At 58.1% G+C, this 57671-nt stretch carries 49 protein-coding genes (2 of these 49 running past the window's edge); 15 read left to right on the top strand and 34 right to left on the bottom strand.

Translation table 11 applies throughout. The features are described from left to right. Together rcsD and rcsB are read left to right on the top strand one after the other, a co-directional pair. Window positions 1-574, top strand: partial view of a phosphotransferase RcsD gene (gene rcsD / locus AFK63_RS04795; protein ID WP_038861708.1) — the end only. 2081 nt of this gene lie to the left of the window's left edge; the window shows 574 of its 2655 coding nt (coding positions 2082-2655); its start codon lies off the left edge, out of view; the stop codon is at window positions 572-574. Between the two features lie 16 nt (window positions 575-590). Continuing rightward, entirely contained in the window at window positions 591-1241 is a 651-nt protein-coding gene (gene rcsB / locus AFK63_RS04790) for a response regulator transcription factor RcsB (RefSeq protein WP_007676706.1), read from the top strand. Between the two features lie 163 nt (window positions 1242-1404). Here rcsB and rcsC read toward each other — a convergent pair whose 3' ends face one another. Then, window positions 1405-4254 carry a two-component system sensor histidine kinase RcsC gene (gene rcsC / locus AFK63_RS04785; RefSeq protein ID WP_038861706.1) on the bottom strand — a complete coding sequence of 950 codons (2850 nt, stop codon included), beginning with the start codon at window positions 4252-4254 and terminating at the stop codon, window positions 1405-1407. A gap of 195 nt (window positions 4255-4449) precedes the next feature. After that, entirely contained in the window at window positions 4450-7086 is a 2637-nt protein-coding gene (gene gyrA / locus AFK63_RS04780) for a DNA topoisomerase (ATP-hydrolyzing) subunit A (protein ID WP_038861698.1), read from the bottom strand. A 159-nt stretch (window positions 7087-7245) separates the two neighbouring features. On the opposite strand from gyrA, the gene ubiG reads away from it, so the two are divergent. The 4 genes from ubiG (at window position 7246) to yfaE (ending at window position 12148) form a co-directional block, all read left to right on the top strand. Then, the gene (ubiG, locus tag AFK63_RS04775) at window positions 7246-7977 is read left to right on the top strand and encodes a bifunctional 2-polyprenyl-6-hydroxyphenol methylase/3-demethylubiquinol 3-O-methyltransferase UbiG (protein ID WP_038861692.1); all 732 of its coding nucleotides are present in this window, start codon (window positions 7246-7248) and stop codon (window positions 7975-7977) included. Window positions 7978-8317: 340 nt separating this feature from the next. Further along, window positions 8318-10603: a class 1a ribonucleoside-diphosphate reductase subunit alpha gene (gene nrdA, locus AFK63_RS04770; RefSeq protein ID WP_038861690.1), complete on the top strand. Its 2286-nt coding sequence runs from the start codon at window positions 8318-8320 to the stop codon at window positions 10601-10603. Between the two features lie 158 nt (window positions 10604-10761). Then, window positions 10762-11892, top strand: coding sequence for a class Ia ribonucleoside-diphosphate reductase subunit beta (gene nrdB, locus AFK63_RS04765; RefSeq protein ID WP_038861682.1), 1131 nt, complete (start codon window positions 10762-10764; stop codon window positions 11890-11892). 1 nt (window position 11893) lies between these two features. Beyond that, window positions 11894-12148, top strand: coding sequence for a class I ribonucleotide reductase maintenance protein YfaE (gene yfaE / locus AFK63_RS04760; RefSeq protein ID WP_007716129.1), 255 nt, complete (start codon window positions 11894-11896; stop codon window positions 12146-12148). A gap of 137 nt (window positions 12149-12285) precedes the next feature. On the opposite strand, the gene glpQ is transcribed toward yfaE, so the two are convergent. From glpQ to tctD, 6 genes are all read right to left on the bottom strand, one after another. Continuing rightward, window positions 12286-13341 carry a glycerophosphodiester phosphodiesterase gene (gene glpQ / locus AFK63_RS04755; RefSeq protein WP_038861678.1) on the bottom strand — a complete coding sequence of 352 codons (1056 nt, stop codon included), beginning with the start codon at window positions 13339-13341 and terminating at the stop codon, window positions 12286-12288. A gap of 9 nt (window positions 13342-13350) precedes the next feature. Beyond that, window positions 13351-14703, bottom strand: a complete 1353-nt coding sequence (glpT, locus tag AFK63_RS04750; protein ID WP_038861675.1) for a glycerol-3-phosphate transporter — start codon at window positions 14701-14703, stop codon at window positions 13351-13353. A gap of 331 nt (window positions 14704-15034) precedes the next feature. Then, window positions 15035-16231, bottom strand: coding sequence for a nicotinamide mononucleotide deamidase-related protein YfaY (locus AFK63_RS04745; protein WP_038861673.1), 1197 nt, complete (start codon window positions 16229-16231; stop codon window positions 15035-15037). Window positions 16232-16323: 92 nt separating this feature from the next. Then, window positions 16324-16866, bottom strand: a complete 543-nt coding sequence (locus AFK63_RS04740) for a YfaZ family outer membrane protein (protein WP_038861671.1) — start codon at window positions 16864-16866, stop codon at window positions 16324-16326. A 142-nt stretch (window positions 16867-17008) separates the two neighbouring features. Further along, window positions 17009-18445, bottom strand: a complete 1437-nt coding sequence (locus AFK63_RS04735) for a sensor histidine kinase (protein WP_038861668.1) — start codon at window positions 18443-18445, stop codon at window positions 17009-17011. Beyond that, window positions 18426-19106 (bottom strand): transcriptional regulator TctD, encoded by a 681-nt coding sequence (gene tctD / locus AFK63_RS04730; protein ID WP_038861662.1) that lies wholly within the window; start codon window positions 19104-19106, stop codon window positions 18426-18428. Before tctD ends, AFK63_RS04735 begins: the two co-directional genes overlap by 20 nt. Window positions 19107-19239: 133 nt before the next feature. Here tctD and AFK63_RS04725 point away from each other — a divergent pair, with 133 nt between their 5' ends. From AFK63_RS04725 to AFK63_RS04710, 4 genes are all read left to right on the top strand, one after another. After that, a complete protein-coding gene (locus AFK63_RS04725; protein ID WP_038861656.1) occupies window positions 19240-20220 on the top strand; it encodes a Bug family tripartite tricarboxylate transporter substrate binding protein in 981 nt (326 codons plus the stop codon). A 14-nt stretch (window positions 20221-20234) separates the two neighbouring features. Then, window positions 20235-20666: a tripartite tricarboxylate transporter TctB family protein gene (locus AFK63_RS04720; protein ID WP_038861654.1), complete on the top strand. Its 432-nt coding sequence runs from the start codon at window positions 20235-20237 to the stop codon at window positions 20664-20666. Between the two features lie 11 nt (window positions 20667-20677). Beyond that, on the top strand, window positions 20678-22195 hold the full coding sequence (locus AFK63_RS04715) for a tripartite tricarboxylate transporter permease (protein WP_038861651.1): 1518 nt from the start codon (window positions 20678-20680) through the stop codon (window positions 22193-22195). Between the two features lie 104 nt (window positions 22196-22299). Then, the gene (locus tag AFK63_RS04710) at window positions 22300-22923 is read left to right on the top strand and encodes a DUF2238 domain-containing protein (RefSeq protein ID WP_038862329.1); all 624 of its coding nucleotides are present in this window, start codon (window positions 22300-22302) and stop codon (window positions 22921-22923) included. Here AFK63_RS04710 and menE read toward each other — a convergent pair. The 8 genes from menE to AFK63_RS04670 form a co-directional block, all read right to left on the bottom strand. After that, window positions 22900-24291 carry an o-succinylbenzoate--CoA ligase gene (gene menE / locus AFK63_RS04705; RefSeq protein ID WP_053531556.1) on the bottom strand — a complete coding sequence of 464 codons (1392 nt, stop codon included), beginning with the start codon at window positions 24289-24291 and terminating at the stop codon, window positions 22900-22902. The genes AFK63_RS04710 and menE overlap by 24 nt on opposite strands. Continuing rightward, complete coding sequence (gene menC, locus AFK63_RS04700) at window positions 24288-25253, bottom strand: o-succinylbenzoate synthase (protein ID WP_038861620.1); 966 nt, start codon at window positions 25251-25253, stop codon at window positions 24288-24290. The genes menE and menC overlap by 4 nt, the downstream gene beginning before the upstream one ends. Then, entirely contained in the window at window positions 25253-26110 is an 858-nt protein-coding gene (gene menB, locus AFK63_RS04695) for a 1,4-dihydroxy-2-naphthoyl-CoA synthase (RefSeq protein WP_038861618.1), read from the bottom strand. The genes menC and menB overlap by 1 nt, the downstream gene beginning before the upstream one ends. Further along, on the bottom strand, window positions 26097-26888 hold the full coding sequence (menH, locus tag AFK63_RS04690; protein ID WP_038861616.1) for a 2-succinyl-6-hydroxy-2,4-cyclohexadiene-1-carboxylate synthase: 792 nt from the start codon (window positions 26886-26888) through the stop codon (window positions 26097-26099). Before menH ends, menB begins: the two co-directional genes overlap by 14 nt. Continuing rightward, window positions 26888-28555, bottom strand: coding sequence for a 2-succinyl-5-enolpyruvyl-6-hydroxy-3-cyclohexene-1-carboxylic-acid synthase (gene menD / locus AFK63_RS04685; protein ID WP_038861614.1), 1668 nt, complete (start codon window positions 28553-28555; stop codon window positions 26888-26890). The genes menH and menD overlap by 1 nt, the downstream gene beginning before the upstream one ends. 85 nt (window positions 28556-28640) lie before the next feature. After that, entirely contained in the window at window positions 28641-29915 is a 1275-nt protein-coding gene (gene menF, locus AFK63_RS04680) for an isochorismate synthase MenF (protein ID WP_038861612.1), read from the bottom strand. Window positions 29916-30015: 100 nt separating this feature from the next. Further along, window positions 30016-30327 (bottom strand): stress response protein ElaB, encoded by a 312-nt coding sequence (gene elaB, locus AFK63_RS04675; protein WP_038861609.1) that lies wholly within the window; start codon window positions 30325-30327, stop codon window positions 30016-30018. Window positions 30328-30376: 49 nt separating this feature from the next. Continuing rightward, complete coding sequence (locus AFK63_RS04670) at window positions 30377-30847, bottom strand: GNAT family N-acetyltransferase (RefSeq protein ID WP_038861607.1); 471 nt, start codon at window positions 30845-30847, stop codon at window positions 30377-30379. 73 nt (window positions 30848-30920) lie between these two features. Here AFK63_RS04670 and rnz point away from each other — a divergent pair, with 73 nt between their 5' ends. After that, window positions 30921-31835 carry a ribonuclease Z gene (rnz, locus tag AFK63_RS04665; RefSeq protein WP_038861600.1) on the top strand — a complete coding sequence of 305 codons (915 nt, stop codon included), beginning with the start codon at window positions 30921-30923 and terminating at the stop codon, window positions 31833-31835. Window positions 31836-31890: 55 nt separating this feature from the next. Here rnz and nuoN read toward each other — a convergent pair whose 3' ends face one another. The 14 genes from nuoN to lrhA all read right to left on the bottom strand — a co-directional run bounded on the left by nuoN (window position 31891) and on the right by lrhA (window position 48528). Then, window positions 31891-33366, bottom strand: a complete 1476-nt coding sequence (nuoN, locus tag AFK63_RS04660; protein ID WP_038861597.1) for an NADH-quinone oxidoreductase subunit NuoN — start codon at window positions 33364-33366, stop codon at window positions 31891-31893. Between the two features lie 6 nt (window positions 33367-33372). Further along, the gene (gene nuoM, locus AFK63_RS04655) at window positions 33373-34902 is read right to left on the bottom strand and encodes an NADH-quinone oxidoreductase subunit M (protein ID WP_038861595.1); all 1530 of its coding nucleotides are present in this window, start codon (window positions 34900-34902) and stop codon (window positions 33373-33375) included. A 169-nt stretch (window positions 34903-35071) separates the two neighbouring features. Beyond that, window positions 35072-36913 (bottom strand): NADH-quinone oxidoreductase subunit L, encoded by a 1842-nt coding sequence (gene nuoL, locus AFK63_RS04650; RefSeq protein ID WP_038861592.1) that lies wholly within the window; start codon window positions 36911-36913, stop codon window positions 35072-35074. Continuing rightward, window positions 36910-37212, bottom strand: a complete 303-nt coding sequence (gene nuoK / locus AFK63_RS04645) for an NADH-quinone oxidoreductase subunit NuoK (protein WP_004388260.1) — start codon at window positions 37210-37212, stop codon at window positions 36910-36912. Before nuoK ends, nuoL begins: the two co-directional genes overlap by 4 nt. Beyond that, window positions 37209-37772: an NADH-quinone oxidoreductase subunit J gene (gene nuoJ / locus AFK63_RS04640; RefSeq protein WP_038861590.1), complete on the bottom strand. Its 564-nt coding sequence runs from the start codon at window positions 37770-37772 to the stop codon at window positions 37209-37211. The genes nuoK and nuoJ overlap by 4 nt, the downstream gene beginning before the upstream one ends. A 10-nt stretch (window positions 37773-37782) precedes the next feature. Beyond that, window positions 37783-38325 carry an NADH-quinone oxidoreductase subunit NuoI gene (gene nuoI, locus AFK63_RS04635; protein WP_007665668.1) on the bottom strand — a complete coding sequence of 181 codons (543 nt, stop codon included), beginning with the start codon at window positions 38323-38325 and terminating at the stop codon, window positions 37783-37785. 14 nt (window positions 38326-38339) lie between these two features. Further along, on the bottom strand, window positions 38340-39320 hold the full coding sequence (gene nuoH, locus AFK63_RS04630) for an NADH-quinone oxidoreductase subunit NuoH (protein ID WP_038861583.1): 981 nt from the start codon (window positions 39318-39320) through the stop codon (window positions 38340-38342). Next, window positions 39317-42043, bottom strand: a complete 2727-nt coding sequence (gene nuoG / locus AFK63_RS04625; RefSeq protein ID WP_038861639.1) for an NADH-quinone oxidoreductase subunit NuoG — start codon at window positions 42041-42043, stop codon at window positions 39317-39319. The genes nuoH and nuoG overlap by 4 nt, the downstream gene beginning before the upstream one ends. A 54-nt stretch (window positions 42044-42097) precedes the next feature. Further along, window positions 42098-43435, bottom strand: a complete 1338-nt coding sequence (nuoF, locus tag AFK63_RS04620; protein ID WP_038861582.1) for an NADH-quinone oxidoreductase subunit NuoF — start codon at window positions 43433-43435, stop codon at window positions 42098-42100. Next, complete coding sequence (nuoE, locus tag AFK63_RS04615) at window positions 43432-43932, bottom strand: NADH-quinone oxidoreductase subunit NuoE (RefSeq protein ID WP_004388650.1); 501 nt, start codon at window positions 43930-43932, stop codon at window positions 43432-43434. The genes nuoF and nuoE overlap by 4 nt, the downstream gene beginning before the upstream one ends. A gap of 2 nt (window positions 43933-43934) precedes the next feature. Further along, window positions 43935-45746 carry an NADH-quinone oxidoreductase subunit C/D gene (nuoC, locus tag AFK63_RS04610; protein ID WP_108695686.1) on the bottom strand — a complete coding sequence of 604 codons (1812 nt, stop codon included), beginning with the start codon at window positions 45744-45746 and terminating at the stop codon, window positions 43935-43937. Window positions 45747-45833: 87 nt separating this feature from the next. Then, window positions 45834-46508 (bottom strand): NuoB/complex I 20 kDa subunit family protein, encoded by a 675-nt coding sequence (locus AFK63_RS04605; protein WP_004388648.1) that lies wholly within the window; start codon window positions 46506-46508, stop codon window positions 45834-45836. Window positions 46509-46523: 15 nt separating this feature from the next. Beyond that, window positions 46524-46973, bottom strand: coding sequence for an NADH-quinone oxidoreductase subunit NuoA (gene nuoA / locus AFK63_RS04600; RefSeq protein ID WP_007716026.1), 450 nt, complete (start codon window positions 46971-46973; stop codon window positions 46524-46526). 619 nt (window positions 46974-47592) lie between these two features. Beyond that, window positions 47593-48528 (bottom strand): transcriptional regulator LrhA, encoded by a 936-nt coding sequence (gene lrhA, locus AFK63_RS04595; protein WP_038861581.1) that lies wholly within the window; start codon window positions 48526-48528, stop codon window positions 47593-47595. A 950-nt stretch (window positions 48529-49478) separates the two neighbouring features. Between lrhA and alaA the strand changes: the two genes are divergently transcribed. Further along, window positions 49479-50693 (top strand): alanine transaminase AlaA, encoded by a 1215-nt coding sequence (gene alaA, locus AFK63_RS04590; protein WP_038861580.1) that lies wholly within the window; start codon window positions 49479-49481, stop codon window positions 50691-50693. Between the two features lie 80 nt (window positions 50694-50773). Next, window positions 50774-51373: a 5'-deoxynucleotidase gene (gene yfbR, locus AFK63_RS04585; RefSeq protein ID WP_038861578.1), complete on the top strand. Its 600-nt coding sequence runs from the start codon at window positions 50774-50776 to the stop codon at window positions 51371-51373. A gap of 4 nt (window positions 51374-51377) precedes the next feature. Here the strand turns inward: yfbR and AFK63_RS04580 are convergent, their stop codons facing one another. The 4 genes from AFK63_RS04580 to yfbV form a co-directional block, all read right to left on the bottom strand. Further along, window positions 51378-53210 carry an SLC13 family permease gene (locus tag AFK63_RS04580; protein ID WP_038861576.1) on the bottom strand — a complete coding sequence of 611 codons (1833 nt, stop codon included), beginning with the start codon at window positions 53208-53210 and terminating at the stop codon, window positions 51378-51380. Window positions 53211-53310: 100 nt separating this feature from the next. Continuing rightward, window positions 53311-53970, bottom strand: coding sequence for a sugar phosphatase (locus AFK63_RS04575; RefSeq protein ID WP_038861575.1), 660 nt, complete (start codon window positions 53968-53970; stop codon window positions 53311-53313). A 12-nt stretch (window positions 53971-53982) separates the two neighbouring features. Further along, a complete protein-coding gene (locus AFK63_RS04570) occupies window positions 53983-54477 on the bottom strand; it encodes a YfbU family protein (protein WP_038861573.1) in 495 nt (164 codons plus the stop codon). A gap of 87 nt (window positions 54478-54564) precedes the next feature. After that, window positions 54565-55020: a terminus macrodomain insulation protein YfbV gene (yfbV, locus tag AFK63_RS04565; RefSeq protein WP_038861571.1), complete on the bottom strand. Its 456-nt coding sequence runs from the start codon at window positions 55018-55020 to the stop codon at window positions 54565-54567. 334 nt (window positions 55021-55354) lie between these two features. Between yfbV and ackA the strand changes: the two genes are divergently transcribed. Both ackA and pta read left to right on the top strand, forming a co-directional pair. Further along, window positions 55355-56557: an acetate kinase gene (gene ackA, locus AFK63_RS04560; protein ID WP_038861566.1), complete on the top strand. Its 1203-nt coding sequence runs from the start codon at window positions 55355-55357 to the stop codon at window positions 56555-56557. An 83-nt stretch (window positions 56558-56640) separates the two neighbouring features. Then, window positions 56641-57671: the beginning of a phosphate acetyltransferase gene (pta, locus tag AFK63_RS04555; RefSeq protein WP_038861563.1), read on the top strand. Its footprint extends 1108 nt past the window's final position; 1031 of the gene's 2139 nt are visible here — the first part of the coding sequence; its start codon is at window positions 56641-56643; its stop codon lies beyond the right edge, outside the window.

The raw sequence follows: 57671 nt of genomic DNA, 5'->3' as shown, positions 1-57671 counted from the left end.
TACGTCGAACGAAGTACGTAATGTGGTGGTGCGTCAGCTCGAACAGTGGGGCGCATCCTGTATCACGCAGGACGAAAGATTATCGAGTCAAGAGTTTGATATATTTTTAACGGATAATCCGTCTAATCTTACTGCCAACGGCCTGCTTTTAAGCGATGATGAGGCCGGCGTACGACGCATCGGACCGGGACAGCTGCGCGTCAACTTTAATATTAGTCACGCCATGCAGGAAGCAGTGCTACAACTAATTGAAGAGCAACTGGCTCAGGAAGATATTCCTGAATCCCCAATGGGCGGCGATGAAAATGCGCAGCTTCATGCCAGCGGCTATTATGCGCTGTTCGTCGATACGGTACCGGATGATGTTCAGAGATTGTATACTGAATCGTCCGCCGGCGATTTTGCTGCGCTGGCGCAGACCGCGCACCGCCTGAAGGGCGTGTTCGCGATGCTGAATCTGGTTCCCGGCAAACAGTTATGTGAAACACTGGAGCATCTTATTCGCGAGAAGGATGCCACAGCCATAGAAAAATATATCAGCGACATTGACGTTTACGTCAAGAGCCTGCTGTAGCAAGGTAGCCTAATACATGAACAATATGAACGTAATTATTGCCGATGACCATCCGATTGTTCTGTTCGGCATTCGCAAATCTCTTGAACAAATCGAGTGGGTGAATGTTGTCGGTGAGTTCGAAGATTCCACAGCATTAATTAACAATTTGCCGAAGTTAGACGCGCACGTCCTTATCACCGACCTTTCCATGCCGGGCGATAAATACGGCGACGGCATTACGCTTATTAAATACATTAAGCGTCATTTCCCGACTTTATCTATTATCGTGCTGACCATGAACAACAACCCGGCTATTCTGAGCGCCGTGTTGGATCTCGATATCGAAGGGATTGTTCTCAAGCAAGGCGCGCCGACCGATCTGCCGAAAGCGCTGGCCGCACTGCAAAAAGGCAAGAAGTTTACCCCGGAAAGCGTCTCCCGCCTGCTGGAGAAAATCAGCGCTGGCGGCTATGGCGATAAACGCCTGTCGCCGAAAGAGAGTGAAGTGCTGCGCCTGTTCGCAGAAGGTTTCCTGGTTACCGAAATCGCCAAGAAACTGAACCGCAGCATCAAGACCATCAGTAGCCAGAAGAAATCGGCGATGATGAAGCTCGGCGTGGATAACGATATCGCGCTGCTGAACTACCTCTCCTCTGTCAGCCTGACGCCTGCGGATAAAGAGTAATGCCTCCCGTCCCTGCCCGCGCGGGCAGGGACATCCGCTGTTCCCCGCCCTGCTTTTCACACCGAAAGATGAATGCCGCTTACGGGTCATTGATGCGTTTTGCTTATCGGTTTTGTCACGCCGCGTGCAGGCGCACCGCCGCCAGTGACGAGGCGCCCTGCGATCATACGCGCGCCTTGCGCACCCGGTCAGCATAGACCGCCAGCGTCTGTTTCAGCACGTCCAGCGTTACCGGTTTGGAGAGACAGCTGTCCATTCCCGATTCAATACAGCGCTGTTTCTCTTCCGCCAGCGCATTCGCGGTCACGCCCACAACCGGCAGCGTCAGGCCCAGCTGGCGAATACGCTGCGTCAGGCGATAGCCATCCATGTTCGGCATGTTGACGTCGCTTAAAACGATATCGATATGGTTTTTGCTGAGCACGTTGAGCGCGTCCACACCGTCATTGGCGGTGCGGCACTGGTAGCCCAGCGTACCAAGCTGATCGGCGAGCAGACGGCGGTTAATCGGATGGTCATCCACCACCAGAATCATCATATCTTCGTTCTGCTCGGCGCTCGCGGCGGCGGCCGGCAGCGTCGGTTCGCTGCCCGGCACTTCAACATTGATGCTGTAGATACGGCCCAGCAGGGTCAACAGCTCATGCGGCGCGGCCACGCTATGCATCCAGACGCCAGGGCTGCGCTCTACCGGCATGCCGATGTGGCGGCGGCAGAAGAGGATCGCCGCCCTGCCCTGCCACGCGACGCAATTCTCGTCGTCGGTGATCAGAATGTCGTCTTTGTCCGGTGTTTCACCGTGATGGTTCTGAACGCGCAGATTGTTGCGCGTCAGCATCCCTTGCAGATATTCGCAGAGCGACGCGTTACGCACCGCCAGCCAGAAGCGTTTATTAGAAAGCCCGTCGACGTTCGGTTTCGGCGGCAGCTGCGCCTGCCACTGCGGAATGCGGATAGTAAACTGACTGCCCATGCCCGGTTCGGTGTCGACTGAGATATCGCCATCCATCATGTTGATCAGTTTTTCGCAGATAGCGAGCCCCAGCCCGGTGCCCTGGAAATTGCGCTGCACGCCAGTGCCGACCTGGAAGAATGGATCGAACAGACGCACCACTTCTTTCGCCGGAATACCGACGCCGGTATCGCGCACGCGGAAGCAGAGGTAATCGCCCTGGGTGCCGACATGCAAAATAATGCAGCCGATATCGGTAAATTTAATGGCGTTGCTGAGCAGGTTGGAAATCACCTGCTGCAGGCGCATTGGGTCGCCAAGCAGCGTCATGGGCACGTCCGGCTCGATAAAACAGTACAGCCCGAGCTGTTTGCGCACCACCAGCGGCTGATAGTTGGCGGTGATGTGGCTCATCACTTCGCGCGGGGAAAACTCCCGAGGTTCGATTTTCAACTGCTCCGACTCGATTTTTGAGAAATCGAGAATATCGCTGATTATCTTCAGCAGCAGGCTGGAGGAGTTGTGCATTGCAGTCACGAGCCTGTCGACGCCTTTCGGCAGCTCCTGAGTCTGCAACAGATCGAGGTTGCCGATAATGCCGTACAGCGGCGTGCGCAGCTCGTGGCTGACGGTCGCGAGGAACATCGATTTCGACTGGCTCGCCTGCTCCGCCGCCTGGGCCATCTCCTGCAGCGACTCTTCCATTTTGACGCGCGCCGAGACATCCACCAGCACGCAGATCGCTACGTTTTCATTGCGATAGCGCGAATGGACGAAGCTGATTTGCAGGTTGGTATTGTTGCTGGTGAGCACGTCGACGAAGTTCACCTGCTGCCCGCAGATAATCTGCGTCAGCCGCTGGCGGTCCTCGTGCGTCAGCATATTCAAATAGTTATGCGCAAGCTCGTTGGAAATAATATTGGTGCCGTCCTGGGTGCGCAGAATACAGATCCCGACCGGCGCCGACGCGACGATTTTACGGTTGAACTGCTCATGCTCTTCGAGACGCTGAGCGTCGTTTTCCGCCGGGATGAAAATGCGCCGCTCATACATGCGCGCCAGCGTAAACAGGACAATCCCCACCAGCACGTTCAGCAGCACGGCGTTAAGGATAAGCATCCGGATGCGCTCCAGCACTACATCAACCGGTACGGAATAGACGATGCTTAATGACGACGGCGGCAGGCTCTTTTTCAGGATCAGCTGCTTAAAGCCCGACGTATAGCCAAACCACGCGCGCTCCTGCTCCCATTCGCCGTCGCGCTCAAGACGCGTCTCCGGGCCAGTCAGCGCAAACAGCGGACGGTCATTTTCATCAAGGATTGTCACGCCCATCGGCATGCTGCCGGGCGTAAAGAAGTTTTCCATGCGGATGGTCTGTTCGATACCCAGCAGACCCTGCAGGCGGTTCGCCAGATATACCGGCGTCAGGGAATAGAAATAGCCGACGCCCGGGCGCGGCCCCTGCGACACCCAGAACAGGCTGTTGCCGCGCTCATCCTGCGGCGCGTTGCGGTATTTCACGATACGCTCATGCAGCGCCTGTAGCGTTTTGTCGCGCTCAAGGGGGATTTCACGCAGGCCAAAATCCGCCATGCACAGATTATCGGAGCCAATCAGAAACACGCGGTTTAAATCGTAGGCGGCCGAGAAGTTGTCGTGCCAGTAGCGTAAAAACCAGGAGAGCGACTGCAGAGAACCGCGCCAGCTGGTGCCGAGCGTATTACAGTCGGAATCGGAAAACAGCGGCACAAACGTCGGCGCGGTGAGAGGATCGTTCTGCCCGCGTCCGTTTTTCAACAGCGCGTCGATATTATCCAGCCGGTTTTCGGCAACATACTTCAGCTCTTTCATGACGTCAGAGGTGCGCTGAATGTAGCGCTGCGCCTGATCGTAGCTCAGGTTAAATTCCTGACGAATTTCCGACTCTTTTACGTGCAGCGCGTTTACGATGTAAAACACCGAAAACAGGGCGATAAGCAGCCAGAGCAGCAGCGCCAGCGCCCGGAAAAGATAACGCGACACCTTAAGCGTCGAGCGGAAAGAGACGAAGTATTTCAAAGGGGCACCAGCTAGCCGTGAGGTCACAAAAAGGAATGCCGTTAAGGTAGCCGCAAAACCCTTGTGCCGCAACGGCAACGACATTATCCGGAGATATTCAGAGCAGCCTGGCGCCTTGCGCGCCGAAAAAAAGAAAGGGCCGGTAAAACCGGCCCTTTCGTGTGGCAACGCGTTGTCTGCGACAGCGCGTGACGATTACTCGTCAGCGTCATCCGCCGCATCGTCATCAGCGTCGGTTTCCGGCGCGATTTCATCGTCGCCTTCCGCCACGCTGCCGTCGATGGAGTCGAGCTCTTCGTCATCCACCGGCTCGGCGACACGTTGCAGCCCTACCACGTTTTCATCTTCCGCCGTGCGGATGAGGATAACGCCCTGGGTGTTACGGCCCACCACGCTGATTTCCGATACGCGCGTACGCACAAGCGTACCGGCATCGGTGATCATCATTATCTGATCCGCGTCGTCTACCTGCACCGCGCCAACCACCGGGCCGTTGCGATCGGTGACTTTGATGGAGATAACCCCTTTGGTCGCGCGCGATTTGGTGGGGTACTCTTCCACTGCGGTACGTTTGCCGTAACCGTTCTGGGTGGCGGTCAGGATAGCGCCTTCGCCGCGCGGCACGATAAGCGACACGACGCTGTCGCCTTCGCCGAGGCGAATACCGCGTACGCCGGTGGCGGTACGCCCCATCGGACGCACAGCGTCTTCTTTAAAGCGCACCACTTTGCCCTGCGCGGAGAACAGCATCACTTCGTCCTTACCGGCGGTCAGGTCGACGCCAATCAGCTCATCGCCTTCGTTCAGGTTCACCGCGATGATCCCGGCGGTACGCGGACGGCTGAACTCGGTCAGCGCCGTTTTCTTCACGGTACCGCTGGCGGTCGCCATAAAGACGTTGACGCCCTCTTCGTACTCGCGTACCGGCAGAATCGCGGTGATACGCTCATTCGCTTCCAGCGGCAGCAGGTTAACGATAGGACGCCCACGGGCGCCGCGGCTCGCTTCCGGGAGCTGATAGACTTTCATCCAGTAGAGACGACCGCGGCTCGAGAAGCAGAGGATCGTGTCGTGGGTGTTGGCCACCAGCAGGCGGTCGATAAAGTCTTCTTCTTTAATACGCGCGGCGGATTTGCCTTTACCGCCGCGGCGCTGCGCTTCGTAATCCGTCAGCGGCTGATACTTCACATAGCCCTGATGAGACAGGGTGACCACCACATCTTCCTGGTTGATCAGGTCTTCAATGTTGATATCGGCGCTGTTCGCGGTGATTTCGGTGCGGCGCTCATCGCCGAACTGATCGCGGATCAGCTCCAGCTCTTCGCGGATCACTTCCATCAGGCGATCGGCGCTGCCGAGAATATGCAGCAGCTCGGCAATCTGGGTCAGCAGCTCTTTATACTCGTCGAGCAGTTTTTCATGCTCAAGGCCGGTGAGCTTTTGCAGACGCAGGTCGAGGATCGCCTGAGCCTGTTGCTCGGTCAGCCAGTATTTACCGTCGCGAATACCAAATTCCGGCTCCAGCCACTCCGGACGCGCGGCGTCATCGCCCGCGCCCTCCAGCATCGCTTTCACGTTGCCGAGATCCCACGCCTGCGCGATCAGGCCCGCTTTCGCTTCCGCCGGCGTTGGCGCGCGGCGAATCAGCTCAATGATTGGGTCGATGTTAGCAAGCGCAATCGCCAGCGCTTCTAAGATATGCGCGCGATCGCGGGCTTTGCGCAGTTCAAAAATGGTACGACGGGTCACCACTTCACGGCGGTGGCGAACAAACGCCGCCAGGATATCTTTCAGCGGCATGATCTTCGGCTGACCGTGGTGCAACGCCACCATGTTGATGCCGAAAGAGACCTGAAGCTGCGTCTGGGAATAGAGGTTATTGAGCACCACTTCGCCGACGGCGTCGCGTTTAATTTCAATAACGATACGCATGCCGTCTTTGTCAGACTCATCGCGCAGCGCGCTAATGCCTTCAACGCGTTTTTCTTTCACCAGCTCGGCGATTTTCTCGATCAGGCGCGCTTTGTTCACCTGATACGGAATTTCGTGCACGATGATGGTTTCACGGCCGTTCTTCGGATCGACTTCGACTTCCGCGCGCGCGCGAATATAGATTTTGCCGCGACCGGTGCGATACGCCTCTTCAATGCCGCGACGGCCATTGATGATGGCGGCGGTCGGGAAATCCGGGCCAGGGATGTGTTCCATCAGCCCTTCAATGCTGATGTCTTCATCATCGATATAGGCGAGGCAGCCGTTAATCACTTCCGTCAGGTTATGCGGCGGAATGTTCGTCGCCATCCCGACCGCGATACCGGAAGCACCGTTTACCAGCAGGTTCGGGATTTTGGTCGGCATGACGTCAGGGATTTTTTCCGTGCCGTCATAGTTATCAACAAAATCAACGGTTTCTTTATCGAGGTCGGCCATCAGTTCATGGGCGATCTTCGCCAGACGGATTTCCGTATAACGCATCGCTGCGGCGGAGTCGCCGTCGATAGAACCGAAGTTGCCCTGACCATCCACCAGCGTGTAGCGCAGCGAGAACGGCTGAGCCATACGCACAATGGTATCGTAGACGGCGGAATCACCGTGGGGATGGTATTTACCGATTACGTCACCAACGACACGGGCGGATTTTTTGTAGGCTTTATTCCAGTCATTGCCCAACACGTTCATGGCGTAAAGTACGCGACGGTGTACCGGTTTGAGGCCATCTCGGACATCCGGAAGCGCGCGGCCGACAATAACCGACATCGCGTAATCCAGATAGGAGTTCTTTAACTCTTCCTCAATGTTGACCGGTGTAATTTCTCTGGCAAGGTCGCTCATCTGACCGTTATCCCTCTACTGTGTCCCGGATTCAAAGGTCGCAAATTATAACACAGCCGCGCCCTATTCGGTAAACCGAATAGCCCCGTCAGGCCGCTTTATTCCCCACTGACGCCTGTTATACTCGACGCTCTTGCGAAGAAAGGAGTAGAGGCGTCCATGAATGCTGAAAAACCGCCCGTTGCGCACAACGTAGACTTAGAAGAAATCGCCAAATTTGAAGCTGTCGCTTCGCGCTGGTGGGACACTGAAGGGGAGTTTAAACCGCTGCATCGCATTAACCCGCTGCGTCTTGGCTATATCGCCGAACGCGCCGGCGGGCTGTTTGGGAAAAAGGTGCTGGATGTCGGTTGCGGTGGCGGCATTCTTTCTGAAAGCATGGCCCGCGAAGGAGCGAACGTTACGGGGCTCGATATGGGCGCCGAGCCGCTCGCGGTCGCGCGCCTGCACGCGCTGGAAAGCGGCGTGGAGCTGGAGTATGTCCAGCGCACGGTAGAAGAGCACGCGGCGCAGCATCCTGGCGCTTATGACGTGGTGACCTGCATGGAGATGCTGGAGCACGTGCCGGACCCGCGCTCGGTGGTGCAGGCCTGCGCAAAACTTGTGAAGCCCGGCGGCCACGTCTTTTTCTCCACGCTCAACCGCAACGCCAAATCCTGGCTGATGGCGGTGGTCGGCGCGGAATATGTGCTGCGCATGGTGCCCAAAGGCACGCACGACGCTAAAAAGTTTATCCGCCCTTCCGAACTGCTGGGATGGGTCGACGAAACCCCGCTTGAAGAGCGTCATATTATCGGCCTGCATTACAACCCGCTGACCAACCGCTTCAAGCTCGCGCCTGGTGTTGATGTTAACTACATGTTGCATACACAGGCTAAAAACCCTGCCTGATAGAAGCTTTTGGTATTAAAAATTGCGCAACGTTCTGTTGCGCAATTTCTTTCCTGACCAGGAAATCAGCGTTCGATCAAATTTTCATTTTTTTTCCTGCCGCCTTGACAAGCCCTCAAGCCCTTATGCAATGAGGACTTACTTAATTTCCGGATTTTGCAAACGCAAATTAATACCGAAATCAAGCCTTGTTCTCAAAAGAATCCGAACTAGAATACTCACCATATAGCGTTTCACTTATCTCAAACCCCCTATATATAGTATTTATCCACAAGTTAGTCACTTGTGGATAAGCGGGGGATATTTCTATTTTCACGGATTTCACGGACAGGTATTACCCATGAATCAGAGTCTGCTGGTAACAAAACGAGATGGCAGCCAGGAACGCATTAACCTGGATAAAATTCATCGTGTTCTGGACTGGGCTGCGGAAGGTCTGCATAACGTCTCCATCTCCCAGGTAGAGCTGCGTTCTCACATTCAGTTCTACGACGGCATCAAAACCTCCGATATTCATGAGACCATCATCAAGGCGGCGGCGGACTTAATCTCCCGCGACGCGCCGGATTACCAGTACCTGGCCGCGCGCCTGGCGATTTTCCACCTGCGTAAAAAAGCCTACGGCCAGTTCGAGCCGCCGAAGCTTTACGATCACGTGGTGAAGATGGTTGAGCTGGGCAAATATGACCATCACCTGCTGCAGGATTACAGCGAAGAAGAGTTTGCGCAGATGGACGGCTTTATCGACCACTGGCGTGACATGAACTTCTCCTACGCCGCCGTGAAGCAGCTCGAAGGTAAATACCTGGTGCAGAACCGCGTGACCGGCGAGATCTACGAAAGCGCGCAGTTCCTCTACATCCTGGTGGCGGCGTGCCTGTTCTCCAACTATCCGCGCGAAACCCGCCTGGATTATGTGAAGCGCTTCTACGACGCGGTCTCCACCTTTAAAATTTCACTGCCGACGCCGATCATGTCTGGCGTGCGTACCCCGACCCGTCAGTTCAGCTCCTGCGTGCTGATCGAGTGCGGCGATAGCCTGGATTCCATCAACGCGACCTCCAGCGCCATCGTGAAATACGTTTCCCAGCGCGCCGGTATCGGCATCAACGCGGGCCGCATCCGTGCGCTCGGAAGCCCCATTCGCGGCGGCGAAGCGTTTCACACCGGCTGCATCCCGTTCTATAAGCATTTCCAGACCGCGGTGAAATCCTGCTCCCAGGGCGGCGTTCGCGGCGGCGCGGCGACCCTCTTCTACCCGATGTGGCATCTGGAAGTGGAAAGCCTGCTGGTGCTGAAAAACAACCGCGGCACCGAAGCGAACCGCGTGCGCCACATGGACTACGGCGTGCAGATCAACAAGCTGATGTACCAGCGTCTGCTGAAAGGCGAAGATATCACCCTCTTCAGCCCGTCTGACGTGCCCGGCCTGTACGATGCGTTCTTCGCCGATCAGGACGAATTCGAGCGTCTGTACACCAAATATGAGCAGGACGAGAGCATCCGCAAACAGCGCATTAAAGCGTCTGAGCTGTTCTCCCTGATGATGCAGGAGCGCGCTTCCACTGGCCGTATCTACATCCAGAACGTGGATCACTGTAACACCCACAGCCCGTTCGACCCGGTCGTCGCGCCGGTGCGCCAGTCCAACCTGTGCCTGGAGATAGCCCTGCCGACCAAACCGCTGGAAGACGTTAACGACGAAAACGGCGAAATCGCGCTCTGCACCCTCTCCGCCTTCAACCTGGGCGCTATCGAGAACCTGGACGAGCTGGAAGAGCTGGCTATCCTCGCGGTGCGTGCGCTTGACGCTCTGCTGGATTATCAGGATTACCCGATCCCGGCGGCGAAGCGCGGCGCAATGGGCCGTCGTACCCTCGGCATCGGCGTGATTAACTTCGCGTACTACCTGGCGAAGCACGGCGTACGTTACTCCGACGGCAGCGCCAACAACCTGACGCACAAAACGTTTGAAGCCATTCAGTACTACCTGCTGAAAGCCTCCAACGAGCTGGCGAAAGAGCAAGGCGCGTGCCCGTGGTTCAATGAAACCACCTACAGCAAAGGCATCCTGCCTGTCGACACCTACAAGAAAGACCTGGATGCGATTGCAAACGAGCCGCTGCACTACGACTGGGAAAGCCTGCGCGAATCCATTAAAACGCACGGTCTGCGTAACTCCACGCTGTCCGCGCTGATGCCGTCCGAGACCTCGTCGCAGATCTCCAACGCCACCAACGGCATTGAGCCGCCGCGCGGCCACATCAGCATTAAAGCGTCGAAAGACGGCATTCTGCGTCAGGTTGTGCCGGACTACGAACAGCTGAAAGATCAGTATGAGCTGCTGTGGGAAATGCCGGGTAACGACGGTTATCTGCAACTGGTGGGCATCATGCAGAAATTTATCGACCAGTCGATTTCTGCGAACACCAACTACGATCCGACGCGCTTCCCGTCAGGCAAAGTGCCGATGCAGCAGTTGCTCAAAGACCTGCTGACCGCGTATAAGCTCGGCGTGAAGACGCTGTACTATCAGAACACTCGCGACGGCGCGGAAGACGCCCAGGATGACCTGGCGCCATCCATTCAGGATGACGGCTGCGAAAGCGGCGCATGTAAGATTTAAACGCAGGGCGGGGAAACCCGCCCTCTTGTTGTTAAGGCGGCAGGAGGCGCATTGCCTGCCTGCCCTGGGAAATAATCGCAACAGTCATCTGTAAGGCGGGGAAGCGAAGCGCCACCCGCCGTTAACAACCGATATTGTTTGCAGACAGGATTTACGTCATGGCCTACACCACATTTTCACAGACGAAAAACGACCAGCTTCTTGAACCCATGTTCTTTGGCCAACCGGTCAACGTGGCGCGTTACGATCAGCAAAAATATGAAATTTTCGAAAAGCTTATCGAAAAACAGCTGTCGTTTTTCTGGCGCCCTGAAGAAGTGGACGTTTCCCGCGACCGCATCGATTTCCAGGCGCTGCCAGAGCATGAAAAACACATTTTCATCAGCAACCTGAAATACCAGACGCTGCTCGACTCCATCCAGGGCCGTAGCCCGAACGTGGCGCTGCTGCCGCTGATCTCCATCCCGGAGCTGGAAACCTGGGTGGAAACCTGGGCGTTTTCCGAGACCATCCACTCGCGCTCTTACACCCATATCATCCGCAATATCGTCAACGATCCGGCGGTGGTGTTTGACGACATTGTTACTAACGAGCAGATCTTAAAGCGCGCCGAAGGCATCTCGCACTACTACGACGACCTGATCGAGATGACCAGCTACTGGCATCTGCTGGGCGAAGGAACCCACAGCGTCAACGGCAAAACCGTGACCGTGAATCTGCATGAGCTTAAGAAAAAGCTCTACCTGTGCCTGATGAGCGTCAATGCGCTGGAAGCGATCCGCTTCTACGTCAGCTTCGCCTGCTCCTTCGCCTTCGCCGAGCGCGAGCTGATGGAAGGCAATGCCAAAATTATCCGTCTTATCGCCCGTGACGAAGCGCTGCACCTTACCGGCACTCAGCATATGCTGAACCTGATGCGCAGCGGCGAGGACGATCCGGAAATGGCTGTGATCGCCGAAGAGTGCAAACAGGAGTGCTATGACCTGTTCGTGCTGGCCGCGCAGCAGGAGAAAGAGTGGGCGGAATACCTGTTCCAGGGCGGTTCGATGATCGGTCTGAACAAAGACATTCTGTGCCAGTACGTCGAGTACATCACCAACATCCGTATGCAGGCGGTGGGCCTGGATCTGCCGTTCAAGACCCGCTCCAACCCAATCCCGTGGATCAACACCTGGCTTGTGTCTGATAACGTGCAGGTGGCGCCGCAGGAAGTGGAAGTGAGCTCTTATCTGGTCGGCCAGATCGATTCAGAAATCGACCACGACGATCTGAGCAGCTTCCAGCTCTGATATGGGTCGTATTACGCTTCGCGTGACGGGCACCGAGCTGTTGTGCCCGGACGAACATCCTTCTCTGCTGGTGGCGCTGGAGTCACACGCGGTGACGGTAGAATACCAGTGCCGCGAGGGCTATTGCGGTTCCTGTCGGTGCAAGCTGGTCGCAGGCCAGGTGCAGTGGCTGACCAAACCGCTGGCGTTTATTCAGGAAGGCGAGATATTACCCTGCTGCTGTAAACCGCAGGGCGATATCGAGATTGAAATGTAGTGGCATCAGGTGGCGCAGCGCCTGGCCGGCCTGGATTACCGGGTGTTTTCAATAATGCAGGCCGGGTAAGGCGCAAGCCGCCTCCATCGTGATGGACGGGCCTGTGACGCATCGCCCGCCCCTTACCCGTTCTGACCTCACCTCGCTTTTAAAAATTGCACCGCTTTATCCGGGAAATCGGTAAACAGCCCGTCCACCTCCGCCTTGTGATACAACACGTCATAAAGCTGATTGACGTCCGTGGCGTAATCCGGTAACTGGTCGGCGCGCACCGTATACGGGTGCACCTGCAAATGGCTGTCGTGCGCCTCTTTTGCCATCGCGGTCAGCGTCACCTTCTCTTTCGTCGAGCCTTCCGCCACCAGCATATGGTAATCCGGCCCGATACCGTCGGCGTACTGGGCTATCTGCTTCATCGCGCCCGGCTTAAACATCCAGTCGTAGCTGTAGTTTACCCATTTGCCGTCCGGCTGCTTCTGCTGGGTTTCGTTCCAGTCGCTGTAGGCGATAAGCTGCACCAGCTTCAGATCCATCTTAAGCTTCGGCTCCAGCTCGTTCTTAATACGCTTAAGCTCAATGGCGTCAAAACATTGCAAGTAAACCTTATCCTGCTTCGTGGTGTAGCCATATTTTTTCAGAGTATCGAGGGTCTTCGCAGCGATGTCTTTCCCTTCCTGATGATGGAACCACGGCGCTTTGATCTCCGGGTAGATGCCGATGTTTTTGCCGGTAGCGTGGTTCAGCCCCTGCACAAACTCGATCTCTTCTTCAAAAGTATGCACCCGGAAATCCGATTTACCCATCGGGAAACGGCCCGGGAACGTCTGTACTTTTTTGCCGTTGTCCAGCTCAAAGCCTTCGGTAAACCGGAGCGATTTAATCTCCGCAAGCGTAAAGTCGATGGCGTAGTAACGGCCATCTTTGCGCGCGCGATCGGGGAACCGCTCGGCGACATCGGTCACGCGATCCAGATAGTGATCGTGAAGCACCACCAGCTGGTCGTCTTTGGTCATCACCAAATCCTGTTCCAGATAATCGGCGCCCTGCGCGTAGGCCATCGCTTTAGCGGGCAGCGTATGCTCAGGCAGATACCCGCTGGCGCCGCGATGGGCGATAACCAGCTTATCCGCCGCCAGCGCGCCTGCCGACATCACGCCTATCGCCAGCGCCGCCAGCGTCATTTTCAGTGTCATCGGTGCTCCTTATCCGCGTTTCGCCTGCATGTCGTGGTGATGCTTATGCTCACCCACCATCACGATAATCAACAGCAAGACCGCCAGAATGCTGCCGCCGATCATCACCATAAAGCCGCCGTCCCAGCCGAAGAAATCGACGGTGTAACCAACGATGGCGCTCGCCGCGACGGAACCGCCAAGATAGCCGAACAACCCGGTAAAGCCCGCCGCGGTGCCCGCCGCCTTTTTCGGCGCCAGCTCCAGCGCATGCAGGCCAATCAGCATCACCGGGCCGTAAATCAGAAAGCCGATAATAATCATGCACGCCATGTCGACATGCGGGTTGCCCGGCGGGTTGAGCCAGTAAACGATCGTGGCGATGGTCACCAGGGTCATAAAGAACACGCCGGTCGCGCCGCGGTTGCCGCGGAACACTTTGTCCGACATCCAGCCGCAAATCAGCGTGCCGGGGATGCCCGCGTATTCATAGAAGAAATAGGCCCAGGAGGATTTATCCAGCGCGAAATGCTTTACCTCTTTTAAATAGGTCGGCGACCAGTCGAGAATGCCGTAGCGCAGCAGGTACACAAACACGTTGGCGATGGCGATGTACCACAGCAGCTTATTGGGCAGCACATACTGCATGAAAATCTGCTTCGCGGTCAGCTCTTCTTCGTGCTTCTCGTTATAGTCATCCGGATAGTCATTTTTATACGCTTCGATCGGCGGCAGGCCGCAGGATTGCGGCGTATCGCGCATCAGGGCAAAGGCGATAACCGCCACAAGAATTGCGCCGAAGGCGGGCATATACAGCGCGGCGTGCCAGTCGTTAAACCACGCCATGCCGAGCAGAAACAGCAGCGGCGGAATGCCGCCGCCCACGTTATGGGCGCAGTTCCACACCGAAACAATACCGCCGCGCTCTTTCTGCGACCACCAGTGCACCATGGTGCGCCCGCAAGGGGGCCATCCCATGCCCTGGAACCAGCCGCACAGGAACAGCAGTACAAACATCACCATGATGCTGGAGGTCGCCCACGGCACGAAGCCCATAAACAGCATCACCGATGCCGCAAGGATCAGCCCTGCCGGCAGAAAGACGCGCGGATTCGAGCGGTCGGAGACCGAACCCATAATGAATTTCGAGAATCCGTAAGCGATGGAAATGCCAGACAGCGCAAATCCCAGATCGCCGCGCGAAAAGCCCTGCTCCACCAGATACGGCATCGCCAGCGCAAAGTTTTTACGCACCAGATAGTAAGCGGCATAGCCGAAGAAAATTCCCATAAAAATCTGCCAGCGCAGGCGACGATAGTGCGGATCTATCTCGCCCTCAGGCAGCCTTGCGCGATGCGGGGCGGGTTTAAAAATACTTAACATCACTGTCTCCTGCTTATTAGGTATCAAACTATTCGTTTTGTTTATGTTTCCTTAGCGAGCGTGATAGTAGGTAAAAAGGATTATTTATGCTGTGAAACATCGCACAAATTGTTACAGATTTATGACAATCGAACACAAAGGCGCATTTTTACACGCTGTCTTTTTCGGTTTATGCGCGTTTTCTTTCGTTTAGGGTCAAAATAGCAGAAATATGCACCAGGCAGGTGCAGAAGCGTTAATCAGACAGGGGCCGTCAGGCAGCGGAAACCAGAGGCAGAGAAGACAAAAAGTACGCGGGCGCGCGGCGCTGTCGCCCGCGCCCGCCGTAGGGTCAGACGTTTAGCGTTTCGACCACCTGCACCCAGCCCTGGCTTGCAGTCACGTCTTTGCCGTTCAACCAGCGGCGCACCAGCGTCAGCGCCATCATCGCGCAAATCTCCTGGCGGATACGCCGCGCATAGCGACTGGCGTTAAAGCGCAGGCGCACGGCCTGTGTGCCCTGCGGCGTGGTCAGGGCAATATTGAGCTCATCGTCTTCAAAGCTTGCGATACTCAGCGCTAAATCCGCGAGATGGCGGCGGCGGCGATCTCCATTCCAGTGCGCGGTCTGCGCCAGCGTCTCGACCTGCGCGGGCAGCACTTCGCTCGCCAGCAGCGGCGCGTCGGCCTCACTGAGTTGCAGCGCCAGCAGGCCCGCGGTGAACTGCTCGCTCAGGGTAATGCTGAGCTGCTGTTCACGCAGGCAGCGGGCAATCTGCATCGGCAGCGTTTCTGTCCCTTCAAAAATCAGGCTGTCGCCCGCCACTTCACGCACGGTCGGCCAGATAGCCTCCATCTCAGCACGGCGAGAAGCCGGCCCGGTGAGCTTAAGCTCGATAATCGGCGTTGAGGAGCGATAGCCCATCACCACCTCCGGCGGCAGCGTCAGGGTATCGAGCTGTGCGGCGAGATCGCTTTCGGAGCGCCCGAACGTGGTCAGACGCAGACAGAGCGGCGGCTCGGGGAAGGTAAAGCGCGCACGCAGGCGTGGCAGGATCTCATGCTCCACCATCCGTTTAAATTCTGATGGTACGCCGGGGGTGAAGAAAATCAGACAGCGGTTGAGTTTAATGGCGAACCCGCAGGCGGTGCCGACCGGGTTGTCTATCATTTCGCTGCCCGCCGGCAGCAGCGCCTGTTTGCGGTTGCTCGGCGCCATCGCCCGACCGCGCTCCGTGAAAAACCGCTCCATTGTCGCCAGCCAGCCTTCGTGCAGTTCAAGCTCCACGCCCAACGCACGCGCCGCCGCTTCGGCGCTCAGATCGTCGCTGGTCGGCCCCAGGCCACCGTTAACAATGAGGATATCGGCGTGTTGGCTGCGCTCGGTCAGCGCCGCCACCAGCGATTCCAGGCTGTCGCCCACGGTATTGCGCCGGGTTAACGGCAATCCCTGATCAAAAAACAGCGAGGCCAGCCAGGCGGCGTTCGTATCGACAATCTGACCATGCAGCACTTCGTCGCCGGTCGAGAGCATTTCTGTCTGTAGCATTATTTTCTCCGCATGAAGGGAAGGCTTTACTATAGCGCGCAGAGAAAGGAAGGAGGAAAAAAACAGGCGCAGCGGTGGCCGCGCCCGGAAAATCAGAAGCCTGCGCTCACGCCGAGGTACGGGCCGTCAGCCACTTTGCTGTCGCGATCGCCATCTTTACCGGTCATGTTGATATAGCGGTAACCGGCTTCAATGCTGAGAGGACGGAACAGAGAGAAACGCGCGCCCGCGCTCGCTTCCTGGTAATCATTCACGCCGCTGGAGAGCGAATCCGGCGAGTAGTAGTAGTCGCCAAACAGGGAGAAACGCTGCCCGATATCCCAGCGCACGCCGCCGCCGACAGCCGCCGCGTAGCCTTCATCCCCTTCGTTCGGGTTCAGGTAAATCGCCTTGACGCCCGGCGTGACCATAAACGGCCCCAGCGGCATGTTGAAGCCCAGGCCGACGCCGACGATATCGCCGTGATCGTCGTTATGCGCCCAGTTGCCGGTCAGTTGCAGGCCGCTGCTTTCGGTGCCGAAACCTGCGCCCATGTTGGTGTAATGCTCGCCCACCGAGCCGTTAACGCTAATAGCGCTGGCCTGCGTGGCGGCCAGCAGCAGGCTGGCCATCGCTAAACGAAATATGTTTTTCATTCCATGTATCTCAAAAAAAAGAAAAAAGGACCCTGTAAACGCAACGCGGCATTGTACCTGTATCCGGTCTGCAATCAACGTGGCGCGGCCCGCGCGCCGCAATGAGAGGGTAAAAAAGAGAAAACATCTATGCCGAAAAGCATTAAACGCCGCTTTGGCCGGGCGGCGCGCGATGAAGCGGCAACCGCACGCGGACCAGCAATCCGCCGAGCCTGTCGCCGTTGAGCAGTTCCGCGCGGGTACGGTGCCAGCGAGCGATATCATTCACCAGCGCCAGCCCAAGCCCGGCGCCGGGATGCATGCCAGCGTTATCGAGACGGCGAAACGGCGTCAACGCCTGATCGCGCTGGGTCGCGTCGATACCGGGCCCGCTGTCTTCCACTTCAAGCATCGCCTCACCTGCCGCGACGCGCACGCGTACCGTCACCACGCCGTCCGCTGGCGTATATTTCAGCGCGTTATCGAGCAGATTGGCGCACAGCTCCGCCAGCAACAGCGGCTCCGCCAGCACATATACCGGCCCCTCTTCGCCTTCGTACCCCAGATCTACCGGTTTGCTGCGCGCCTGCGGCAGACGCGAGAAGCAGCTTTCACGCGCGGTCGCCACCAGATCGACTTCACAGTGCGCGCGCGTCTCGCCGGGCTCTGGGCGGCGCAGCGTCGCCAGTTGCAACAGGCGTTCGGTCAGGTCAACGGTCTGATCGAGCGTCGCGCTCATGGCCTGTAAGCTCTCCCGCCACTGGGCCGGATCGTCGCTTGCCAGCGCTACCGCGGCCTGGGTTTTCAGCACGGCAAGCGGCGTTTTTAACTGATGAGAGGCATCAGCGCTGAAGCGCTCCTGACGCGCAATCAGCGCGCGCAGGCGGCTGATATAACGGTTAAAGGCGATAATCAGCAGCCGCGTTTCCGACCACGGCAGCAGATCCGGCAGTGGGGTCAGTTCGCCGGGCGAGCGTCTGACCATCAGGCGCGACAGCTTGCGCATCGGCTTTAATACCCGGCGCAGCAGCAGGCCAGCAAGCAACAGCGTCAACAGCACCAGCCCGCCCTGAGAGAGCGCGGATGAGATAAGCAACTGGCGCGCCAGCAGGTGACGCGACTGCAACGTCTCGGCGACGTAAATCTCCGCCATGCCGTTGATGCCGCCCTCGTTAACCGGCTGTAACAGCCGCGCCACGCGAAGTCGCTGACCCTGATAGGTGGCGTGATAAAACCACGCCAGCGCCGGGTAGAGATCGGTGCGCGCCACGCCGCGCGGCATCGCCGGGAGATCGTCATAGCCGGAGATAACCCGCCCGTGGGTGTCCTGCACTTTGTAATAGAGGCGGTCGTTCATGTTGCGCTCGACGCTGTCGAGCACCACCCAGGGCACATCCGCCTGCAGTTCGCCGTGATGCACATTCAGCCGCTCGGCCACGATACGCGCCGAGGCTAACAGCGTGCGATCATACGCCTGGGTCGCGGCGTTCAGCGCGCTGACATAACTGTTTAACGCGGAAAACGCCCACAGCAACAGAAGCGGCAGGCCGAGAAACAGCAGCAGCTTGCCGAGCAGCGATTCAGGGCGCAACCAGCTCATCGCTGCACTCCAGCACATAGCCCAGCCCGCGCAGCGTGGTGATTTGTACGTTGCTCGCCAGCAGCTTTTTGCGCAGCCGGTGAATATAAATCTCAATACTCTCAGGGCTGACGTCGTCGCTCAGGCTGAACACCTGTTCGAAGAGTTGCTGGCGCGACACCGGACGACGGCGACGGAACATCAGCACGGTGAGCAGCGCATGCTCGCGCGGCGTCAGCGCCAGCGGCTTGCCCTGTAACTCAAAATAGCCCGCGTCGTGGAATATCAGCTCGCCTAAGCGCTGCGCCTCCTGCACCTGTCCTTCGCTGCGTCGCACCAGCGCGCGCAACCGCGCCTCCAGTTCGCTCAGATCAAAGGGCTTCGGCAAATAGTCGTCCGCGCCTTCGTTAAGCCCTTTTACCCGGTCGGCCACGCTTGCGTGGGCGGTGAGCAGCAGCACCGGCACCGCCTGGCCGCGGCGGCGCAGGCGGGCCAGCACCTCCAGCCCGCTCAGACGCGGCATTTCGATATCCAGCACCGCCACGGCGTAATTTTCATTTTGCAGCAGATGGTCCGCCGCCAGCCCGTCGCCAACGCAATCCACGGCAAAGCCGGTATTCGTCAGCGCTTTCTCCAGCCAGTGAGCCAGCTCACGGTTATCTTCGGCAAGTAAGAGACGCATGTCACATCCAGTAAAGTTTCTGTCGCGATGAAAGGAAACTGAAAGGCTTTAGTTTTAACAATCATGCAACCGACACGCTACAAAGCAGTTCACATAATCAGAAACATCACGGCAGTCATGCATGAGGATGAAAATGAAAACATCGCTTCTCTCTACCCTGTTAGCAACGTCTCTGGCTTTCACCTTTGCCCCTGCGCACGCCGCAGAAGCCCCGTCGCGCCCGGAATGTATCGCGCCCGCGAAGCCCGGCGGCGGGTTTGATTTAACCTGCAAACTCATTCAGGTGAGCCTGCAGGAGACCGGCGCGCTGGAAAAACCGATGCGCGTCACTTACATGCCCGGCGGCGTCGGTGCGGTAGCTTATAACGCTATCGTCGCCCAGCGCCCCGGTGAGCCGGGCACGGTGGTGGCCTTCTCCGGCGGCTCGCTGCTGAACCTTTCGCAGGGCAAATTTGGCCGTTACAACGTTGACGACGTACGCTGGCTCGCAAGCGTCGGCACCGACTACGGGATGATTGCGGTGCGCGCCGACTCGCCCTGGAAAACGCTCGGCGACCTGATGAAAGCGCTGGAGAAAGATCCCAACAGCGTCGTGTTTGGCGCGGGCGCGTCCATCGGCAGCCAGGACTGGATGAAAACCGCGCTGCTGGCCCAGAAGGCAGGCGTGGATCCGCACAAAATGCGCTACGTGGCGTTTGAAGGCGGCGGCGAGCCGGTGACCGCGCTGATGGGGCACCACGTACAGGCGGTGTCGGGCGATCTGAGCGAAATGGTGCCCTACCTTACCGGCAATAAACTGCGCGTGCTGGCAGTCTTCGCCAATGAACGTCTGCCGGGCCAGCTCGCCCAGGTGCCGACGGCCAAAGAGCAAGGCTACGACCTGGTGTGGCCCATTATTCGCGGTTTCTACGTCGGCCCGAAAGTCAGCGACGCTGATTATCAGTGGTGGGTGCAGGCCTTCGAAAAACTCCAGCAAACTGAAGAATTCAAAAAGCAGCGCGACCTGCGCGGCCTGTTTGAGTTCAACATGACGGGCAAAGCGCTGGATGAATATGTGAAAAACCAGGTCAACGACTATCGCGAAAAAGCCAAAGCCTTTGGCCTTGCGAAATAGCGAAGGAGGCTGTGATGAGCGATCGTATTTTTGCCGGGATCTGGCTGCTGCTTTGCGTAGGTGGGCTGTTTGTCGCCTGGCAGATCCACAGCGAGTACGCCTATGAACCGGTCGGGCCGCGCCCGTTTCCGGTGGGCATTATCGCCCTGATGCTGCTCTGTTCGGCGCTGCTGCTGTTGCGCCGCCCCGATGTGGTGGAGTGGCCGCATAACGCCGTGCTGCAACGACTGGTGGCGATGGTCATTATCCTGCTGCTGTATGCCTGGGGCTTTGAGTGGCTGGGTTTTCCGCTCGCAACCGCGCTGCTGACGGCGGTGATAGGCATGCTGTTCGGCGCGCGGCTTCCGGCGGCACTGGCCTCCGGCGTGGTGATGGGCGGCGCGCTCTGGTTCGCTTTTGACAGGCTGCTTGACGTGACGCTGCCTCTCGGGGCCTGGCTTAATTAACGGGGGCTTTTATGGATACCTGGCTTTATCTTTCACAGGGCTTCGCCGTCGCGCTGACGCCCACCAATCTGCTGATCGCGCTTATCGGCTGCTTTGTCGGTACCATTGTCGGGCTGCTGCCGGGCCTCGGGCCGATTAACGGCGTCGCTATTTTGCTGCCGCTGGCTTTCGCCATTCATCTGCCGGCGGAGTCGGCGCTGATCCTGCTCGCGACCGTTTACATCGGCTGTGAATATGGCGGGCGTATCTCGTCGATTCTGCTCAACGTGCCAGGGGACGCCGCCGCGATCATGACCGCGCTGGATGGTTATCCGATGGCGCAGCAGGGACGCGGCGGCGTGGCGCTGTCAATCTCCGCGGTCAGCTCGTTTGTGGGCTCCTTCATCGCGATTTTCGGCATTATTCTGTTCGCGCCGGTGCTCGCCGAGTGGTCGCTGGCGTTCGGCCCGGCGGAATATTTCGCGCTGATGGTGTTCGCTATCGCCTGTCTCGGCAGCATGATGGCGCAAAACCCACTGAAATCGTTCCTGGCGGCGCTGATTGGTCTCGGTCTTGCGACGGTGGGCGTTGACGCCAATACCGGCGTCTACCGCTTCACCTTTGACAGCGTGCATCTCTCGGACGGCGTGCAGTTTATCGTGGTGGTGATTGGCCTGTTCTCGGTGTCCGAGATCCTGCTGATGCTGGAGAGCACCAGCAGCGGCCAGACGCTGGTACGTAAAACCGGGCGTATGCTGTTTAACGCCAAAGAGGCCGCCGCCTGTACCGGCGCGACGCTGCGCTCGTCCGTGATCGGCTTTTTTGTCGGCATTCTGCCCGGCGCAGGCGCGACGATCGCGAGCGCCATCACTTATATGACCGAGAAAAAACTCGGCGATAAAGACGGTTCATTTGGTAAGGGCGATATTCGCGGCGTGGCGGCGCCGGAGGCGGCGAACAACGCCTCGGCCTGCGGCTCGTTTATCCCGATGCTGACGCTGGGCGTGCCGGGCTCCGGCACCACGGCGGTGATGATGGGCGCGCTGACGCTCTATAACATCACGCCGGGGCCGGCGATGTTTACCGAACAGCCGGATATCGTCTGGGGGCTTATCGCCGCGCTGCTTATCGCAAACGTCATGCTGCTTATCATGAACATCCCGCTGATCGGCCTGTTCACCCGCATGCTGACGATTCCGCTGTGGTTCCTGGTGCCCGCCATTGCGGCGGTCTCGGCGGTAGGCGTGTACGCGGTGCACAGCACCACCTTCGATCTGCTGCTGATGGTGGCCCTCGGCGTGCTGGGCTATATTCTGCGCAAAATGCACTTCCCGATGTCGCCGCTCATTCTGGGCTTCGTGCTGGGCGAGATGCTGGAGCAGAACCTGCGACGCGCGCTCTCGATAAGCAACGGCGAGCTGGGGATCCTCTGGCAGAGCGGCGTGACCAAAACCCTGCTGATGATGGCGATACTGGTAATTGCCGTCCCGCCGGTCGTGAAGCGACTGCGCAGACGCCAGCTAAAAACACAGACCGATCTTCCCTCCTGATGTAATACCTCGCGGGCGGCAACCTACCGCCGCCCGCGATGGCAGAGATTGTATTTTTGCCGCATCTGCCTGATAGTTATCGTTTTCACTTTCTGGTTACCGTTATGACCGCCGCATCATCCCGTTCGGGGTTAATCGTCGCAGCGCTGGCGCTGCTCCTCACCCTTGTTTACACCGGTATCAGCGCAGGCGACAAACTCACCTGGCTGATGGAAGTGACGCCGGTCATTATCATCGTTCCGCTTTTGCTGGCGACGCACGCGCGCTATCCGTTAACGCCGCTGCTTTATGTGCTGATTTTCTTCCATGCCATCATTTTGATGGTCGGCGGTATGTACACCTACGCGAAAGTGCCTGTCGGTTTTGACGTTCAGGCGTGGCTGGATTTGAGCCGCAACCCGTACGACAAGCTGGGACATTTTTTTCAGGGGCTGGTGCCAGCGCTTGCGGCGCGGGAAATTTTGCTGCGCGGCGGCTACGTTCACGGGCGTAAAATGCTCGCCTTCGTGGTCTGCTGTATTGCGCTGGCGATTAGCGCGGTTTACGAGTTAATCGAATGGTGGTCGGCGCTGGCGCTGGGACAAGGCGCGGATGACTTTCTCGGCACCCAGGGCGACCCGTGGGATACCCAGTCGGATATGTTTTGCGCCTTGCTCGGCGCGCTGACCACGGTTTTCGCGCTGGGCCGCTGGCATACGAAGCAGTTACTGAACGTCCAGCGTACCTGACTCAGTAACGGCCTGCTGGTTTACCCAGTCACGTAGCGCCCGGCGGGAAATTTTAATGCCGCCGGTTTTCAGCGTCTCAGGCAGCCGCAGCCAGCGCACCGGCTGCTGAAATCGCGCCAGTTTATCGGCGCACCAGCCGGCCAGCATGGACGGGTCGCACGCTTCGCCACACTCCACGACCGCCACCGGGCGCTGGCCATACTCCGCATCATCCTGCGGCACAATAAACACTTGCTCAACCGACGGATGCGCGCTGATAACCCGCTCCACTTCCTCCGGCTGAACACCTTCTGCGCCGCAAAAAAAGAGGTTGTCTTTTCTTCCAAGCAGAGTCAGCCTGCCGTCGTCGATGCGACCGCAATCGCGGGTGGCGAACCACCCCTGGTCATTGGTCAGCGGGATCATTTTTCCGTCGCGCCAGTAACCTGCGGCCATGCTGTCCGCGCGCAGCCAGACTTCACCCTCGACTATTTGCAGCTCGCGCCCCGGCAGAGGCCGCCCGACATCCGCGAGGCCATCCGCCTCTTTGGCGCATACCGTGGAGGCAAACTCGGTCAGTCCGTAGCCGCACCAGCAGCGGATACCGCGCTGGCGGGCCTGTTCGGTGAGTTCAACCGGGATCGCCGCGCCGCCCAGCAGCACCGCCCTGAGCGACACGTCAACACCACTATTGAGCAGACGCCAGAGCTGGGTCGGCACCAGGGAGGCATGCGTGCAGCCGCGTAAGGCCTGATCCAGCGGCTGCTTGTCGCGTACCGTCAGGCTTGCGCCAGCAGAGAGCCAGCGCCAGAGAATGCCCTGGCCGGAAACGTGAAACAGCGGCAGCGAGAGCAGCCAGTCGTCCTGCGGGGCAAAAGGGATCGTCGCGAGTACCCCTTCCGCGCTGGCAAGATGCGCGTGAAAAGTATGCACTGCCGCTTTCGGCAGCCCCGTCGACCCCGAGGTCAGCGTCATGGAAGCGAGACGACGGTCGTGCCAGGGCGCCGCGTGTTCGCCCAGTCCTGGCTGCAACGACAGAGGATTAAGCCGCACCGGCAGCTCGCCGCCGTTCAGCACCAGCGCATGGCGCAGGCTCAGCGTGGGCAGCAGTTCAGCCAGCAAAGGCGCAGGCAGTTGCGGATTCAGCGGCAGGACGCGCGCGCCGCACTGCAAGAGAGCAAGCCACGCCAGCAAAGCGTCGGGCTGATTATTAGCGCGCAGCAGCACGCCGTCGCCTTCGCGAACGCCCTGGGCGTGAAGCCCCGCAGCCTGCGCATCGATACGCGCGCAGAGTTCACGCCAGCTTAGCCGCCACGCGTTCAGGCGCAGCGCCTGCGCGTCCGCTCTCCGCTGCCGCCAGTGCCGCCAGGGCCAGTCGCTAAAGGTCACAGCAGCGGCTCCAGCGCATCCACGGACAGGCACGGCAGCGTGCTGTCAGGCCAACGGCGAACCAGCTGGGCGCGCATGAGGCTTAGCGTGTCCAGACCAGGGATCGTCTTAGGCGTCAGCCAGGCGGCTATTCGCGCCAGCTGCGTCAGGCCGAAGCTTGACTCAATGGATGAACTGATGACCGCCGTCAGGCCCAGCGCGTGAGCCTGCGCCACCTGCTGTTGTACTTTTTGCAGGCTGCCGGTCAACGTCGGCTTAATCACTACGGCGCGCAGACCCGGCCCGGCGGCGAACGTAAAATCCGCCTCGCGCAGGCTCTCGTCCCAGGCGATGGCAATCCCGGTTTCGGCGGCAAAAGCGCGCGAGTCGGCGCGGGTTTTGCACGGCTCTTCGATGAATTCGATGCGCGAGCGATACGCCGGATTAACGTATCTGGCGAACTGGCGCGCCTTCAGCGGCGTCCAGGCGCGGTTGGCATCCAGCCGCAGGCGCAAATCCGGGATGCCCTCCAGAAGCAGATTCACTACCATGCCGTCGCGTACGGCTTCATACAGCCCCACTTTCACCTTGGCAACCTTATCGCCGCGCTGCCCGGCGAGGCGCGCGAAAAGTTCATCAGGATCGCCGGTGCACAATGGCGCGACGTGATAGTTCGCCGCCTGCGGCAGCGCGCCGTCAAGCTCCGCCTGCGCGCAGCTCAACCCGAACGCGACGCTGGCAATATCCGGCGGCGGCGGCGCGTTGCCGCGTTCCCACGCCACAAGCCAGTCGCACGTAGCGGACTGCGCGGTATCCAGCGTCTCTTCGCTGAACCCCGGCAGCGGCGCTATCTCGCCCCACCCTTCGCGCCCGTCGTCTGACAGGCGCACCAGCAGGCCATCGCGGGTCTTAAGCCGCCGCTCGCGCAGCACCACGCCCGCATCCATCGGCAGCTGATAACGGTAAAGCTGTGCCGCGCGCATTATGGATTACGCTTGAATTTGCTGAAGTCCGGCTGGCGCTTCTGGTTGAACGCGTTGCGCCCTTCCTGGCCCTCTTCGGTCATGTAGAAAAGCATCGTGGCGTTGCCCGCGAGTTCCTGCAACCCGGCCTGACCGTCGCAGTCGGCGTTGAGCGCCGCTTTGAGGCAGCGCAGCGCCATCGGGCTGTTTTGCAGCATTTCACGACACCAGCGCACCGTTTCACGCTCCAGCTCCGCCAGCGGCACGACGGTATTAACCAGCCCCATATCGAGCGCCTGTTGAGCGTCATACTGGCGGCACAGGAACCAGATTTCGCGGGCCTTTTTCTGTCCGACAATGCGCGCCATATAGGACGCGCCCCAGCCGCCGTCAAAAGAGCCGACTTTCGGGCCGGTCTGGCCGAACATGGCATTTTCTGCCGCGATAGTGAGATCGCACATCATATGCAGCACATGGCCGCCGCCTATCGCGTAGCCCGCCACCATCGCCACCACCGGTTTCGGGCAGGTGCGGATCTGGCGCTGGAAGTCGAGCACGTTGAGATGATGCACGCCGGAGTCGTCCTGATAGCCGCCATAGTCGCCGCGTACTTTCTGATCGCCCCCTGCGCAGAAGGCTTTTTCGCCTTCGCCGGTGAGGATAATGACGCCGATGTTGTCGTCGTAGCGCGCGTCGGCCAGCGCCTGGATCATCTCTTTCACCGTCAGCGGGCGAAACGCGTTGCGCACCTGCGGGCGGTTAATCGTGATTTTCGCGATGCCGTCGGTGGATTTCTGGTAGCGGATATCGGTATAGCCTTCTGAGCAGTCGAGCCATTCGACGGGGGCGTAAAGCATCGCTTCATCAGGATAAATCATGGGAGTTCTCCGTAGGGGTTCGCAAAATCGCGTTGAGGCTGCGGGCCGTTGCTTGCGGGTTTTCCCGGTGCGCATTGTGGCCTGCGCCAGTAATCAGATGCAGTGGGATCTGGAGCGTGGCGGCGAGCGCGCGAAACTTCGCGTCACGCTCGCCGCACAGGTAATGAAACGGCACGCGCAGCGCTTGCAGCGGTTCATGCAGCGGCGGCTGACGGCCCGTTGACGTAGCCTCAAGCATGGCGGCAAGCGCGGCAGGATTGTTGCGGGCGCGCAGCGCAATCAGCGCCTGACGCTGCGCGTCCGTGAGCGTGGCGAAAACCGGCTGGCGATACCAGGCGTCCAGGACGGTGGCGAGCGGTTCAGTGCGCAACCGCTGTGCCCAGCGCTGGTCGGCAAGCCAACGCACCTCGCGTTCGTGCGCGTTACATAATCCCGGATGCCCGCCTTCCACCACCAGCCCTCGCAGGCCGCGCGTCTCCCCCTGCGTGGCGTGAAACATCGCTATCCTCCCGCCAAGGGAATAACCCACCAGCCAGTAATTAAGTATGTTGTAACTATTGAGCGTCGCGGTCAGTAATTCGCTGACATGCGCGAAGCCTGACGCCAGACAGCGCGCCGAGCCGCCGTGGCCAGGCAGATCGATAAACAGATGATCGTACTGCGCGCACGCCTCTGCCACCTGCTGCCATTCACGCTGGTCGCCGAGAAAACCGTGCAGCCAGACTACCGCGCCGTGCGAGGCCGCATGCGCAGGCTGAAAGCGCGCCGCCAGGCACATCAGGCGCATACCTGTTGAATAAGCCGCTGAAAAACCTGTGCGCCCGCAGTGTCGGGTACGCGCAGTTCAATGACGGTCGCAACCGGCGAACCCCAGGCGCGCGTCATCGCCTCCTGCAGCGCCGCCAGGCTGTCGGGCGCCTCATAATGGAGCGAAAACAGGGCGGCTGCGGGCGCGAAACTGACGTTTTGCGGCATGCAGTAATACTTTTCCCGCTCGCGGGCCGGCGTCGGGAGCATCGAGAAAATCTGCCCGCCGTTGTTGTTAACGACCATCAACACAAAAGGCGCGGGCGCGTCGCGCAGAAGCGCCAGGGCATTGATGTCATAAAGCGTAGAGAGATCGCCCAGCACCGCAAGCGTTGGCCGCCCGGTGGCGCGCTGTACGCCCGCGGCGGTAGAGATAAGCCCGTCAATGCCACTCGCCCCACGATTGCCATACACCGGATACCCGGCGGGCAGCTGCGCCAGCGCGTCGACCAGCCGCACCGTCAGGCTGTTGCCGAGAAACAACTGGCCGTCATCCGCCAGCAGTTCCGGCAGCCTGTGCGCCACCTGCGCTTCGCCCCATTCGGTGAGTTCGCGCGCCACAATACGCTGTGTTCGCATAGCCAGCCTTTCAAGCGGCTCCGCCCACGGCACGGATGACGTTGTCGGGTGCTGTTCAAGCCAGGCGGGAATATCAGCCACCAGCCGACGCCCGCAGTGGTGCGCCGGATCGAGCCGCCCCGGCAGCGGGTCGACAATCCAGTACTCCTGCGGGCGACATTCACTCTGCCATTGCAGAACGCGCTTGCCGGTAAGGCTGCCGCCGAACTGCACGACAAACTGTACCTGCGCCAGCACGCCGGCGGCATCCGGATGCGCGAGCCAGAGATCGGCGCATGGCAGCGGCTGCCCGGTTTGCGACAGCACATCGCCTATCAGCGGCCAGCCGAGGCGTTGCGCCCATTGCGCTACCGCTGCGCCTTCCTGCGCGTTGAGTCTGCCTGCCAGCACCACGCCGCGCTGTTCGCGCCAGAACGCCCAGTCCGGCTGTACGCTGGCTGCCCGTGCATCTTCGAGGCGCAGCCACGGCGTGGCCCTTTGCCACCATTCGCCGGGCGCGTGTTGCCATTCAAGCCCGGTATCATCCAGCTCGCCGTACAGCGGCTCCGCGAACGGACAATTAATATGCAGCGCGCCCGCCTTCAGTGCGCCCATCTTTTCATCGATAGCGCTGATAAGCCAGGCGGCGGGAATGGCCGGCGTGGGGCGGGGTAAATCAAGGGCGGCGGCAGGATGCGAGGCGAAAATCGCATGCTGGCGAATGGCCTGGTTCGCGCCGCAGTCAATCAGCTCAGGTGGTCGGTCGGCTGTGATCGCCACCAGCTTTTCGCCGGTCAGCCCGGCTTCTATCACCGCCGGGTAGAGATTCGCCACCGCCGTACCGGACGTGACAATCACCGCCACCGGCTCGCCGCTCGCTTTGGCAAGCCCCAGCGCCAGATGACCCAGGCCGCGTTCATCGAAATGCGTATGCAAGGTAAACGCCGGGTTCTGCGCCGCAGCAAGCGTGAGAGGTGTGGAGCGCGAACCGGGCGCAATGCACAGATGGCGCACGCCGTGGCGGCTAAGCGCTTCGAGGATCACTGCGGCCCAGCGGCGGTTGAAGGTGCTTGTCGACATAAGCTTGTCCGGTATCAATTTAGCCGGATTATTATAAAGCGCTGTCGAAATCGAATTTTGATATGGGTCGGGATTGTGGTGCGGTTCAGCCTGTTAAGAGCGTGAGCAGACCCGCCGCTTTGTTCTCAATTTCCTGCCATTCCGGCCCCGCCTGCGAGCCTGCCACCAGCCCGGCGCCCGCGTAAATCCGTATCGTCTCGTCCTGAATCCATGCCGAACGCAGACTGACGCAAAATTCTGTTTTTTCAAGCGAAAGATACCCGGCGGAGCCTGCATACCACTGGCGATTGAAAGGTTCACAGGCGGCGATAAAGCGCTGCGCCGCCTCGCGCGGCAGCCCGGCCACCGCAGCGGTGGGTTGTAACTGGCGCAGACACGCGGTGTCATCAGGCGCGTGGAGCCGCGCGCGAATAACGCGCCTGAGATGCTGTACCCGGCGCAGCCGCACCACCTGCGGCGCCTCGGTATGAATATCATCCGCGATGGGCTTCAGACGCCCGCAGATATCGTCCACCACCAGCGCGTTTTCGCGTTGATTTTTATCATCCGCCAGGAGCCATGCGGCGCGCGCCTGCGCCTGCGCGTCATCCGCGTGATTTTCCACGGTGCCCGCCAGCGCTTCGGTGTCGAGGGTACGCCCTTGCCGCCGCCACAACCGCTCCGGCGTAGAGCCGAGAAACGCTTCGCGCGCGCTGAACGCCAGATAAAAGTGGTAGCAATCGCGGTTAACGCGGCGGCTCGCGGCCATCAGCGCCGCGGCGTCCACCGGCGCGGTAAAACGCAGATCGGTGGCGCGGGCCAGCACCACTTTCGCGAATTCTCCGCGCCCAATGGCCTGTAGCGCCTGCTCCACTATCTGCGCCCACTGGGCCGCGTCGGGCGTGTCGCACCGGCTGACGCGACGCGGCTCGCGCCGGGTTAGCGCCACCGCCGGTTGTAGCGGCGCCATTCTGTCTGTTAACCCCCCAGCCTCGCCATCGCGGCAATGCGTGGCGATAAGCCAGCCGCGATCGCCTTCGCGACGCAGCTCAAGGCACGGGATAAAAAGAGATCCGCGCTGCGGATCAAAGGCGTTTAGCCCCCATGCGCGCAAGTCCGGTTTATCGGCGTGCTGGCGTAAAAAGGTGTCGGCATTCTGAAGCGTGGTGAAGGTGCGCGCCGCACCGAGCGCCGCGGCTTCCTCGTGACCATCGCGCGAGCGCCAGTAGAACTGTGGATACGTGTTTTGCGCGCGCAGCCAGAAGAGAAAATCGACTTCGGCAGGAGAAAATTCAACAGCGTATCGGTAGAGATCAGGGGCATCCGGCACATGCGCCAGCGCCTCTTGCGCCAGCGCCAGCGCGGCGGCGAACGTCCTCACAGGTTCCATTCCTTTTGCGTAAAACCATGCATTCTACGAGGTTTTAGCGGCAAAAAAAATGGCGCACCCGAAAGGATGCGCCTGCGTGCGTTCGACGGAATTAGCGGCGGGCTAACAGCAGGCCCAGCACCAGCCCTGCGGCTGCGCCAATTCCTACGCCCTGCCACGGTTTTTCATGCACATAGTCATCAGCACGATAAACCGCCTGTTTGGCGCGGAAGTAGTAGTTGTCAGACGCAGAGCTGACGCGGTTTTTCACGTCATGCAGCGCCTGCTCGGCGCGCGCTTTCAGTTCAACATATTTTTGATCCGCCGGGTCGCCGGAGGAGCGCAGGATCTCTTCCAGCGTGTCGCTCAGCAGGGTCAGGTCATCGTCTACACGTGTTTCATAAGGTTGTGAAGATAAAGGCATAACTGGTCTCCGTGTTAACAAGTTACCGGTTTGCTAACTATAGACACACTCACGCTTTTTTGCCTGGAAGCGGTTCGCGTCGCATTCCGATGTGCGGGATACCGTCTTCGTCGTAGATGTCTGTCGCAGGTGTAAAGCCAAACTGCGCGTAAAACGCCTGGAGATGCGCCTGCGCGCTCAGGTATAGCGGGCTCTGCGGCCAGTTACGCTCGCAGCTCTCTACGGCGCGTTTCATCAGTTCAACGCCCAGTTTTTCGCCCCGCGCCTGCTCTGAAACGATGACCCGACCTATTGCCACCGGGGCGTCAGGCTCATTACTTTTCAGAATCCTCGCATAAGCGATCAGCTGATTATCACGCAAGGCAAGCAGATGACGGTTTTCGCCCACCAGATCTTCACCATCCACATCCAGATAGGGACAGGTTTGTTCAACCACGAAAACTTCACAGCGTAGCTTCAGCAGCGCGTATAACGTCGGGACATCCAGCTCGGTGTGATGCTTATCCTGCCAGTCGATCATAATGGGCTCCAGAATGTGCGGCGATCCTCGTTATACTAAAAGCTTTCACTAAATCGTGCAGAGTAATTTCCTCATGGAACTGACATTTTTAGGCACCAGCGCCGGGTTGCCCTCTACCACTCGCAACGTGACGGCCATTGTGCTGAATCCGCAAAATAATCAGTCCGGGCTGTGGCTTTTTGACTGCGGCGAGGCCACCCAGCACCAGATGCTGCGCGCCAGCGCCAGCCCTGGCAAGATTGAAAAGATTTTTATCACGCATCTGCACGGCGACCATATCTTCGGGCTGCCGGGCCTGCTGTGTAGCCGCTCAATGGCAGGCTGTGAGACGCCGCTTGAGGTTTACGGCCCGAAAGGCATCGACGAGTTTATCGATACCACGCTGCGCCTGAGCGGCTCCTGGACCAGCTACCCGCTGCATGTGCATGAAATCACCGCAGGCGTTGTGCTTGATGACGCGTCGTTCACCGTTACCGCGTTTGCGCTGACACACCCGGTGGAGTGTTACGGCTACCGGATTGCGGAGCGCGACAGGCCCGGCGCGCTGGACGCCGCGCGCCTCAAAGCGGCAGGCGTTACGCCGGGGCCGCTGTTTCAGCAACTCAAACGCGGCGAGACGGTGACGCTCGCAGACGGGCGCACGCTGTGCGGCGCGGATTATCTGAGCGCGCCGCGCCCCGGCAAAAAAATAGCGATTTTCGGCGATACCGGCCCGACACCGCAGGCGGACGCGCTCGCCCGCGATGTGGATCTGATGGTGCATGAAACCACGCTTGAAGCGGCGATGGCCGAGAAAGCCAACGGGCGCGGGCACTCGACCACGCAGCAGGCGGCAATGCTTGCCAGAGACGCTGGCGCGAAGCGTCTGGTGATGACCCATTTCAGCTCCCGGTACGATGCGGCGGACTGCCAGCGGCTGCTGGCAGAGTGCCAGGCTATTTTTCCGGCGAGCGAACTGGCGGAAGACTTCCTGACCATTGCAGTTTAGCGCCCATAAAAAAACCGCCGATAACCGGCGGTTTTTGTTAGCTCAGGCGTCACGCTTACATCAGCGGTTTCGCCATCTGCACCAGCGTAATCAGCGGTTGCGGCCAGACACCCAGCACCAGTACGAGCAGTGCGGAGATAAGCACCACGACGCCGCCTGCGCTGTAGGCCCAGTTCGACGGCACATCACGGTTAAGCTGCTGCGGTGCGTTGAGGTACAGGCTTACCGCTACGCGCAGGTAGTAGTAGAGACCAATCGCAGAGCCTACGACCACGGCGCCGGTCAGCCACCACAGGTCTGACTGCACACCAACGGCCAGCACGTAGAATTTACCGATAAAGCCGAGCGTCATCGGAATACCCGCGAGCGACAGCATCATCACGGTCATGACCGCTGACAGGATCGGACGGTGCCAGAACAGGCCGCGATAGGAGTAGAGCGAATCCGCGTCCGGACCGCGATACGGGCTGGACATCAGGCTTACCACGCCAAACGCGCCGAGGCTGCTGAACAGATAGCCCGCCAGGTAAACCCCTACGGTTTCCATCGACATTCCGCCGCTTTGAACCCCATCGCCACTCTTCATCGCAATCAGCGCCACCAGCAGGTAACCGAGATGCGAGATAGAGGAGTAACCGAGCAGACGCTTAATGTTGGTCTGCGTCAGCGCCATCAGGTTACCGAAGATGATGGAAGCGAAAGCCAGCACGCCTAATACCACGCGTACCGCCTCGCTCTCGCCCACCGGGGCATAGAGGAACAGACGCATCACCACACCGAAGATAGCGATTTTGCTCGCGGTGGCGAGGAAAGTGGAAACCGGCGCAGGCGCGCCCTGGTAAACGTCCGGCGTCCAGAGATGGAACGGCACCAGCGAGAGCTTAAAGCCGAGACCGACAATCATCAGGCCCAGACCCGCCAGCAGCAGCGGTTCGTGCAGCATGTTATCCGCGAGGCTCTTACCGAGCGCCACGAACGACAGGCTACCGGACTGCGCATAAACCAACGCCATACCGAACAGCAGGAATGACGAGGCGGCGGCAGACAGGATGGTGTATTTGATAGCAGCTTCCAGAGAACGCTTCTGGCGGAAGGCGTAGCCCACCAGGCCAAACAGCGGCAGCGAAATCAGCTCAATACCCAGGAACAGCGAGGCCAGATGGTTAGCGTTCGCCAGCAGAATGCCACCCAGCGCGGCGATGAGCACCAGCAGGTAGAACTCTTCCTTGTTGTCGTTGTAACCCTGCAGCCATGGATAGGCGAAGGTGCAGGTTGCGAGGCTCGCCAGCAGTACCAGCCCGGTATAGAGCATGGCGTAACCATCCACACGCATCAGCGGCGTGACATCCATCGCGCCCGCCTGACCGACGAACCACAGCGACAGCAGCGCGGCGTTAAGCCCGACGACCGACAGCGTGGCATTCAGGAAGTGGTTACGTCGCCACGCAATGGAGAGCATCACAACTACCACCGTCAATCCGACGATCAGCAGCGGTAGCAGCGCGATCAATTGTTGAGTAGTTATTGTCATGGCGAATTACGGCCTTGTAGTTGAAACAGAATCGGTAAACCACTGCTGAATATTGCTCATCGCCGAATGGGATGTATCCAGAATTGGCTGGGGATAGAAGCCCAGCAGTACCAGAAGCACCACCAGCAGCAGGATCATAAACAGCTCGCGCAGCGACAGGCCGCGGATCTCCTGACGCGCCGCGTCGCTCTTCGGCTGACCGAAGTACGCGCGATGCAGCATCGCCAGCGAGTAAACGGAAGCGAACACCAGGCCAAAGGTCGAGATGACGGTAATAACCGGGACCACCTGGAAGCTGCCGAACAGGATCATGAATTCGCCAACAAAGTTACCGGTGCCCGGCATACCGAGCGTCGCCACGGCAAAGAACATCGACAGCGCAGGAAGCCATTTGATTTTGCTCCACAGGCCGCCCATCTGGCGCATATCGCGGGTATGCAGACGCTCATAAAGCTGACCGCACAGAATAAACAGACCCGCCGCGGAAAGGCCGTGAGCGATCATCTGGATAACCGCGCCCTGATACGCAAGCTGGCTACCGGTGTAGATAGCGATCAGCACAAAGCCCATGTGAGAAACGGAGGTGTATGCGATAAGACGCTTGATGTCGTACTGAGTAAAAGCCATCCATGCGCCGTAGAAAATGCCGATGACACCAAGCCACATGGCGATTGGCGCGAACTCAGCGGAGGCGTTCGGGAACAGCGGCAGCGCAAAGCGCAGCAGACCGTAGGCAGCGGTTTTCAGCAGGATGCCTGCCAGGTCGACAGAGCCTGCGGTCGGCGCCTGAGAGTGCGCGTCCGGCAGCCAGCCGTGCAGTGGCACCACCGGCATTTTCACCGCGAACGCGATGAAGAAGCCGAGCATCAGCAGATATTCCACACCGTGAGACATCGGCGTTTTCAGCAGCTGTTCGTAGTTGAACGTCCACTCGCCGGTCGCGTTGTAGTGCACGAACACCAGCGCCAGAATGGCAATCAGCATCACCAGACCGCTCGCCTGGGTATAGATAAAGAACTTGGTGGCCGCCGTGATACGCGTTTTACCGTCCGATGCCTTATGGCCCCACAGGGCAATCAGGAAGTACATCGGCACCAGCATCATTTCCCAGAAGAAGAAGAACAGGAACATGTCGATGGCAAGGAATACGCCGATAACGCCGCCCAGGATCCACATCAGGTTGAGGTGGAAGAAGCCCTGATATTTTTCAATTTCATTCCACGAGCAGAGCACCGCCAGCACGCCAAGCAGGCCGGTCAGTACCACCATCAGCAGCGACAGGCCGTCGATGGCTAAGTGGATGGTGATGCCAAAGCGCGGGATCCAGTCGTGAGTGTACTGGTCCTGCCACTTCGGAAACTCACCGGATTGCGTCAGTGAGTAGCCGCCCTGCAACCAGAGTTGCAGACCGAGCGCCAGCGTCAGCCCCATGGTAATCAGCGCAATCCAGCGCGGCACCTTAACGCCGAAGCGTTCGGTCTGCCAGCACAGGAAGCCGCCGATAAAGGGAATCAGTATTAGCCAGGGTAGTAACATGGCGATATTTGTTCCTTGTTTAAGTCCCGGAGGGACCGATTTTCAACGAATTCGACTACATCCACGTTTGAGTGCGGTTTGCGGTGTCGGGTGGCGCTAACGCTTACCCGACCTGCCGTCTCCCAGGCCCGGTAAGCGCAACGCCACCGGGCAATACCGTCATCTCAAATCAACGCAACACCATCAACAACACCAGCACAACCACCGCACCGATGCTCATTGAGGCCACATACCAGCGCAGATAGCCGTTCTCGCTTAGCAACAGACCACGGCCTGCGTAGCGGGAAAGAATGGCCGGAATGTTCATCAGCGCGTTAAGCGGATCGCGTTGCAGCAGCCAGGCAATACCCAGGAACGGCTTGACGAATACTTTGTCATACAGCCAGTCGAAGCCCCAGGCGTGATACCACCAGGTGCCGAAGAAACGGCCCGGCGCGCTTTTGGCAATGCTACTGACCAGCGTACGCTTGCCAAGCCACAACCAGGCGGCGATCAGAATGCCCGCGATAGCGACCACACCGGAGGTAATTTCCAGCGTCAGAACGCGACCGTGCTCAAGCTCGGTGGTGTCTGGCAGTACGCCCTGCAACGGAGGCACAATCATCGCGCCAACGAAGGTGGACAGTACCAGCAGCACAATCAGCGGCAGGTGGTGGGTAAGTCCCTTCCCTGCGTGAGCGTGAATTTGTTCTTTACCGTGGAATACGATGAAAATCATACGGAAGGTATACAGGGAGGTCATGAACGCACCGACCAGACCCGCCACCATCAGATTGATATGTCCATTCGCCATGGCACCCGCCAGGATTTCGTCCTTACTGAAGAAGCCCGCGGTGATAAGCGGCAGTGCCGCCAGCGCCGCGCCGCCTACCAGGAAGCAGACATACACCAGCGGGATGGACTTACGCAGGCCGCCCATCTTGAAGATGTTCTGCTCGTGGTGGCACGCCAGAATGACGGAGCCGGACGAGAGGAACAGCAGCGCTTTAAAGAACGCGTGGGTCATCAGGTGGAAAATCGCCGCGTCCCACGCCTGAACGCCAAGCGCCAGGAACATGTAGCCAATCTGGCTCATAGTGGAGTAAGCGAGTACGCGTTTGATGTCGGTCTGCACCAGAGCGGCGAAGCCCGCCAGCACCAGCGTGACAGCACCGACGATGCCGACCAGATGCAGCACGTCCGGAGTGAGCAGGAACAGGCCGTGGGTACGCGCGATCAGGTAGACGCCCGCAGTCACCATGGTTGCCGCGTGGATCAGCGCGGAAACCGGAGTCGGGCCTGCCATTGCATCCGCAAGCCAGGTCTGGAGCGGAAGCTGAGCGGATTTACCGACCGCGCCGCCGAGCAGCATCAGCGTCGCCCAGCGCAGCATTTCGTTGCCGTTGGCAAAGTGCTGCGGAGCCAGCTCTACCATTTCGCGGAAGTTAAGGGTGCCCAGCTCGTTGTAGAGAATAAACAGCGCGAACGCGAGGAAGACGTCACCCACACGGGTTACGACAAACGCTTTCATCGCCGCTGCGCCATTCTTCGGATCGGTGTAGTAGAAACCGATCAGCAGATAGGAGCACAGGCCCACGCCTTCCCAGCCGAGGTACATCAACAGAAGGTTATCGGAGAGCACCAGCACGACCATGCTCGCGATAAACAGGTTGGTGTACGCGAAGAAGCGGGAGTAGCCCTCTTCGCCGCGCATATACCAGGACGCGAACATGTGGATCAGGAAACCTACACCCGTGACCACAGAGAGCATGGTCAGCGAAAGGCCATCCAGCACCAGGTTGACGCCGATGTTGAAATCGCCGACGGACATCCAGGTCCACAGCGGCAGCGAGAACGCCTGCTTGCCGTTATTAAAGAAATCAATGCCAGCGTAAGCGGTGACCAGCGCCGCCAGCCCTACTGAGCCCACCCCGACCGTCGCGGCGAGGTTTTCCGACCAGCGTCCGCGGGAGAAGGCGAGCAGTACGTAGCCAATCAATGGCAAAATAATGGTTAATGCGAGCAGGTTCATCCACGCATCTCACTTACTGAATCGATATTCAGGTTCTGGCGACGACGATGGAGTTGCAGCAACAGCGCGAGACCAATACTCGCTTCCGCCGCAGCTAAGCTAATCGCCAGGATATACATTATCTGGCCGTCGGTCTGGCCCCAGTAGCTGCCCGCGACCACGAAGGCGAGCGCGGCGGCGTTAATCATGATTTCCAGCCCAATCAGCATAAACAGCAGGTTGCGGCGGATAACCAGACCGGTCAGGCCCAGGACGAACAGAATAGCCGCCAGGATCAGTCCATGTTGTAACGGGATCATGCGCGCTCCTCCGTTTTTCTTTTCGACGCGTCCGACGGAGCCCCGCCGCGCACGCTCACCACATCGCCCGCTTTCTCTTCACGGCCAAGATGGAAGGCGACGACCAGGCCCGCCAGCAGCAGCATGGAAGCGAGTTCCACCGCCAGTACGTACGTCTGGAACAGGTCTTTACCGACGGCTTTCGCGCTAATCGGGTTGCCTTCGATGCCTTGATCGTTAACGCCCAGAATGGCGTAGACAACCACCACCAGCAGAACCGCAGAGAGAATGCCAGGGCCAATCCAGATCTGCGGTTTGAGCCATTCGCGCTCCTGACGCACCACGGAATCCCCGAGATTGAGCATCATGACCACGAACACGAAGAGCACCATAATGGCGCCTGCGTAGACGATGATTTCCAGCGCACCGGCGAAATACGCGCCCAGCGAGAAAAAGACGCCCGCGATCGCCAGCAGCGAAATAATCAGGTACAGCAGCGCGTGTACCGGATTACTGTGGGTGATCACCCGGGCGGTGGTCAGGACCGCCACAAGGGCGCAGATATAAAAAGCGAATTCCATTCCTGACTCCTTAAGGTAACAGGCCTTTGACGTCGATAGGTTTGGCTTCGTTTTCCGCCTCGCCCTTATCTTTGCCGTCGATTGCCATACCCGCCATCCGGTAGAAGTTATATTCCGGGTATTTACCCGGACCGGAGATCAGCAGGTCCTCTTTTTCATACACCAGATCCTGGCGCTTAAACTCGCCCAGCTCGAAATCCGGCGTCAGCTGGATTGCGGTTGTCGGACAGGCCTCTTCGCACATCCCGCAGAAAATGCAGCGCGAGAAGTTAATGCGGAAGAATTCCGGATACCAGCGGCCGTCTTTGGTCTCTGCTTTTTGCAGAGAGATACAGCCCACCGGACAGGCAACCGCGCACAGGTTACAGGCCACGCAGCGCTCCTGGCCGTCCGGATCGCGCGTCAGCACAATACGGCCACGGTAGCGCGGCGGCAGATAAACCGGCTCTTCCGGATACATGCGCGTTTCGCGTTTGGAAAACGCGTGCAGGCCAATCATCCAGATACTGCGTAGTTGGGTGCCGAAACCAACCACTAATTCTTTCAATGTCATGGTTTTCCCACCCCTTATGCTGCTGTCTGCCAGAGAATGACAGCCGCGGTTACCAGCAAGTTGATAAGCGTCAGCGGCAGGCACACTTTCCAGCCGAAGGACATTACCTGGTCATAACGAGGACGCGGTAATGCGGCGCGAATCAAAATAAACATCATCATGAAGAACGCGGTTTTCAGCGCGAACCAGATGAAAGGCGGTAACCAGGGACCTTGCCAGCCGCCGAAAAACAGCGTCACGATAAGCGCGGAAACCGTCACAATCCCGATATATTCCCCCACGAAGAACAGACCGAACTTCATGCCGGAATATTCGATGTGGTAACCGTCAGCCAGCTCCTGCTCGGCTTCCGGCTGGTCAAACGGGTGACGGTGACACACCGCAACGCCCGCGATAGCGAAAGTCACAAAGCCGAAGAACTGCGGAATAACGTTCCAGATATCCGCCTGGTTATTGACGATATCGGTCATGTTAAAGGAGCCCGCCTGCGCGACGACACCCATCAGGGAGAGCCCGAGGAACACTTCATAGCTCAGCGTCTGCGCGGAGGCGCGCATGGCGCCCAGCAGAGAGTATTTATTGTTGCTCGACCAGCCCGCAAACAGAACCGCATACACGCCAAGCCCGGCCATCATAAGGAAGAACAGGATCCCGATGTTGAGATCCGCCACCACCCAGGTGGGGCTCACCGGTACGATGGCGAAGGCCAGCAGCAGCGAGGTGAACGCAATCATCGGCGCCAGCGTAAAGATGACGCGGTCAGAGAAGCGCGGAACCCAGTCTTCTTTGAAGAACATCTTGATCATGTCCGCGACCAGCTGGAGCGAACCGCCCCAGCCAACACGGTTTGGTCCGTAGCGGTTCTGGAAGAGGCCGAGCAGACGACGCTCGCCAAAACTCATGAACGCGCCGCAGCTCACGACCACCAGCAGAATGACCACCGCTTTAAGGATGCTGAGCAGGATCTCGATAACATCCGGTGTCAACCAACTCATTGCGCAGCCTCCTGCAGATTATCAAGACGAGCGCCAGCCATGACAGGCGCGATGCCCGGCATACCCATCGGCAGACCGACCTGCCCTTCCGTCAGCCCTTCAGACAGTTGCAGCGGCAGCGTGATGGTCTGACCCTCATAGTTGAAGGAGACCTTCGCGCCCGCATTCACGCCGAGCTTCGCGGCATCTGCCGGATTCAGGCGGATATACGGCTGCGGCATGCGGCTCTGGAAGACCGGCGAACGCTGCGACATTTCATCGCTGCCGAACAGGTGATAATAAGGCGCGATACGCCACTGGCCATCCTGCGGCGCGAAACGCTGCGGTACGGTCGTGAAGTAGTCGATAGCGCCCTCGCCCGCCTCGATGAGGCGCACGCCCGGATCGCCATGACGCAGATGACCGCCCACTTCGTCCTGGAATTTGTTCCAGGCCTGCGGGGAGTTCCAGCCCGGCGCCCAGGCGAACGGCACCTGCGAACGCGGCGCGTCCGGATGGTTGTTCCCTTCCATCGAGAAGGAGAACATGGTGTCTTTATCCTGCGGCTGACGCGGTTCATGCACGCTGATGTTGGCGCGCATCGCAGTGCGACCACTGTAACGATGCGGTTCGCGCGCCAGTTTCTGTCCGCGGATGCGGAACGTTGCGTCCGGCGCTGCGTCTTTAATACCCGCCAGCTGCGGCAGCTTCTCAATACAGGCGTCAATCACATGATCGAGTTGCGTCCAGTCCGGATGACGATCCTGGAGCGTGCTGTGCAGCGAATGCAGCCAGCGCCAGCTTTCCAGCATGGTCACGGTGTTGTCGTAATAGGACGGATCGTAAACCTGGAAGAAACGCTGCGCGCGGCCTTCATTGTTAATGACCGTACCGTCGCTTTCGGCGAAGCTCGCGGTGGAAAGCACCAGATGCGCGTGATCCATAATCGCGGTGCGCTGATGGTCAATGACCATGACCAGCGGCGCTTTGGCGAGCGCGGCGTCCACACGTGCGGCAGAGGCGTGACGATGCAGATCGTTTTCCAGCACGATAACCGCATCGGCGCTGCCGGTTTCCAGCTCATTCAGCGCGTCGTCAAGCGAACCGCCGCCAATCATGCCGAGACCGACGCTGTTCACTGCGCGGGCGATCATCGTGATGCCGACATCGGCACCGCGACCTTTCAGCGCTTTCGCGACGTTCGCGGCCGCCTGAATCATCTCGACGCTACCGGCGTTGGTACCGGAGATAATCAGCGGTTTTTTGGCGCCAGCCAGCGCCTGAACAATCACGTCGACTTTATTTTGCAGGTCGCGATCCAGTCCTTCAACCGCAGGCGAGGCCGCGTCCAGCGCGTTGGCGATGGCGAAGCCCAGGCGCGCCTGATCTTCAACCGGCGCGCGATAAGTCCACGCGGCGATATCGTCCAGACGGGTGCTGTCGACGTTAGTCACGAACAGCGGATGTTTGGCGCGCTGGCCGATGTTCAGGATGGCCGCGATCTGCCAGTCAGCCACTTTCTGGGCCGCCGCCATTTCGCGCGCTTTGCCTTTCACCGCCTGACGCACCGCCAGCGCGACGCGCGCGCCGGTCTGGGTGATGTCTTCGCCAAGCACCAGCACGGCGTCGTAAGATTCAATCTCACGCAACGCTGGCGTGCGAATGCCGCTTTCACGCAGCACTTTAAGCATTAACTGCAGACGTTCCTGTTCGCCCGCCGCGATGCCGGTATAGAAGTTTTCAGCGCCGACCAGTTCGCGCAGCGCGAAGTTACTCTCAACGCTCGCGCGCGGAGAGCCAATGCCGATGACTTTCTTCGACTGACGCAGAATATCCGCCGCGCCCTGCATCGCCTGCTCGGCGTTCAGGGTGATAAGGTCATCGCCACGGCGCTGTACCGGACGACGCGGACGGTCTTTCAGGTTGACGTAGCCATAACCGAAACGACCGCGATCGCACAGGAAGTAGTGGTTAACGGTACCGTTATAGCGGTTCTCGATGCGACGCAGTTCACCGTAACGCTCGCCGGGGCTGGTATTGCAGCCCAGTGAACATTGCTGGCAGATGCTCGGCGCGAACTGCATATCCCATTTACGGTTGTAGCGCTCGGAGTGCGTTTTATCAGTGAACACGCCGGTCGGGCAGATTTCCACCAGGTTGCCGGAGAATTCACTCTCAAGCGTACCGTCTTCCGGACGTCCGAAATAGACGTTGTCATGCGCGCCGTAAACGCCGAGATCGGTGCCGTCAGCATAATCTTTGTAGTAACGCACGCAGCGGTAGCAGGCGATGCAGCGGTTCATCTCATGATTGATGAACGGCCCCAGATCCTGATTACGGTGAGTACGCTTGGTGAAACGGTAGCGACGGAAGCTATGACCGGTCATTACGGTCATATCCTGCAGGTGGCAGTTACCGCCCTCTTCGCAGACCGGGCAGTCATGCGGGTGGTTGGTCATCAGCCACTCTACAACGCTTTCGCGGAACTGCTTCGCTTCATCGTCGTCAATAGAGATAAAGGTGCCATCGGATGCCGGCGTCATGCAGGACATCACCAGGCGACCACGGGTATCTTCCGCGTTCTGATATTGCTTCACCGCGCACTGGCGGCAGGCGCCGACGCTTCCCAGCGCCGGATGCCAGCAAAAATAAGGAATATCGAGGCCGAGCGACAGACATGCCTGCAGCAGGTTATCCGCGCCGTCTACCTCATATTCTTTGCCGTCTACATGAATCGTAGCCATAGTCAGCATGCTTCCAGTTGGCCTGGCGCGAGCCAGGCGTTAATCAAAATGCTTTTACCAGCGCGTCTTGAGCAGGTTCGGCTGAATACCATTAATGGCACGGGTGTTGCCGGGAGTCTGCTTAATGCCCGCTTCGAATTCGTCACGGAAATATTTAATCGCGCTCTGAAGTGGCTCTACGGCACCTGGCGCATGGGCGCAGAACGTTTTACCCGGGCCCAGGAAGCGGCAGAGCTGCTCCAGGGTTTCGATATCCCCCGGTTGCCCTTCGCCGCGCTCCAGCGCACGCAGGATTTTTACGCTCCACGGCAGGCCGTCACGGCATGGCGTACACCAGCCACAAGACTCACGCGCGAAGAATTCTTCCAGGTTACGGACCAGCGACACCATGTTGATTTCATGGTCAACAGCCATCGCAAGCGCAGTGCCGAGACGGCTGCCTGCTTTACCAATGCTGGCGAATTCCATCGGCAGGTCGAGATGCGCGTCAGTCAGGAAGTCTGTCCCAGCGCCGCCCGGCTGCCAGGCTTTGAATTTCAGGCCGTCACGCATGCCGCCTGCGTACTCTTCGAGAATTTCACGCGCGGTGGTGCCGAATGGCAGCTCCCAGACGCCAGGATTTTTCACGCGTCCGGAGAAGCCCATCAGCTTCGTGCCTTTATCTTCGCTGGTCGACAGCCCCTGATACCACTCAACGCCATTGGCGAGAATGGCCGGCACGTTGCACAGGGTTTCCACGTTATTCACGCAGGTTGGTTTACCCCATACGCCGCTTGAGGCCGGGAACGGCGGCTTGGAACGCGGGTTGGCGCGACGGCCTTCCAGCGAGTTGATAAGCGCCGTCTCTTCGCCGCAGATATAGCGGCCCGCACCGGTGTGCACGAAGAGTTCAAAATCGAACCCCGAACCAAGAATGTTTTTTCCGAGCAAACCCGCTTCGGTCGCTTCCGCGATAGCACGACGCAGACGCTCAGCTGCTTCAATGTATTCGCCGCGCAGGAAGATATAGCCACGGTACGCTTTCAGCGCGAACGCGGAGATCAGCATGCCTTCCACCAGCAGGTGCGGCAGCTGTTCCATCAACATGCGGTCTTTATAGGTGCCCGGCTCCATTTCATCGGCATTACACAGCAGGTAACGGATGTTCATGGATTCGTCTTTCGGCATCAGGCTCCACTTAAGGCCAGTGGAGAAACCTGCGCCGCCGCGCCCTTTGAGACCTGCGTCTTTCACTGCATTGACGATTTCATCCGGCGCCATGCCGGTGAGCGCCTTGCGCGCGCCTTCGTAGCCGTTTTTGCTGCGGTATTCTTCGAGCCACACCGGCTGCTTGTCGTCGCGCATGCGCCAGGTCAGCGGATGCGTTTCGGCAGTACGAATAATCTGTTTCATTTGTACTGCTCCAGAAGCTCAGGGATCCCTTCCGGCGTCAGATAACTGTGAGTATCCTCATCAATCATCATGGTCGGCCCTTTGTCGCAATTGCCAAGGCAGCAGGTCGGCAGCAGGGTGAAGCGTCCGTCAAACGTGGTCTGGCCCGGTTTGATGCTCAGATGTTTTTCAATCGCGGACTGGATCCCCTGATAGCCGGTGATATGGCATACCACGCTGTCGCAGTAGCGAATCACGTGACGGCCTACCGGCTGGCGGAAGATCTGGCTGTAGAAGGTCGCGACCCCTTCGACATCGCTCGCCGGGATACCGAGGACTTCCGCTATCGCATAAATAGCGCCGTCCGGCACCCAGCCACGCTGTTTCTGGACGATTTTCAGCGCTTCAATGGACGCCGCACGCGGGTCTTCATAGTGGTGCTTCTCGTGCTCAATCGCCTCACGCTCTGCCGCACTCAGCTCAAAAGCCTCGTTCTGTGGTTGTTGATTCTCGTGCATAGTTAGCGATCCACATCAGACATTACAAAATCGATACTACCCAGATAGACAATCAGGTCGGAAACCAGGCTGCCGCGGATCACCGAAGGAATCTGCTGAAGATGCGGGAAACTCGGCGTACGGATACGGGTACGGTAGCTCATGGTGCTGCCGTCGCTGGTCAGGTAGTAACTGTTAATCCCCTTGGTTGCCTCAATCATCTGCAGGGATTCGTTGGCCGGCATAACCGGGCCCCAGGAAACCTGCAGGAAGTGGGTAATCAGGGTTTCGATATGTTGCAGCGTGCGCTCTTTCGGCGGCGGCGTGGTGAGCGGGTGATCCGCCTTGAACGGGCCTTCCGGCATGTTTTTCAGACACTGCTCAAGAATACGCAGCGACTGGCGCACTTCTTCGACTTTTAGCATCACGCGGGTGTAACAGTCGCTGATGCCGCCGCCGACTGGCACCTCGAACTCGAAGTTCTGGTAGCCGGAATACGGGCGCGCTTTACGCACGTCGAAATCGATACCGGTGGCGCGAAGGCCGGCGCCGGTGGTGCCCCATGCCAGCGCTTCTTTGGCGTCATAAGCCGCCACACCCTGAGAACGGCCTTTCAGGATAGTGTTTTTCAGCGCTGCTTTAACGTAAGAGTCGAGACGCTTTGGCATCCACTCAAGAAACTCTTTCAGCAGGCGATCCCAGCCGCGCGGCAGGTCGTGCGCGACGCCGCCAATACGGAACCAGGCCGGGTGCATACGGAAGCCGGTAATCGCTTCCACCAGATCGTAGATTTTCTGACGATCGGTAAAGGCGAAGAAGACCGGCGTCATGGCGCCGACGTCCTGAATAAAGGTAGAAATATAGAGCAGATGGCTGTTGATGCGGAACAGCTCAGAGAGCATGACGCGAATCACTTCCACGCGCTCCGGCACCTGAATCCCCGCCAGTTTTTCCACGGCCAGTACGTATGGCATTTCGTTCACGCAGCCGCCCAGGTATTCGACGCGGTCGGTATACGGAATGTAGCTGTGCCAGGACTGACGCTCGCCCATTTTCTCTGCACCACGGTGGTGGTAACCGATATCCGGCACACAGTCGACGATCTCTTCGCCGTCCAGTTGCAGGATGATACGGAACGCACCGTGCGCCGAAGGGTGGTTCGGGCCGAGGTTCAGGAACATGAAATCTTCAGTGTCGTTGCCGCGCTTCATGCCCCACTCTTCAGGCTTGAAGGTCAGCGCTTCCATTTCCAGCTCTTCTTTCTGCTTAGTGAGCGTAAACGGATCGAATTCGGTCGCGCGCGCCGGGTAGTCTTTACGCAGCGGGTGCCCTTCCCAGGTCGGCGGCATCATGATGCGGCGCAGGTTCGGGTGGCCGGTAAAGGTAATACCAAACATTTCCCAGGTTTCACGCTCATACCAGTTGGCGTTCGGGAAAAGGCGGGTAAAGCTCGGCACGTGGAGATCGTTTTCCGTGAGCGCCACTTTCAGCATGATGTCGCGGTTGCGATCGATGGAAAGCAGGTGGTAGAAAACGGAAAAATCCGCAGCCGGTAAACCGTTGCGGTGGGTGCGAAGGCGCTCATCCATGCCATGCAGGTCATACAGCATGACGTAGGGTTTAGGCAGCTTTCGTAAAAATTCGCCAACTTCCAGTAATTGTTCACGCTTGACCCAGACTACCGGCATACCGGTACGGGTGGCCTGAACAGTAAAGGCATCCGGCCCAAAACGGTTACGCAATTCGCCAATAACCGGGTCGTCGAGGTGATCCCTGGTTTGCCACACAGGCAAAATGGCGTCTTGCGCAGTTAAATCGGTCATATTGTTCACCATTGCCAATGGTCTGTGATGACTGTCGGGCGGCGGCTTCTCGCTGTCGTTTATTGGTATACGTGAGAAGCGACCCCCCGCAGGCGCAAATTAAATTTCGTCCGGTGTACGCAGGTTGGTGACTGCGATACGTTCGCCGCGTTTACGCTCACGCTCTGACTGCATGTTGGCGCGATAAACGCCCTGATCGCCAACCACCCATGACAGCGGACGGCGCTCTTTGCCAATCGACTCCTGCAGCAGCATCAATGCCTGCATGTACGCTTCCGGGCGCGGCGGGCAGCCTGGGATGTAAACATCCACGGGCAGGAATTTATCCACGCCCTGCACGACGGAATAAATATCGTACATACCGCCGGAGTTCGCACACGCGCCCATGGAAATGACCCATTTTGGTTCCAGCATCTGATCATACAAACGCTGGATAACCGGTGCCATTTTGGTAAACGGCGTACCGGCGACCACCATGAAATCGGCCTGACGCGGGGAAGCACGGAGTACTTCCGCGCCAAAACGCGCAACGTCATGGACGGCGGTGAACGACGTCACCATTTCCACGTAGCAGCAGGAAAGGCCAAAGTTATAAGGCCAAAGGGAGTTTTTACGCCCCCAGTTCACCATGTCATGCAGGGCATGTTCGAGCTTGCCCATGTAGACGCTGCGGTGTACATGCTGTTCCAGAGGATCAGTCACAATCTCCTGTTTTTGCAGGGGGTAACGGTCATTCTCACCGTCGGGATCTATGCGGGTGAGCGTATAGTCCATCTTATTGCCTCGCTGTTACTGCGTATGACGATTAGTGAGACTGCCAGCTTCTTCGGTGTTCACACGCTCGCGACGGGAACGCGAAGGCGTCCACTCCAGCGCGCCGATGCGCACCAGATAAACCAGACCAGCCAGTAGCACTAAAATGAAAATTGCGGCCTCGATAAAGCCGAGCCAGCCGACTTCACGGACTGATGTTGACCAGGCGAAGAGATAGAGGGCTTCGACGTCGAAGATGACGAAAAACATCGCTACCAGATAGAACTTCGCGGAAAGTCGTAAGCGGGCGGTGCCAACCGAGTCGATCCCCGATTCGAACGGGGTGTTTTTGTACCTGGCGCGGGCGCGACCGCCGAGGAACCAGGCGCCGACCAGCATCAGACAACACAGGCCAATGGCAACAATAAGAAAGATACCGAACGCCCAGTGATGAGCGATAACTTCAGTGGATGTTGACATACTCATTGCTTACTCATCAAAAGTGGCGCTAAAGCCTCTGCTCTTGCTGGCAGATGAACGCCACATCGATTCAAGGGGAGGAACAATCAACCGTACAATAACTGCCGGAATTATTACTTAGGCAGCAAATTGATGGGGTTTTTTACTCCTTTCTATAACCTTTTGTCAACTTTAACAAAAGAAACCTAACATTAGTTTACATCTCCCCAAGCCCATTAACATTTGATGCTTTTAGCGTCCTGTGAGCCGCGTATCAGACCACGGAGCCCGGCGGGTGAATCGTGTCCGTTAACAGTGAGGGGACATAAACACCCCTTATTTTGGCAGGAAATCTCAACTATTCCTCCCCCTCGTCGGGAGTATTTTCTTGATCTGCGACACGCTTTTGTTAATTGACCAGAAAAAACAGCAACAAAATTGCTCACTTTTTAACATCAAAAGTGAAATTTTCTGCTGGTGAAAAGCGTATGGAATGGCTTGAAAGAGGGTGAAAAAGCGGTGAAATACAGTTTCAATTTTAGTTAATAACAGGCACTTAGCCTACAGAAATGTATAAAAAAAGCCTCTGATAACCTTACGATCATCAGAGGCTTTATTAACATCAATGAAACATTTGCAGCAAATATTATTCCAGATCGCCCTGCACCAGCAGCGTATCATCACCGCCTTCAAGCGTCGCAGTATAGCGCCACGGTTGATAGTGGCTCTCCATGGCCTGGAAGATAATCTCCGCCATGTCGTTCTTGCTGCTGGTGTTGCGACACAACATGTACTGCGTTTCCGGCAGCGCAGGCAGGCCGTCTGAAGTGCCCAGTACGCGCAGTTCCGGGCTCATCATCTCCACCGGGCGCGCGGTAATGCCAAGCCCCGCTTTCACGGCGGCGCGCACCGCAGGCAATGTGGATGCGACGTAAGAGATACGCCACGGCACATTTGCCGCGTTGAGCTGCTCGATAATCACGTCACGATACGGGCTCGGCTCATCCAGAACCACCAGCGGCACCGCTTCATTTTTATGCAGCGTATAATCCGCCGCGCAATACCACAGCGTAGGCGACGTGCGTAGCACCAGTGAATCCAGATTCTCTGGCTGATGCGTGGTGACGACCAGGTCTATCTCCTGCTGATTGAGCATTTCAATAATGTACGGATTGCGTTTAACACGCACATCAATCGCCAGTTTCGGATAGACCGAGCTGATACGATTGAGAAGATACGGCAGGATGGTATCCGCCGATTCGTCAGAAGCGCCAATGGTCAGGACGCCCTGCAGGTTGCTATACATTAGCGAAGTGCATGCTTCATCGTTGAAGCGCAAAATTTTTCGTGCGTAACCCAGCAACTGGATGCCATGTTCGGTTAACAGCTTATTACGCCCATGACGGGCAAACAGCTCTTTACCGACCAGCTGCTCCAGGCGCTGCATCTGCTGGCTGACGGCCGATTGCGTACGGCATACCGCTGCTGCCGCGGCGGCAAACGTATTCAGATCGGCGACTGCGACAAACGTTCTCAGCAGATCGAGGTCGAGGTTTAAGATCGGACGATTTGCGTTAATCATATTGTTATCACTTTCAGGTAACCGCACGCGGCGGATACCGTCTGTTGCTATGTGTAAAGGAAAGAAAGCAATTCCTTTTGAAGCATGCTTCCGGGCTAACACAACCCGCGTCGGAAGACCGCCATGCGCTTTTCTAATTCAAACCCCTGGTTATTAAAACAGTAAAAGGGCGTTTTTTTCTGCTGCCGCTGTGCCTTAACGTCAAATATTTTGCACATTGAACCCGTGATTTGAATTAAAAATCTGGCTACGTTGGCTAAGGCGAAAAGTAACGGCTCTGCGACCTTAACATACTCTGACAAAAGAAAAAGAAGAGTATATAACTATGCCTGACTTGTGTCCTGAATGACTATAGAAACAACCACTTGCCGGGGAGGCGCTTTCCGGCCAGGCTGCGCTGGCGAAACGTCTTGCGCCAGGGGGCTTATAATATCGCAAATCTGTTCTTTTTTTAAGACTCAATACGATTTTACTTATACATGCCTGGGGGATTCTAAATTTTCGTAACTCTATTACAGACATCGGCAAAACCAATAATTAATATTATTTAATAATTCATTATTTCTCGCGCTGTTCATATAACAAGCTCGTTACAAGCTACGTTATCAACCCCGCTTTTTTATCATCAGCAGTGTAGATAAAGCGTCTCTATTTTGGCGAGCAAAATTGATAGCGGCTGAATTAATTAACTGGCTAAGATTGCGCATTCGCGCCTGTGGTGACATCAACCATAGCCAAAACTTATACCAGCACAAAAAACACACCTCACTTCATTTTACAATATTTTATAAAAACCAAAATCATTTATAAGAAACATAACACTAGAGACCGGGAAAGGCAGGGTTACCACTCTCTTGCCCACGAGGCTTTAAAAGCGCGGACGGGAGGAGTAAATTGTCCGCCATCGGCTTCCATGGCAGGAAGCGCAAAACAAGTAAGGTTCTGACGTTATGTCGCCCATAGAAAAATCCAGCAAGCTCGACAATGTCTGTTACGACATCCGCGGCCCGGTGCTTAAAGAGGCCAAACGCATTGAAGAAGAAGGCCAAAAAGTTCTTAAGCTGAATATCGGCAATCCGGCCCCGTTTGGTTTTGACGCCCCCGATGAAATTCTGGTGGACGTTATCCGCAACCTGCCTACCGCGCAGGGCTATTGTGACTCCAAAGGGCTTTACACGGCGCGTAAAGCTATCATGCAGCACTACCAGGCGCGCGACATGCGCGACGTCACGGTAGAAGATATCTATATCGGCAACGGCGTCTCGGAGCTTATCGTGCAGGCGATGCAGGCGCTGCTGAACACGGGCGACGAAATGCTGGTTCCTGCGCCCGACTACCCGCTCTGGACGGCAGCGGTGTCCCTCTCCGGCGGCAAAGCGGTGCATTATCTGTGCGACGAGTCCTCCGACTGGTTCCCGGATCTTGACGATATCCGCGCTAAAATCACTCCGCGCACCCGCGGGATTGTTATCATCAATCCGAACAACCCGACCGGCGCGGTCTATTCAAAAGAACTGCTGCTGGATATCGTTGAGATAGCGCGCCAGCATAATCTGATAATCTTTGCCGACGAAATTTACGACAAGATCCTCTATGACGACGCCGAGCATCACTCGATCGCGGCGCTGGCACCCGATCTTCTTACCGTCACGTTCAATGGCCTTTCCAAAACTTACCGCGTCGCGGGTTTCCGTCAGGGCTGGATGGTATTGAACGGGCCGAAAAAACACGCGAAAGGCTATATCGAAGGGCTGGAGATGCTCGCCTCAATGCGTCTGTGCGCCAATGTGCCGGCGCAGCACGCCATTCAGACAGCGCTCGGCGGCTACCAGAGCATTAGCGAGTTTATCGTGCCCGGCGGTCGGCTCTATGAGCAGCGCAACCGCGCCTGGGAACTGATTAACGAGATCCCGGGCGTGAGCTGTGTAAAACCGCGCGGCGCCCTCTATATGTTCCCGAAAATTGACGCAAAGCGGTTTAACATTCACGACGATCAGAAAATGGTGCTGGATTTCCTGCTCCAGGAAAAAGTGCTGCTGGTTCAGGGCACCGCCTTTAACTGGCCGTGGCCGGATCACGTTCGTATCGTGACTCTGCCACGTATTGATGAGCTCGATCTCGCCATTAACAAGCTGGGCCGCTTTCTTTCCGGCTATCATCAGTAATCCTTGCGGGGGGAGATTTGCATCTTCCCCCCTCTCCCCTCACAATGGTTTTTTGTCGCAGTCACAGACAAGGGATCTTTATGAGTCAGAGTCATTTTTTCGCCTACCTTTCCCGACTGAAGTTAATTAATCGCTGGCCATTAATGCGCAATGTGCGCACTGAAAATGTGTCTGAACATAGTCTGCAGGTGGCGATGGTCGCCCATGCACTTGCCGCGATCAAAAACCGTAAATTTCAGGGCAAAGTTAATCCAGAGCGTATTGCGCTGCTGGCGATGTACCACGATGCCAGCGAAGTGTTAACGGGCGATCTGCCGACACCAGTGAAATATTTCAATTCCCAGATAGCCCATGAATATAAAGCTATCGAGAAAATCGCCCAGCAGAAGCTGATTGAAATGGTGCCGGAAGAGTTACAGGACATCTTCGCGCCGCTGCTTGATGAGCACCACTATACCGAGGATGAGAAGTCGCTGGTTAAGCAGGCGGACGCCCTGTGCGCCTACCTGAAATGCCTGGAGGAACTTTCGGCGGGCAACAATGAATTTCTGCTCGCCAAAAGCCGCCTTGAGAAAACGCTGGCGCAGCGGCACAGCGCAGAGATGGATTATTTCATGCAGGTGTTTGTCCCAAGCTTTCATCTGTCATTAGATGAAATCAGTCAGGACTCCCCGCTCTGACGCGTCAGAACGGGAAGAGTACCGGAATTAAGAGCACGCAGACCACCATCACGATAAGCGTAAACGGCACGCCGGTTTTGACAAAATCGCTGAAGCGGTAATTCCCCGGCCCAAGCACCAGAGTGTTTACGGGCGACGACACTGGCGTCATAAACGCGGCCGATGCCGCCATCGCTACGCCCATCGCGAAAGGGTACGGCGACACGCCCATCGTATTGGCGGCGGCCAGCGCGATGGGCGCCATCAGCACCGCCGTCGCGGTATTGGAAATGAACAGACCGATCGCGGCGCACATCACAAACAGACAGCCCAGCATCACATAGGGGCCATAACCGCCGCTGACGCGCATCAGCCCGTCAACGATAAGCGCAACCCCACCGGTTTTCTGTAATGCCTGCGCAAAGGGCATCATACCGACGATAAGAATAATGCTCGGCCAGTGGATCGCTTTCCAGGCACTGTCCGGGTTGATACAGCGAAATTTTCCCATCAGCAGACAGGCGATAATCGCAGCGACCGGGTTTGGGATCTCGTCGGTCAGCATCATCGCCACCATCAGCGCGAGGCAGAAAATCGCGTGCGGCGCCTGGCTGTGGGCGGGCGACGCGTCGCTCTCCTCTACCGGCAGATTCAGCACCACTACGTCGCGACACTTCTGCCCGAGCTGGCTGATAAGCTTCCAGGGCCCTACCACCAGCAGCAGATCGCCAAGCTGTAATGGCTCGTTCACCACCGCCCCTGGCAGCGCTTTGCCCTCACGTTTGATGCCGACGACATTGAGCCCGTAGCGGCTGCGAAAATGTATTTCGCGCACCGTTTTCCCCACCATCTCGCCTTCCGGCGTCAGCGACAGCTCCGCCATGCCCACATCTAACGCCTGATCGGAAAAATAGTCGCCGCGCAGGATCATCGGCTCCAGCTGCTGCTCGCTGCAAAACTGGCGCAAATCCATATCTGAGGCGGACATGTCTATCAGCAGGACATCCCGCGCGCGAAACTCCGTCACGCCGTTAACATCCACAATCACGCGGCGAAAGCGGCGCCAGCGTTCAACGCCAATCACGTTGGCGCCGTAATGCTCGCGCAGTTGTAAATCATCCAGCCGGTGGCCGATAAGGGGCGAGCCGGGGCGGATCGCCAGACGGCGCGCGCGGCCGGTAAGGTGATAATCGCGGATAAAATCACGAAACGTGCGACGGCTCCAGGCCTGCGGTTTGTCGCGGCCCTCGCCTGAGCCCAGCATAAAGCGCACCAGCAGCATATAGACAATGCCCAGCGCCAGAATGGCGAGCCCCACGGGCGTCACGCTGAAAAAACCAAACCCGGCGTGCCCTTCGCGCAGCAGCTCGCTGTTGACGACCAGATTGGGCGGCGTCGCCACCAGCGTCATCATGCCGCTGATAAGACCGGCGAAGCTTAACGGCATCATCAGGCGCGACGGCGCGATTTTCATCCGCGCGCAGACGCTTATCACGACGGGAATAAATATCGCCACCACGCCGGTGGAACTCATAAACGCGCCAAGACCGGCGACCGTTAACATTAACAGCACCAGCATCCGGGTTTCGCTGCTGCCCGCCATCTGCACCAGCCAGGCGCCCATCCTGGTGGCCACCCCGGTGCGCACCAGACCGTCGCCGATAACGAACAGCGCGGCGATAAGAATCACGTTCGGATCGCTGAAGCCCGCAAAGGCTTCATTAATGGTCAATGTGCCGCTCAGGATAAACGCGACAATGACCAAAAGCGCTACGGCATCCATGCGGATTTTCCCGGTGGCGAACAGCAGCACCGCCACGCCAAGCAGGGTCAACACCCAGATTAATTCACCATTCACAACGTATCCTTTTGTTGTTATCACGGCTTCGCCAATGAAAACGGCGGGAAACCCGCCGTATCAGAAAGGTGGCGCCGTCGCGCCAGAAACGGGGGCGTCGTTACGGCTTTTGCGTTACGCGCACCCAGCCGTCAGCGCCTTTTTCCAGCGCCAGTTCGTTAAGGGTTTTGACGACCAGCGCCGCCTCGTCAAGACGCGGCGTGTTGGCAGGCGGGTTAGCGGCAATCACCGGACAGCCCGCCGCCAGGCCTGAAAGAATACCTGCCGGGGCATCTTCCACAACCGCACATTCATGAGGCGCCAGGCCCAGCAATTCAGCGCCGAGCAGATAGGCGTCCGGCTCCGGTTTGCCGCGCTTTACGCGCTCTGCGGTAACAAATACTTCTGGCTCCGGCAGGCCCGTTGCGCTCCGACGCGCAGAGGCGACCGGCATGGAGCCGGAGGTGACAATGGCCCAGGGAATGCGGGCGTCGTTCAGGTAATTAAGGAGCGCGAGCGCGCCCGGCAGCGCGACGATGCCCTCGGTATCGCTGGCCTCAATCTGCTCCAGGCGGCGAAACTCTGCTATGATCTCGTCTTCGCTGTGCCCGTCCATAAAATGGCGCAGCGAGGTGATCGCCTGTTTGCCATGAATAAAGCCCAGCACCTCGTCGTGCGCGATGCCGAAGCGATCCGCCCAGTGGCACCAGGCGCGCTCTACCGCAGGCAGAGAGTCCACCAGCGTACCGTCCAGATCGAACAAAAACCCTTTACATTCCACAGCCTTCTCCCGTCAGGCGTTAATAATCTGCATAATTTCGTTGGCGCACAGGTGGTACTGGCGCGGGCAGGCCTGCCACACTTTCAGCATCCGCAGGTATTTTTCCCACATCGGGGTTTGCGCGTTGAAGCCGTGCGTGCCGGCGTCGAAATGGGTATAGCGCCCTTCCGTGTTGACCAGGAACCGCACGTAGCCGAGGAAACGCGCTTCGGTAGCGGCATCAAAGCCCAGAAACGTCACGCGACGTTCATCAATCGTGTGGTTGTCTTTCATGTTGGCTCTGGAGACCTGGAGGGCGTGATACATCTCCATGATGTCGATAACGGTGCGGCAGGTCTCTTCGCTCAGCTCGCCGAAATCGCGGTCGAGTTCGCGCATCTGTAAACCGTAGCCGCGCTCGATGATGGTTTGCAGGCGGCGGTAGCGCTCGCCATTGTCCGGATCGAGCAGGGTCATCATTTTGTACTGGTTGGAGAGAATAAGACGCTGGGCATGGGTCATTTCCATGGTGTGCTCCTGTTACAGGCGAAGCCCGATCAAAGTGGGATACTGTTCCCTACTCTGCCTTCTTTTGCCCATACGTCTTTTGATCAATTACAAGTCATCAAGAAAAGTTTTATCAAGTTGCTTAAACGCACGTTTCAGGGTGTCAGCCAGCGCCTGGTAATCGGGCTTGCCTTCAACGGGTGCCAGCGCCTGCCCCGCCTCCTGTAATTTGGTGCGCACTTCATAAAACCAGCTCAACGTGCCTGGCGGCAGCGGCGTGACGGAGCGCTTGCCAAGCCACCACAGGCCCTGCATCGGCATACTCAGCGCGAACAGCGCAGTGGCGACGGCAGGCCCAAGCTGGCCGCCGAGCGCAATTTGCCAGCACAGGGTAAACACGGCGACGGGCGGCATCACACGGATAGCGAAGCGCGTGGCGCGGATCACCCGGTTTTCGACAAAGACCGGAGCCAGGCGCTTATCAATCGGCCAGGTCTTCGCATAGTGTTGCCCACGACGAAACAGGCTAAAAAAGCTCACGGGGCGATTTTCAGGTGTCGACATGGCCTTACCTCAACTTCATTAATAAAAAATAAAATTTTTCTGCAAGATAACAACTCTCTATGACAACGTTCAAAATATTTTGTCAATGCCAGCTGCAATCAGTTATCCTGTGCCCGCCTGCGATGGCGTAGAAGGCAAAGCCCGCGCTGTCAAATCTTTAAGGCCGTCATTCGCGCCGGAAATTTGCGCAGAATGGCGTAAACTCTGTTTATTTCTTCGTCACAGCAGAATCTCCCTTCGCTATGACGTTAATCATAAATGTCGGCGTCATCTTACGCTACGCTGAGAGACTCACTGACGTTTTTTTAGCCACGTATCACTAATAGGTACTTCCATGTCGAGTAAGTTAGTACTGGTTCTCAACTGCGGTAGCTCCTCACTGAAATTTGCCATCATCGATGCTCTCAACGGTGACGAGTACCTGTCCGGTCTGGCCGAATGTTTCCATCTTCCTGAAGCGCGTATCAAATGGAAAATGGACGGCGGCAAACAAGAAGCGGCGCTTGGCGCCGGTGCGGCTCACAGCGAAGCGCTGAACTTCATCGTTAATACTATTCTGGCACAAAAACCGGAGCTGTCTGCCCAACTGACCGCGATTGGTCATCGTATCGTGCATGGTGGCGAGAAGTATACCAGTTCCGTAGTCATTGATGAGTCTGTTATTCAGGGCATCAAAGATTCCGCCTCTTTTGCGCCGCTGCATAACCCGGCCCACCTGATCGGTATCGCTGAAGCGCTGAAATCCTTCCCGAACCTGGCAGATAAAAACGTGGCCGTGTTCGACACCGCGTTCCACCAGACCATGCCGGAAGAGTCTTACCTCTACGCCCTGCCGTACAAACTGTATAAAGAACACGGCATTCGTCGCTACGGCGCGCACGGCACCAGCCACTTCTATGTGACGCAGGAAGCCGCAAAAATGCTGAACAAGCCGGTGGACGAAGTGAACATCATCACGTGCCACCTGGGCAACGGCGGTTCTGTTTCCGCAATCCGCAACGGCAAATGCGTTGACACCTCTATGGGTCTCACCCCGCTGGAAGGTCTGGTAATGGGCACCCGCTCCGGCGACATCGACCCCGCCATCGTCTTCCACCTGCACGATGCTCTGGGCATGAGCGTTGATGACATCAACAAGCTGCTAACCAAAGAATCGGGCCTGCTGGGTCTGACTGAAGTCACCAGCGACTGCCGTTATGTTGAAGACAACTACGCAACCAAAGAAGATGCGAAGCGTGCAATGGACGTGTACTGCCACCGTCTGGCCAAATACATCGGCTCCTACACCGCGCTGATGGAAGGTCGTCTGGATGCGGTCGTCTTTACGGGCGGCATCGGCGAGAACGCCGCGATGGTTCGCGAACTCTCCCTCGGCAAGCTGGGCGTGCTGGGCTTCGAGGTTGACCACGAGCGCAACCTGGCCGCGCGTTTCGGCAAATCCGGCTTCATCAACAAAGAAGGCACCACCCTCGCGATGGTCATTCCGACCAACGAAGAACTGGTTATCGCGCAGGACGCCTGCCGCCTGACCGCCTGATCCCTCACCGCCAGCCTGCGCTGGCGGTGTTGTTTTATGTGGTGCCAGCCGCGCGGCTGGCTGCAACAAAAAGAGGATAAACCGTGTCCCGTATTATTATGCTTATTCCAACCGGAACCAGCGTCGGCCTGACCAGCGTCAGCCTCGGCGTGATCCGCGCTATGGAACGTAAAGGCGTTCGTCTGAGCGTCTTCAAACCTATCGCCCAACCGCGCGCCGGCGGCGATACTCCGGATCAGACTACGACTATCGTACGTGCCAACACCAACCTGCCGGCGGCCGAGCCGCTGCGCATGAGCCACGTCGAGTCGCTGCTCTCCAGCAACCAGAAAGACGTGCTGATGGAAGAGATCATTGCTCGCTTCCATGAAAACACCAAAGACGCCGAAGTGGTGCTGGTGGAAGGCCTGGTGCCGACCCGCAAGCATCAGTTCGCCCAGTCGCTGAACTATGAAATCGCCAAGACTCTGAACGCGGAAATCGTGTTTGTAATGTCTCAGGGCACCGACACGCCGGAGCAGCTGAAAGAGCGTATCGAGCTGACCCGCAGCAGCTTCGGCGGTAGCAAAAACGCCAATATCACTGGCGTTATCGTCAACAAGCTGAACGCGCCGGTTGATGAACAGGGCCGTACGCGCCCGGATCTCTCCGAGATTTTCGACGACTCCACCAAAGCGAAAGTCGTCAACATCGACGCGCAGCATCTGCAAACTGTCAGCCCGCTCCCGGTGCTGGGCGCGGTGCCGTGGAGCTTTGATCTGATTGCCACCCGCGCTATCGATATGGCTCGCCACCTGAACGCAACCATCGTTAACGAAGGCGATATCAAAACCCGCCGCGTGAAGTCTGTCACCTTCTGCGCGCGCAGCATTCCGCACATGCTGGAACACTTCCGTCCGGGCTCCCTGCTGGTGACCTCCGCGGATCGTCCGGATGTGCTGGTCGCCGCCTGCCTCGCCGCCATGAACGGAGTGGAGATAGGCGCTATCCTGCTGACCGGCGGTTATGAAATGGACGAGCGCATCAACAAGCTGTGCGAGCGCGCTTTCGCCACCGGCCTGCCGGTATTTATGGTCAACACCAACACCTGGCAGACCTCGCTCAGCCTGCAGAG

Source organism: Cronobacter muytjensii ATCC 51329 (assembly GCF_001277195.1).
Lineage (GTDB): Bacteria > Pseudomonadota > Gammaproteobacteria > Enterobacterales > Enterobacteriaceae > Cronobacter > Cronobacter muytjensii.
Note: the sequence above shows the minus strand (reverse complement) of the source record. Positions and strands in the feature narration are given on the sequence as shown.

Coding starts and splice junctions, on each gene's coding strand:
- lrhA (WP_038861581.1), bottom strand. CDS start 48,528: ATGATTAACGCAAATCGTCCGATCTTAAACCTCGACCTCGATCTGCTG.
- glpQ (WP_038861678.1), bottom strand. CDS start 13,341: ATGACACTGAAAATGACGCTGGCGGCGCTGGCGATAGGCGTGATGTCG.
- rcsB (WP_007676706.1), top strand. CDS start 591: ATGAACAATATGAACGTAATTATTGCCGATGACCATCCGATTGTTCTG.
- ubiG (WP_038861692.1), top strand. CDS start 7,246: ATGAATGCTGAAAAACCGCCCGTTGCGCACAACGTAGACTTAGAAGAA.
- yfbV (WP_038861571.1), bottom strand. CDS start 55,020: ATGTCGACACCTGAAAATCGCCCCGTGAGCTTTTTTAGCCTGTTTCGT.
- nuoH (WP_038861583.1), bottom strand. CDS start 39,320: ATGAGTTGGTTGACACCGGATGTTATCGAGATCCTGCTCAGCATCCTT.
- AFK63_RS04715 (WP_038861651.1), top strand. CDS start 20,678: ATGGATACCTGGCTTTATCTTTCACAGGGCTTCGCCGTCGCGCTGACG.
- AFK63_RS04670 (WP_038861607.1), bottom strand. CDS start 30,847: ATGATCGACTGGCAGGATAAGCATCACACCGAGCTGGATGTCCCGACG.
- menH (WP_038861616.1), bottom strand. CDS start 26,888: ATGTGCCTGGCGGCGCGCTTTCAGCCTGCGCATGCGGCCTCGCACGGC.
- rnz (WP_038861600.1), top strand. CDS start 30,921: ATGGAACTGACATTTTTAGGCACCAGCGCCGGGTTGCCCTCTACCACT.
- nuoG (WP_038861639.1), bottom strand. CDS start 42,043: ATGGCTACGATTCATGTAGACGGCAAAGAATATGAGGTAGACGGCGCG.
- elaB (WP_038861609.1), bottom strand. CDS start 30,327: ATGCCTTTATCTTCACAACCTTATGAAACACGTGTAGACGATGACCTG.
- AFK63_RS04740 (WP_038861671.1), bottom strand. CDS start 16,866: ATGAAAAACATATTTCGTTTAGCGATGGCCAGCCTGCTGCTGGCCGCC.
- nuoJ (WP_038861590.1), bottom strand. CDS start 37,772: ATGGAATTCGCTTTTTATATCTGCGCCCTTGTGGCGGTCCTGACCACC.
- nuoE (WP_004388650.1), bottom strand. CDS start 43,932: ATGCACGAGAATCAACAACCACAGAACGAGGCTTTTGAGCTGAGTGCG.
- nuoL (WP_038861592.1), bottom strand. CDS start 36,913: ATGAACCTGCTCGCATTAACCATTATTTTGCCATTGATTGGCTACGTA.
- tctD (WP_038861662.1), bottom strand. CDS start 19,106: ATGCGTCTCTTACTTGCCGAAGATAACCGTGAGCTGGCTCACTGGCTG.
- nuoA (WP_007716026.1), bottom strand. CDS start 46,973: ATGAGTATGTCAACATCCACTGAAGTTATCGCTCATCACTGGGCGTTC.
- nuoC (WP_108695686.1), bottom strand. CDS start 45,746: ATGGTGAACAATATGACCGATTTAACTGCGCAAGACGCCATTTTGCCT.
- menC (WP_038861620.1), bottom strand. CDS start 25,253: ATGCGCGCGGCACAGCTTTACCGTTATCAGCTGCCGATGGATGCGGGC.
- AFK63_RS04735 (WP_038861668.1), bottom strand. CDS start 18,445: ATGAGCTGGTTGCGCCCTGAATCGCTGCTCGGCAAGCTGCTGCTGTTT.
- nuoF (WP_038861582.1), bottom strand. CDS start 43,435: ATGAAACAGATTATTCGTACTGCCGAAACGCATCCGCTGACCTGGCGC.
- yfbR (WP_038861578.1), top strand. CDS start 50,774: ATGAGTCAGAGTCATTTTTTCGCCTACCTTTCCCGACTGAAGTTAATT.
- menB (WP_038861618.1), bottom strand. CDS start 26,110: ATGATTTATCCTGATGAAGCGATGCTTTACGCCCCCGTCGAATGGCTC.
- AFK63_RS04725 (WP_038861656.1), top strand. CDS start 19,240: ATGAAAACATCGCTTCTCTCTACCCTGTTAGCAACGTCTCTGGCTTTC.
- AFK63_RS04720 (WP_038861654.1), top strand. CDS start 20,235: ATGAGCGATCGTATTTTTGCCGGGATCTGGCTGCTGCTTTGCGTAGGT.
- nrdA (WP_038861690.1), top strand. CDS start 8,318: ATGAATCAGAGTCTGCTGGTAACAAAACGAGATGGCAGCCAGGAACGC.
- AFK63_RS04710 (WP_038862329.1), top strand. CDS start 22,300: ATGACCGCCGCATCATCCCGTTCGGGGTTAATCGTCGCAGCGCTGGCG.
- glpT (WP_038861675.1), bottom strand. CDS start 14,703: ATGTTAAGTATTTTTAAACCCGCCCCGCATCGCGCAAGGCTGCCTGAG.
- AFK63_RS04745 (WP_038861673.1), bottom strand. CDS start 16,231: ATGCTACAGACAGAAATGCTCTCGACCGGCGACGAAGTGCTGCATGGT.
- gyrA (WP_038861698.1), bottom strand. CDS start 7,086: ATGAGCGACCTTGCCAGAGAAATTACACCGGTCAACATTGAGGAAGAG.
- nuoI (WP_007665668.1), bottom strand. CDS start 38,325: ATGACATTGAAAGAATTAGTGGTTGGTTTCGGCACCCAACTACGCAGT.
- nuoM (WP_038861595.1), bottom strand. CDS start 34,902: ATGTTACTACCCTGGCTAATACTGATTCCCTTTATCGGCGGCTTCCTG.
- yfaE (WP_007716129.1), top strand. CDS start 11,894: ATGGGTCGTATTACGCTTCGCGTGACGGGCACCGAGCTGTTGTGCCCG.
- nrdB (WP_038861682.1), top strand. CDS start 10,762: ATGGCCTACACCACATTTTCACAGACGAAAAACGACCAGCTTCTTGAA.
- alaA (WP_038861580.1), top strand. CDS start 49,479: ATGTCGCCCATAGAAAAATCCAGCAAGCTCGACAATGTCTGTTACGAC.
- menD (WP_038861614.1), bottom strand. CDS start 28,555: ATGTCGACAAGCACCTTCAACCGCCGCTGGGCCGCAGTGATCCTCGAA.
- nuoN (WP_038861597.1), bottom strand. CDS start 33,366: ATGACAATAACTACTCAACAATTGATCGCGCTGCTACCGCTGCTGATC.
- ackA (WP_038861566.1), top strand. CDS start 55,355: ATGTCGAGTAAGTTAGTACTGGTTCTCAACTGCGGTAGCTCCTCACTG.
- nuoK (WP_004388260.1), bottom strand. CDS start 37,212: ATGATCCCGTTACAACATGGACTGATCCTGGCGGCTATTCTGTTCGTC.
- AFK63_RS04605 (WP_004388648.1), bottom strand. CDS start 46,508: ATGGACTATACGCTCACCCGCATAGATCCCGACGGTGAGAATGACCGT.
- AFK63_RS04570 (WP_038861573.1), bottom strand. CDS start 54,477: ATGGAAATGACCCATGCCCAGCGTCTTATTCTCTCCAACCAGTACAAA.